Raw genomic sequence first — 55962 nt, 5'->3', positions numbered from 1 at the left:
CACTGTCCTTGTCGGCCTTCCGTTCGGCTGCGTTGCGCGATCTGCGCAAACGTCTGGAACAGATGGCACAGAAATGTCGCCAGATCCTGCTGCGCACTGGTCCCGGCTCGCTGGCCGAGTTGTGTGCCCGTAGCTTGCATGCTTCCGGCACGCCCTGGCTGGATCTGGGCAATCTGCATCAGCCGCTGGATCTGGGCACGCTCGAAGATGCCAAGGGCGGTCTGCTCTTCGTCGAGGAGTTGCAACGACTGGGGCGCGCTCAACAGAAGAACCTGGCGTTTGCCCTGGAAAGGCTGGAGCGATACGACCTCCACCTGCTGATGGCCACCACCTCCACCCCCGAGCAACTACTGACCGAAGGCTGGGAGCCTGGCCTGATCGCACGGCTGTTCGACATTAGTCTGGTTTCCCCGTCCCTGCTGGAGCTCAAGGACGAAGTGCCGGAAATTGTCAGTCGACTGCTGATTCATTTCAGCGAAAGTGGCGAAACACCCTCGCGACGATTAGGGTCGGCTGCGCTCCATGCGCTGCGCAACACGCCCTGGGGAGGTGGTTTTGGCGAGCTCAAGGCGGCCATTCGTTCACTCGCATTGGGCGCGCTCAACGAGGAAATCAGTGCAGATGAAGTCGTGCGTTTCGTCTCCCGCAACGCGAATGCCGCGTTGGCATTGCCCCTCGATCTCCCCTTACGGGAGGCACGTGAGAGCTTCGAACGCATGTATTTCGAGCATCACCTGCAGCTCGAAGACGGCAACATCACGCGCCTGGCTGAAAAGACCGGCCTTGAGCGTACCCATCTGTACCGCAAGCTCAAACAACTGGGCATTCAGGTCGGACGCCGCCAAGGCGACGCCTAGCCGCTATCGCCCGCCGCCCGGCGGCCCTTCCGCCCGCAAGACTGGCACAATTTCTGCAATAGCGCATAAGCTCGGCTCCAAAGAAGAGCCGTCGATATAATTAGAGATTGTGACAATTGCGGGGGCCGGGTAGTGGAGACCAGTAGTAACAAAATAAATACAGATGTAGCGCTTTCGAGCACGGTGCAGCGCCTCAGGAAGCGACTGCTGCGGGGAGTGGGCCAGGCGATCGCCGACTTCAACATGATCGAAGAAGGCGATGTGGTGATGGTCTGCTGCTCCGGCGGCAAGGATTCCTTTGCGCTGCTCAGTCTGCTGACGAGCCTGCGCGAACGCGCGCCGGTGGACTTCCGCGTCATTGCCATGAATCTCGATCAGCGTCAGCCAGGTTTTCCGGCCGACGTCCTGCCGACCTACTTCGAATCCATCGGAGTCGAATACAGGATCGTCACCGAAGATACCTATTCGATCGTCAAGGAGAAGATCCCTGAAGGTAAGACCACCTGCTCCCTGTGCTCCCGCCTGCGCCGCGGCATCATTTACCGCACGGCCAGCGAACTGGGCGCAACCAAGATCGCGCTGGGCCACCACCGCGAGGATCTGATCGAAACCCTGTTTCTCAACATGTTCTTCGGTGGCAAGCTCAAAGCCATGCCGCCCAAGCTGCGTTCCGATGACGGTCGGCATACCGTTATCCGTCCGTTAGCTTACTGCGCCGAAGCTGATGTAGCCAGGTTCGCGCGTGCCATGGAATACCCCATCATCCCCTGCAATCTGTGCGGCTCCCAGGAACAGGCACAGCGCAAGCAGACGAAGGCATTGCTGGCGGATTGGGAGCGTCAGTTCCCGGGGCGTATCGAATCCATTGCCACTGCCCTTCAGAACGTAGTGCCCAGTCACCTGGCCGATGGCAGCCTGTTCGACTTCAAGACGCTCTCACAGCACACTGGCGACTTGCCTCCTGAAACCCTGTTCGATGATCCTGTGCCGGAAGCCCGTATCCCGGCAGTGGCTCCCATCGCCTGGACGATGCCCGTCAATGACCTCCGCAACGCCAGTGACCACGCCCCCCAGCTTCATGAGGAGCTCGCCCGTGACTGACACCTACATCCTCGTCGCCGAGGTTTCCGGTGACCAGCCATTGCATGGCAAGCTCGGCTCGGTGGAAACACAACGCGCCGTGGAACGTTGCCGCAACCGCGCCGAGCGTGCGATCGAGGCCTACCTGGGCAAACACATCAAGGCAGAAGGACGCCAGTTGATCGCCCATTTCCCGCGCGGAGAAAATGCAGCGCTTGCCGCATTCGACATGCGCGACCGGGTCCGCCAGCTTCCCCCGGTTTCCGGCGTAGCTCTGGCGATCAATATCGCGGTGCATGCACGTACCACCGAGGATCCAGCAGACGATGTCGCACAAAGTCTGGCCAGGGTCTGCCCCAGCGGTCAGATTCTTGTCAGCGAGGAAGCCGCCGAGGGGTTTCCGCCCAATATCCGCGAACAACTTGGCACGGCAGACCTGGACGCGCCCCCTGACCTCTATCCGCAACCTCTGTATGTATTCCGTACCGGCGCTACGCTGGCGGGCACCATGGCAAAGGCTGGGGAGCCTGCAACGGCGCCAGCGGCGTCAACCTCACCTGCGCCTGCAGCCCGATCGGATGCGGAGACTGTCGCACGCCCTGTAGGCATGCGCGGTTCATTGATGCTGCGTCACAACAAGAACAACCTCAGCGTTTCCGATCGCCAACCCGTCGTCCTCGCTGGGCGTGAGGAAGGCAACGATCTGGTCATCGCCGATCGCCGTGCTTCCCGGCATCACGCCCGTATCGAGTGGCGTCAGAACCACTTTATCCTGATCGATACCAGCACCAACGGAACTTACATGGTCGACGATGAAGGGCACGAAGTGGTTCTGCGACGTGGAGAAACAGATCTGCCCAAGCGTGGCCGCATTGGTTTCGGCTACTCGCCGACAGAGGTCGGCGCAGAAGTCGTGTTCTTCGATCTAGGCCATCGCTAACCTGGCTGGAAAGCAAAAGAACCGCCCACAATCATCCGGGCGGTTCTTTTTTATTTGTGCATAGAACAAGGTGAAGCGCCATCTGGGCTTTCTTACGCTGCTACGCGCACGAAAACGCTGCCTGATCAGCTAATCCGGCTGGCTGACAAAGGCGATCTTGGTCAGACCGGCACGCGCAGCCGCCGCCATCACCTTGGCCACGCCCTCGTAAGGCGTCGTCTTGTCGGCACGCAGATGAATCTCGGGGGCGTTGGCAGCATCCGCTACGCGCTCCCCAGCGGCCTTGAACCGCGTCTCCAGTGCGGCTTCATCCACCCGCTCACCGTCCCAGAAGAATTCAGAGGTCGGCGTCAGTGCAATCTCGATGCGCTCCGGTGGCGCCAGCAACTCCTGGCTGGATGTCCTTGGCAACTCCACTTTCACTGCATGCGTCAGCAAGGGGGCGGTCAGGATGAAGATCACCAACAGCACCAGCATCACGTCGATCAACGGCACCATGTTGATCTCCGCCATGGGCGCGCCGCCGCCTTCCTTGTTGAATCCGCCGAAAGCCATCACGCAACCCCTTGATTAAGGGACACGACACGCCCGTTCTGGTTCATGGCGCCAGTGGTCAGATAAGCGAAGAGATCATGGGCAAAGGCATCCAGCCCCGACAGCGTGAGCCGGTTGTGCCGTGTGAAGACGTTGTAGGCGACCACGGCGGGCAACGCCACGGCAAGCCCCAGGCCAGTCATGATCAGGGCCTCACCGACAGGCCCGGCCACCTTGTCCAGCGTACCGGCACCACTCATGCCAATGGAAACCAGCGCGCCATATACGCCCCAAACCGTTCCGAGCAGACCGACGAAAGGTGCTGTGGAGCCAACAGTGGCCAGGAGAGTCAGTCCATTCTCCAGCCGTGCAGTCTCCTCATCGATCACCTTGCGCATGCCACGGGTCAGAAACTCTCCCAGAGAGCCGGCTTCGCCCAGCTTGCCGCCTCCGATACGCTGATGATGATCACGCGCGAAGATTGCATGACTGGTCAGGTGCGAAAAGGGCTCGTCTGCCCCGTGTGTACTGATCTCGTTGCGTACTTCCTCGATGGAACTGGCATTCCAGAACATCTCGACGAAACGCGCCGAATTGCGCCGCCGCCGAAGATTGCTCACGGCCTTGGTCGCAATGAAATACCAGGAAGCCAGCGACATCGCCAACAACACCACGAACAGCGTCTTGCCCAAGCCATCGGCCTGAGAGATGAAGTGGGCGAAGCCCAGGGTTTGAGTTTCCATGATCGATCTGATTTCTGTAGCAGGGGGATAAATCTGTGGTGGCGCTCAACGATCAAGCGCAAAGGCAATCGGAATGCGGACCCAGGTAGTGACCGCCTGGGGACCGCGACGCGCCGGTTCAAAACACCAGTTTGCAACGGCTTCGCGTGCCGCGCGGTCCAGGCGGGAAAAGCCGGAACTGGTGTCGACTAGCACTTGCAATGCGCGCCCGGCCTCGCTGACTTGTACCCGCAACCACACCGTGCCTTCTTCACCCAGCGACCGGGATGCGCGCGGATACTGCGGCTTAGGGTTATGCAGATAGTCGGCGTCGTGACGCGCCCCCTGCTCGGCCTCTCCTGCGCCTCCGTCACCACCGCCCCCCTTGCCTCCCGCAGCAACCGGTGCGACCTTGCCACTGCCTCCTTCAGGAACTACGGCGGGAGCAGGGTCGATCGGCGGGGGCGGTGCGGTATAGGCCGCCGGAGCTACGGCAGCCGGTTCAGGGGGCGCCTGGATGACAGGTGGCGTCACCGGCACAGGTGGAACAGGTTTGATCTCGCGAACAGGCTTCACTGGCTCCTGGCGCTTCATCGGCAGAGGCTTCGGAGCCTCCACCACGGGCTCTGGCGGTCCGGCAGGCGCAGGGGCAGCTGCCACCAAATCGATACGCAAAGGCTTTGCCAGATGCTGCACCACCGGCTGTACCAGCGCCATCAGCCCCAGCGCAGCCAGCAGGTGAAGGCCGCCCACGGCCAGAAGACTGAATGTGCGCTGCGAAAAACTCAGGGGCGTCGATGCTGTGAAGTACATGTCACCTCCCGATCCTGCGGGCAAGGCTGACAGGCCGGCCTTCACACAGGCACGGGCAGGAAACGCCCAAAATCGCCTCAGAAGGCGGCAGCAACACGCATCGTTTCATGAAGACCACGCAGGAAACCACTCAATACAAACAAATCTTAACGCGATCTATTCTCATTAGAAAGCACTAATCGCGACAGAGGACATGGCAGTCCTGAAACCTTGCGTCAGATCAGAGAAAAGGGAAGCAGCGACACCCGGGCAGAGGCGCGATGAAGGCCCTGATGTCAGGACTCGTAGGGATCGTCCTGATCCAGCAGCGCCCGCTGTCGCACCACGAACTCCTGCGTGGAATCGATTCCCCGAAGTTGCAGGATGGTGTTGCGCACGGCAGCCTCCAGCAACACGGACAGATTTCGCCCGGCAGCCACCGGTAACACCACGCGACGCACTGGAACACCCAGCACGTCCTGCGCGTCCTCGCCATCATAGGGCAGACGCAAGGGCTCATCCTGGGCGAAAGAACGTCGTTGCAGATGGGCGATCAGCTTCAGGCGCATCTTCCTGCGGCAGGCCGTCTCGCCAAAGATGGTGCGAATATTGAGGATGCCCAGCCCCCGAACCTCCAAAAAGTCCTTGAGCATCTCCGGACAACGCCCTTCCAGAACATTGGCGGCCACGCGCGAAATCTCGACCACGTCATCCGCCACCAGGCCATGCCCCCGGGAGATCAATTCCAGCGCCAGCTCGGACTTCCCCGCACCAGAATCGCCGGTGATCAGCACGCCGACACCGAGTACATCCATGAACACGCCGTGCAGGGAGACCCGCTCAGCCATCTTGCGCGACAGATAACCGCGCAGGACTTCGATCACCCTTGCGGACTCCAGTGGCGAAGCCATCACCGGCACGCCCGCTTCATCGCAGGCACGACGCACGATCTCAGGCACTTCGCAGTCATCGGCCACGATGATGCCCGGCGGTGGAGAGGTGATCATCCCCAGCATGTACATGTCCAGCCGCTCGCGCGTCTGCTGGCGCGCCCAGGCAAACTCTGCCTCGCCCATGATCTGCAGGCGGGAAGGGTGGATCATGTTCAGGTGGCCGACCATGTCGGCTGGCCAGACCTTGCTGTCTGCCGCGCTCAGGAACGTGTCGAGACGCCCGGCCACATGGCGCAGCTGCAGCGCCCCGCGGTTGGCCTCAAACAGCTGCGCTACGCTCGCCCGCCGCATGTAGGCTCCAGTCGTCGAACAACGCGAACACGGCAGCCGCATCCGGCGCCACATATAGCGCCTCGCGCAGCACCTTGTCACTGAACATCTGTGCCAGCTCCGCCAACAGGCACAAATGACCTTCGGTGGCTTGCTCAGGTGCCAGCATGATGAAAAAAAGGCGCACGGGCTGACCATCCAGCGCAGCGAACTCAATCGGTGCAGCGGTGCGGACAAAAGCGCCTAAAGGCGTCTTGAGCCCCTTGATGCGCTGATGAGGAATCGCGATCCCCATGCCCAGTCCGGTGGAACCGAGGCGCTCGCGTGTAAGCAAGGCTTCCGCGATCTTTCCCGCGCCTAGAGAATGCTGGCGGGCAAACAAATCGCCGATGGCTGCGAACAGGTCCTCACGACTGCTGACTTCCAAGTCAACAAGGATGCGTTCGGGCGCGAGGATCTGGGCGACAGGATTCATGCTCTCTCTCAAGTCACTTTGCCTCGGCCTGGCCCGGATCGCAGGATCGGGCAGCCTGCCGGGAATCGGCCAGGGGGTCGCAGACAAGCTCACGGCGGGTCTCCGAAGGGAGCCCGCCGTTACGGGTTGATCAATGCCTGAACTCAGGCAGGCGCATTATATGCCCGGCCAGACAGAGGTAAACCCACTCTTCAGATTGACCTCACGCGGCCTTTCATTCCGCGCCGACAGCACGCTTCACGGAGTCATAGCCGTGATCTGCCGCCTTTTCCTTGTGCTTGACGACCTGGCGGTCGAGTTTGTCGGCCAGCGCATCGATTGCGGCATACAGATCATCCGCTTCGCTCTCGACATGGATGTCCTTACCGCGCACATGCACGGTCACGTCGGCCTTCTGTTTCAGCTTCTGCACCGAGAGGGTGACATGGGTCGCCGTCACATGATCGAAATGGCGGATGACCCGATCGAGCTTGGACGTCACGTATTCACGCAACGCGGGAGTTACGTCCAGGTGATGTCCGGTGATGGTGATATTCATAAGGCACTCCTCTCTCTTCAGTTGACTACTGCTAGATCGACTTGCGCTGACTGACCGGCGGGATATTGAGGGACTCGCGGTACTTCGCGATCGTCCGCCTTGCCACCACGATACCCTGCTGGCCCAGAAGTTCGGCAATTCTGGCATCGGACAGCGGCTTCTTGCTGTCCTCGGCCGCGACCAGCTGGCGAATCAGCGCCCGAATCGCCGTGGCCGAACATGCGCCACCGGTATCGGTAGACACATGACTGCCGAAGAAGTACTTGAGTTCAAACACCCCCCTTGCCGTTGCCATGTATTTCTGTGTGGTGACCCGCGACACTGTGGATTCATGCAGCTCCAGCTCCTCGGCGATCTCGCGCAGGGTAAGCGGACGCATGGCCACCTCGCCATGATCGAAGAACTGGCGCTGACGATCGACGATAGCCTGCGATACGCGCAGGATGGTGTCGAAGCGCTGCTGCACGTTCTTGATCAGCCAGCGGGCCTCCTGAAGCTGCGACGAGAGCGAGCTGCTCACGCCACGGTTGTTCTGCAATATATCGGCGTATACGCGATGGATCCTGAGGCGCGGCATCGCCTCCGGGTTGAGGCTGGCGCTCCAGGCACCGCGCACCTTGCGCACCACCACATCCGGGATCACATAACGCGTGTCGGTATCCGCGAACTGCGCCGCCGGACGCGGATTGAGGCTACAGACCAGCTCCTGCGCAGCACGCAGCGCATCGTCATTGCAACCAAGGCGCCGTTTCAGCCTCGCGAAATCCCGTGCGGCCAGCAACTCCAGATTGCCATCGACAATCCCCATCGCCAATTGACGAACTTCGCCCTCAGGCAGACCACGCAGCTGCAGCAGCAGGCATTCCTGCAGGTTACGTGCACCGATCCCCACGGGATCAAGGTTCTGCACGTGATGCAGCGCGATTTCCAGCTCTTCCAGCTCCACATCCCATTCAGCAGGAATCAGCGGCAATAGTTCGTCGAGCGCCTGGTTGAGCCAGCCATCGTCATCCAGCGCTTCGACAACCAGTTGCACCAGAGCCCGATCCCGGTCGGTGAGCGGCATCAGTGCGATCTGGCTCAGCAGGTGCTCACGCAGCGAAGTCGTGGCGGCTTGGAACTCCTGGAAGTCCGCATCTTCATCATCGTTGTTGCGCGAACCGCTGCTGCCTTCGTTGCGCCATTCGGCAGCTTCGCCGATGTCATCGTCCGACACCGACTCGTAGGCATCGCTGATGTTGTCCGGCATCTCGGTGACGCCCGGCGCCTCGTGCTCCTCGTCACCACGCGGCAAAGATTCGCCACTGAATTCTTCCGCCAATGCCACAGGCGCCTCAGCCACAGGCGCAACAGCGCCGTCGTCATCCTCACCCCCTTCGCGCTCGAGCATCGGATTCTCGAGCAGGATGCGTTCGATCTCCTGGTTCAGTTCAAGCGTGGACAGCTGCAGCAGCCGGATGGATTGCTGCAGCTGCGGCGTCAGCGCCAGGTGCTGGGAGATGCGGAGTTGTAAGGATGGTTTCATTCGCCGGACCGGTCTGCAGCTCTTCTGTTCTTGCTTACATGCGGAAGTGTTCGCCGAGATACACCTGTCTCACCTGGTCATTCTGCACGATTTCGTCAGGTTTGCCGCCAGCCAGCACCTCTCCCGAGTTGATGATGCAGGCGTGATCACAGATGCCCAGGGTTTCCCGCACGTTGTGGTCGGTGATCAACACACCGATATCACGGGCCTTCAGGTAGGAAATGATCTTCTGAATATCGATGACCGCAATCGGATCGACCCCAGCAAAAGGCTCATCCAGAAGGATCAGGCGCGGGCGGGTCGCCAGTGCGCGGGCGATTTCCACGCGGCGGCGCTCCCCACCAGAAAGGGATTGCGCCGTCGCATCCCGCAGGTGCGAGATGTTCAGTTCGTCCAGCAATTCGTCCAGCCGTTTTGCCTGTTCCGTCTTGCCGAGCTTCTGCAGCTCCAGTACAGCCAGGATGTTCTCCGACACCGTGAGCTTGCGGAACACGGAATTTTCCTGCGGCAGATAGGACAGACCCTGATGGGCTCGACGATGGATGGGCCAATGGGTGAGGTCGGTGCCGTCCAGATGGATGCTGCCGCCATCCGCGCGCACCAGGCCGACGATCATGTAGAAACAGGTGGTCTTGCCTGCACCATTCGGGCCCAGCAAACCGACGACCTCGCCGCTACCGACCTCGAAGGAGACATCGTGCACCACGGTGCGCGACTTGTAGCGCTTCTGCAGATTACTGACCCTGAGCAGACTCATCGAACGGTTCTTTCAAAAGTTTCCTGATCACTTCCGTCGCGAACCCACGCGACTGCAGAAAGCGTGCCTGGCGCGCCCAATCCTGTCGATCCCGCGGCGGCTCGCCGAACTTCCGGCCCCACACTGCCCTGGCGCGGGCCAACTCATCCTCTTTCAGCGCATCCCCGAGCGCCTCGGCAGCCTCTTCGCCTGCTACGCCGCGCTCTCCCAATTCGCGCCGTATCCGTGCAACCCCCATGCGCGATGCACGGTTGCGCACGAAACTCTCGGCAAACCGGGCGTCAGACTGCAGGCCGGTTTCCTGAAGGCGTGCCAATACTGCATCCACATCTTCCGCATCGGCATCCTTGTCCAGCAACTTGCGCCGCAGTTCCTGCAGGGAATGCTCACGCGTGGCGAGCAGGCGCAGCGCACGCGCCCGCAGTGGCGCCAGCCGGTCGTCGCTCAAGCCTCACCCGTAGCGACGACAGCAACCGGCACCACACCGACCGCCTCACGCACGCGATTCTCGATTTCCACCGCCAATGCCGGATTGGCACGCAGGAATTCACGTGCATTGTCCTTGCCCTGACCGATCTTTTCACCGTTGTAGGCATACCAGGCGCCGCTCTTGTCGACGATCTTGTGATCGACGCCCATGTCGATCACTTCACCTTCGCGCGAAATGCCTTCCCCGTAGAGAATGTCGAAGTGGGCTTCCTTGAACGGAGGAGAGACCTTGTTTTTAACAATCTTGACCTTGGTTTCGGAGCCCACCACCTCGTCCCCCTTCTTGATCGTGCCGGTGCGACGGATGTCGAGGCGTACGGAGGCATAGAACTTCAACGCATTACCGCCGGTCGTGGTTTCGGGATTGCCGAACATCACGCCGATCTTCATGCGGATCTGGTTGATGAAGATGACCAGCGTATTGGTGCGCTTGATGTTGGCCGTGAGCTTGCGCAAGGCCTGACTCATCAGACGGGCCTGTAGGCCGGGCAATTGGTCGCCCATCTCGCCCTCGATTTCGGCCTTGGGGGTCAACGCGGCGACCGAGTCGATGACCAGGATGTCCACGCCACCGGAGCGCACCAGCATGTCGGCGATCTCCAGTGCCTGCTCACCGGTGTCGGGCTGCGAAATCAGCAGATCCTCGACCTTGACGCCCAGCTTGGCTGCGTACTGCACGTCCAGCGCATGTTCGGCATCGATGAAGGCAGCCGTGCCGCCGATTTTCTGCATTTCGGCGATCACCTGGAGCGTCAGCGTGGTCTTGCCGGAGGATTCCGGCCCGTAGATCTCGACCACACGGCCACGCGGCAGCCCACCGATGCCCAGCGCGATGTCCAGCCCCAGCGAACCGGTGGAGACGGACTGGATGTTCTCTTCCAGCTTGCCATCGCCCATGCGCATGATGGAGCCCTTGCCGAACTGCTTCTCGATTTGCGACAGCGCGGCGGCAAGCGCCTTGGCCTTGTTCTCGTCCATGAACTGGTTCTCCGAAAGATTGAATTGATTATGGCACAGAGCTTGCCTATCCGGTCCGCCGCAAGCCCCCGAATAAAGCGTTGCGGGATTTCAGACAGACACGAAAGCTGTATAAATATACACCACAACACAATCCCGGCAACGGACACCTGAAACGCAGTGTCAAGGAGCGTTAAGACGCTTGGCTGCTGCCCCTCTCTTCAGCGAACATCGCGCCACCCATGCACCGTTAATCAGGCGCCACGGCGGCAACGCCGGGACGAACGTATTTCATGCCGCGCTCATCCTTCATCGCGTTTGCCTTGTCCTGCGTCCTGCTGGCGGCCTGCCAGAAAGGCGAAGCGCCGGCAGGAAACAATGCGCAGGGAGCATCACCCAACGCACAGCAAGGCAGCAGCGGCCCGCGCGCCCAGCTGGTTGCCACGACGGTCAGCCGTACGGAGGATGTCCCGCTGCGCATCGAGGCCCAGGGAAACACTCTGGCCCTCGATGAAGTGGATATCCGTCCCCAGAAGAACGGCATGATCACGGCCATACACTTTCGCGAGGGGAATGAGCTGAAGGCCGGGCAGCTGATGTTCACGCTCGATGCCCGCGATGACGATGCCAACGTGGGCAAGGCGGAAGCTGCCGTCGCCAGCGCGGAAGCCGGCGTGACGATCGCGGAGCGCGACCTGGCCCGCTCGCAGGAGCTTTACGAGAAGCAGTACATCGCCCCGTCCGCACTGGATACTTCGCGCAACCGCCTCGACACCGCACACGCCAACCTGCGCCAGGCCAAGGCGGCGCTGGAGCAGGCCAAGGTCAGCCGCTCCTACACACGTATCACGGCCCCCTTCGATGGCCGCGCTGGCGTCATCAACGTCCGCCCTGGCAGCCTGGTGACCTCCACCTCCACCGCAACCGCACTGGTCCGCCTGACCCGCATGGATCCGATCGGAGTCAGCTTCTCCATCAGTGAAAGCGACATGCCACCGCTGCTCGATGCACTGCGCAAGGGAACGGTCCCGCTCACCGCACAGACCATCGCACAGGCCACCTTGAAGGGGTCGGTGAATTTCGTCGACAGCAACGTCGATCGCACCTCCGGTACGCTGCTCGTCAAGGGCAGCCTGGACAATCATGACCGCCTGGTCTGGCCGGGCCAGTTCGTCAATGTCCTCGTCGAGGCCGGGGAACTCAAGGATGTCGTGGTCCTGCCCACGCAAGCCGTCGTCAATGGCCCGGACTATCGCTTCGTCTATGCCGTGAAGGATGACCAGACCGTCGAACAGCGCCGAGTGGAAGTGCTGCGCATCGTCGACCAGAAAGCGGTGATCCGGGGACTGCCGGCAGGCGTCAAGGTCGTGCTTGAAGGCACGCAGAATCTTCGTCCGGGCGCCCACATCCGCGAAAACAGGAGCGATGCAGCGCAAGGCAGCAGCGCTGCACCCTCAGGGCCCGTAGAGATTCCGGACGGGTTCAAACCACGCGATCCAGCACGCTGGGAAGCCGCCAATGATGAAGAGAAACGCCAGATGATCGCCCGCTGGCGCGAGCGCCAGGCCTCCAAGGCGGCGGGGGCACAATGAGACTTTCCGAGCAGAGCATCCACCGGCCAGTCGCGACAACGCTTCTCTGGCTGGCGATCATGATTGGCGGCATTGCCGCCTGGTTCAATCTGCCGATTGCGGCACTGCCTTCCTTCAACCAGCCGATCATCCAGGTCAGTGCCAGTCTGCCCGGCGCCAGCCCTGAGACTATGGCGTCTTCGGTGGCGACGATCCTGGAGCGTCAGTTCTCGACGATCTCCGGCCTGAAGATGATGACCTCGACGAGCCAGCTGGGCAGCACGTCGATCACGCTGGAATTCATCCCTTCGCGCGACATCGATGCCGCTGCCGTCGACGTACAGGCAGCGATCATGCGTACCCAGCGCCAGTTGCCCAAAGACATGACCAACCCGCCGAGTTACCGCAAGGTCAACCCGGCCGATGACCCGGTCCTGTTCATCACCATCGACTCCCCCTCGATCTCGCTGGATCAGCTCAACGATTACGCCGACAACCTGATCTCGCCCACGCTGTCCACGCTCGACGGTGTGGCCCAGGTCACCATCAACGGGCAGAAGCGCTACGCGGTCCGCATCACGGTAGACCCGGTCAAGCTCGCTTCGCGCGATCTTTCCATCGGCGAGCTCTCCAACGCACTGGCGGCCTCCAACTCCAACACCCCTCTGGGCGCCTACGACGGCGAGCGGCAAACGCTCGTGATCTCGGCCAACGACCAGTTGATGAATGCGGCTGATTTCGTCCGCATGATCGTGGCCACCCGGAATGGTCAGCCAGTACGCCTGTCCGATGTCGCCACCGTCGCGGACAGCGTCGAGAACATGAAGAGTGCGAGCTGGGTCAATGGCAAGCGCGCGATCAACCTGCAGGTGCTGCGCCAGCCCAGTGCGAACACGGTCGCCGTGGTTGATGCCGTGCGGGCGGCCATTCCCCGGCTGAAGGCCCAGCTGCCGGCATCGGTCGACATCCAGATCCTCAACGACCGCTCCTTGTCGATCCGCGAATCGATCCACGACGTGAGCCTCACCATGCTCCTCACCATCGGGCTGGTGATGCTGGTGATCCTGCTATTCCTGCGCCGCCTGTCGGCCACGCTGATCCCGTCGGTTTCGTTGCCCGCTTCGCTGCTGGGCACCTTCGGCCTGATGCTGTGGTTCGGCTACAGTCTGGACAACATCTCGCTGATGGGGCTGACGATTGCCATCGGCCTGGTCGTGGACGATGCCATCGTCGTTCTGGAAAACATCGTGCGCCACATCGAGAACGGCGAGAAGCCCTTCCCGGCGGCGATCAAAGGCGTCCGGGAAGTCGGCTTCACGGTGATCTCGATCACGGTTTCGCTGATCGCCGTATTCATCCCGATCTTCTTCATGCCCGGTACGATCGGCCTGCTCTTCCACGAATTCGCCATCGTGGTGACCCTGGCGATCTCGGTTTCTGCCCTGGCGGCGCTGACCATCATCCCGATGCTCGCAGCGCGCTTCGTGCGCCATCACCATGAAGAACGCAAGGCACCGCTCTGGAGCCGTGCGTTCGAAAGCCTGTTCGACCGGGTGCTGCGTGCCTACAGCCGCAGTCTGGCCTGGACCATCGAACGGCGCTGGCTGATGCTGCTGGTGGCGCTGGCGACCTGCGCAGGCACGGTGTGGCTGTATGTCATCATGCCTAAGGGATTCTTCCCGGATGAGGACATCTCGCAGGTGCGCGCGCCCGTCACGCCGGCGCAGGACATGTCCTGGCAGGCCACGCGCGATCTGGTCACGAAATACGACCAGAAGATCCGCACCCATCCGGCGGTTCAGGATGTGGTCTCCAACATGAACAGCAGCGGCAGCAGCGGGTTCATCTTCATCACGCTCAAACCCAAGGCCGAGCGGGCGCCGATGAAGGAAGTGCTGGAAGAGCTGCGCAGGGAGACCAGCAGTATCGTCGGCGGTCGCATCTCGTTCTCGGCGATCCAGAACCTGCGTCTGGGCGGCCGCAGCTCCAACGCGCGCTACCAGTACACCCTGCAATCGGTGGACTACGACCTCGTCGCCACCCAGGCCGACCGCATGCAGCGCCGCCTGCGTGAATCCGACCTGCTCAAGGACATCAATACCGATGCCGAACGGGGCGCAGTACAGGCCAAACTGATCATCGACCGTGATCAGGCCCTGGCCCTGGGGGTAGACATGCAGAGCCTGCGTACCGTGCTGAATGCTTCGTTCAGCGAGCGGCAGGTCACCTCCATCTACGCACCACAGGACAACTTCCCGGTTCTGATGCAGTGGGACGAAAAGTACCGGGGCGATGAAAGCGCGCTGGATTTCGTGCGCGTCCGAGCCAAGGGCGGCCAGCTCATCCCGGTCACCGCCTTCGCCCGCATCGAGCGCCGCGCGGTCAACAGCACGGTCAATCACCAGGGCCAGATCGCGTCCGTGACGCTATCGTTCAACCTCGCGCCGGGTGTCACGCTGTCACAAGCCATCGGCGAGGTGCTGAAGATCAAGGAAGACCTGGCCATGCCATCCAACGTGTTCGGCAGCTTCGGGGGCGACGCAGCGGTCTATCAGGACTCGCAGACCAGCCAGCTGTGGCTGATCCTCATCGCCATCGCCGTGATCTACGTGGTGCTGGGTGTGCTCTATGAAAGCTGGATCCACCCGGTCACCATTCTCGCCGGGATCCCCTCGGCAGCCGTAGGTGCCCTGCTCTCGCTGCGCCTCGCCGGGCTGGAGCTCACCTTCATCGCCATGGTCGGCATCCTGCTGCTGATCGGCATCGTGAAGAAGAACGCGATCATGATGATCGACTTCGCGCTGGAGACCCAGCGCAGCGAACACGCTTCGCCGAAGGACGCCATCCTGACCTCCAGCCGCCTGCGCTTCCGCCCGATCATGATGACCACGCTGGCGGCCATCATGGGTGCGCTGCCCATCGCGCTGGGCATCGGAGCCGGCGCCGAGCTGCGCCAGCCCATGGGGGTGGCGATCGTCGGCGAGCTGATCTTCTCGCAACTGATCACGCTCTACATCACGCCCTCGCTGTTCCTGTCCTTCGACTGGCTGCAACACAAACTGGGCCTTTCGAGCAGGAAAACCCCGCCTACCCGCCACTGACGTGGTGGCACGGTTCCCGAGCCAGCCTCTCGGGAACCGCCCGGTACAAAGCGCAGCCCTGTCGTACGGCGGATCACTCGCGAGAGATCCGCTGGTCGCGCGTAAGATGATGCGCTCCGACCACCATCTCTGGAGCACGCCATGGCCGCCAGCGCAGACCGCTTCGTCGCCCTCTTCATCGACGCCGACAATGCCCCGGCCTCGCACATCGACGTGATCCTCAACGAACTGGCAGGTTTCGGCACCGTCAGCATCCGCCGTGCCTACGGCAACTGGAAGGGCGAACGCCTCACCTCATGGGAGCGCATCCTGCATGAATATGCGATCCAGCCGATCCAGCAGTTCGATCTCACCAAGGGCAAGAACGCCACCGACATGGCACTCGCCATTGATGCCATGGACGCCTTGTATTCCCGGCGCGTGGACGTATTCGCACTGGTCTCCTCGGACTCCGACTTCACTCCGCTGGCCACCCGTCTCCAGGCCGATGGCAAGCTGGTGGTAGGGTTTGGCGAACGCAAGACGCCCGCCCCCTTCGTCAACGCCTGCTCGAAGTTCCTCTACCTTGACTGTGAGGAAGCCGCACCACAGGGTGAGAACGGCCATCTGCCCAGCGCCAGCGTGAAGAAATGGAGTGCCAAGGAACTCAAGGGCGATACGAAGCTCGTAACCTTGCTGCGCAATGCCGTGCAGGCCGCCGAAGGGGACGATGGCTGGTCTCCACTGGGCCGTGTGGGCAGCCAGATCGCCAACCAGGCATCCTTCGATTCACGCAACTACGGTTACAAGAAGCTGGTCGACCTGTTCCGCGCTGCAGATCTCTTTGATCTGGAGTCGCGCGAAGACAAGGGCGTTTTCCTGCGCGACCGACGCAAGCCCAGGAACACCTGACTGTCTGCAGGCCCTGACACCTGCAGCCCCGCCAAGGCAAAACGAGGATTCCAGATGCAGACGCACGCCCCCCGAGCCGACTGCAACACAGCTTCCCGCCGGAGCAGCCTGCGCCTGCTTGTGCTGGCCAGCCTGCTCCCTCTGCTCGTGGCTTGCGGAGGTGGCGATCCGCTGGGGTTGTACACCTCGGTATGGATCAACACGCTGGATGCGCCTTCCGAACGCAATCGTGGCGAAACCATCACCGTCGAAGCCACCGCTGGCTACTTCGGCGAGATATCGGGTGGCGACCTGCGCTGGGATCTGAACCAGATCAGCGGCAACAGCATCAGCGACCTCACCAGTGAGGTGGACGACAACAATCGCCACGTCCGCTTCCGATTCACCGCACCCGATGGGCAAGGCGGCCTGTTGCTGGAGATCCGCGTGCGCGCCCGGCATTTCGCCGACACCCGGCGCTTCACCATCCGCATCCGGGACTGAGCTGCAGATATCTGCGCTCAGGGCAAGGCAGCCTGGCCGGACCTTCGCAGCCTTGCGCCTTGTCCGGTGGGCGTAGCAAAGGTATCGTTGCGCCATGTCGCGCCGCAACATCGTCCAGCACATATCCCACGCCGCCTTTTCCTGGCTGCCGCAGCTTCAACTGCGGTAGCGTTCGCGCCACCGCGGGAAACCGTGGTGACCCGTCACAGCACTCCGGTTCCCACATGCCACCGGAGAAACCCGATGCAAGAATCCCCCGCCCAGTTCCGTCTCGGTATCACGCTCGCCATCCTTGCGGCGACCGGCTTCGCAGCCAAGGCCATCTTTGTCAAGCTCGCCTACCGCCACGGTGTAGACGCCATCAGCCTGCTCACCCTGCGCCTTGGCTATACCCTGCCCATACTCGGCATCGTCTGGCTGCTGCGCGGCGGAGAGCGTGGTGCGCCGCTGACCTGGCGCGACCGGGGATGGCTGATCCTGCTCGGTCTGCTGGGCTACTACCTCTCCAGCCTGTTCGACTTCCTCGGCTTGCAGACCGTCAGCGCCAGCCTGGAGCGCATGATCCTGTATCTCTACCCCACGCTCACAGTCCTGTTCTCGGCCCTGCTCACACGCACCGCGATCTCCCGGCGCATCTGGCAGGCGCTGCCGCTGACCTATGCCGGTATCGCCCTGGTGATGCTGCCAGAGTTCCAGGCCATGCAAGCCGACCTTGCCGGCGTACTGCTGATCGTGGCCAGCACAGTGTGCTATGCGCTCTACCTCACCTGGAGCCCGGCCGTGATCACGCGCGTCGGCGCGATGCGCTTCACCGAACTGGCACTGAGCGTATCCGCCCTCGCCATGCTGCTGCATTTCGCACTGACCCGACCAATTTCCGGCCTTGCAGCACAGCCGCTCGCCGTCCATGGGTGGAGCGTGCTGATGGCGCTGCTGTCGACCGTGCTGCCGATCTACGCGCTGGCAGCGGCCATGCGGCGCATCGGCGCCGGCCGCGCCGCAGTGGTCGGCAGTTTCGGCCCGCTGCTGACGATCATGATGAGCATGGGCGTGCTCGACGAACACTTCGCACCGCTGCAATGGAGCGGCGTGATGCTGGTGTTTCTGGGTGTATGGCTTGTCAGCCGCGCGCCCAGGCCGGGAGTTCAGCCGTTGGTAAGCCCGGCCAGCCAGGGTGGCAAAGCCAGCAAGGCGGGATAACTCGCGGCATCGAGCGCCTGCAAGGGCGGGCCATTCAAGGCAGCAATCCGCGCGGCCAGCAAATCAGTGGGCATGCCCCCCGGTGCCACGTGATCGGCGGCACAGGCCATTGCCCACAAACCGCCGTACAGCGGCACCGGCGTGAAAAAGGGCGTGACGAGGGTGAATACCTCGCGCAGGCTGGCCAGCAGCGCCCGTATCTGCGCCGGCTGCCCCAGCGGCAATCCCAGTTGCATGCAGAGCGCGCCATCGGCCCTCAGCAACGCTTTGCCGGCGGCGAACGCCTCACGGCGGAACAGCGATGCCGCCGAGGTATCAGGATCGGTCAGGTCATACACCAGCAGATCAAAGCGCTCATCTGCCACAGCCAGCTGCTCCAGCGTGACAGCCGCATCGCCAAGCTTCACGCTGACACGCGGATCGTCCAGCGCCCCCTGATGCAGCGACGGCAGATACTCGCGGGTCAAGTCGATCACGGCAGCATCCAGTTCGGCGATCACCACCTCCTCCATCCCCGGATACCGGAGCAGTTCGCGGGCCGAAGCACCATCCCCACCGCCCAGCACCAGCGCCCGCCGCGGCCCCGCATGCGCCAGCCCCGGCATATGGACCAACGGTTCGTGGCACAGAAAGGCATCCGCCTCACTGGCCATCGCACGTCCATCCAGTGCATACAAACGACCAAGACGGTCGCTCTCCCAGACCTCCCAAGCCTGATACGCGCTGCAGCCCCGTGCGAGGCAGCGCCCGTTCAGGCGCAGTTGCCAGCCGGGCAGATGCTGGCCGAGAAAGCAGGTTTCCATCGACAGAGAAGACTGATTCATGAACCTCATCCAGTCAGAAAACTTCGTCCTTTGGGGTAAAAATGACAAGCGGTGCGCAAGTTCCGGCGGCTGCGGCCGATATGCAAAAGTCTGTCAAGAAGTTGCAGCGTTCTCCGCACAAGGAATCCGCATGCCTGCGCCCACGCCTCCATTCGTGGAGGAGCTCACCATCCATCATGTCGGCCGCGTGGCTCCCGCACTGCTCGATGCTGTACGCCGTGGCGAAGCCCTGTAACTGGATCTCTCCGGCATCACACGCATCGACACCGCCGGCGTGCAGTTGCTGCTGCAACTCTCCCTTACGGCACAACGTACGGATGCGCGCCTTGATCTTCACGCGCCGAGTCTGGTTGTCCGGGAACTGGTGTCGTTCTATCGGCTGGAAGGCCCGATATTCCAGCCCGACCATGAAGACGGCAATACGCCATGAACCCTGGCGAATCCGCCCAGCTTGAATGGTTGCCCCTCTTCGTGGCGGAAAGCAAGCTGCTGCTGGACAGTCTGGAAGCCAGACTGCTCGAACTGGAACATCAGCCGCAGACACGCGAAACACTGGACGCGATCTTCCGCGCAGCCCACAGCCTCAAGGGCAATGCCACAGTGGCAAGACAGATCGAAATCGAATGGCTTGTCCACGTGATGGAAAGCGTCCTCACCCGCCTGCGCAATGGCGAATTGCGAGTGGACGGCGGGCTGGTATCCGCACTGCTGGCCTGTTGCGACCATCTGCGCTTTCTCGTCAACCAGGCGCACCAGCCGGACACAGGCAGCCCGATCTTTGCCAATGCCGACCGGACTCAACTGATCGGTCTGCTGGTCCCCTATCTCGACGTGCCGCCCGATCCGGCGCCACTCCCCGCCACAGGCGCCGGGCAATGCTGGCAGATACGCGTGAGCTTTGGCAGCGATGCGTTACGCCGAGGGCTTGATCCGCTCAATTTCCTGCACCACCTGGAGACGCTTGGCCGCATATGCACGTTGCGGACCTGCACCGAACGGCTGCCTGAAGAAGATTTCGACCCGGAATCCTGTTATCTGGGCTTCGAGATCCTTCTCGATAGCAAGGCGGACAAGCAGGCACTGGAAGACGCCTTTGCCTTCGCCAGTGAGGTCTGCGAACTGAGCATACTGCCACCAGCACAACTCACCGGACGCTACCGCGAGCGCCTCGAATCCTTGCCTGACGACGACCTGCAGACCGGCGAGATGCTGGTTCGCGTGGGCGCGATTACGCCAGCCGAACTGGCAGCCAGCCTGCGCCGGCAACGCGCAGGGGCGACGGTACCGCTGGGCGGACTGCTGGTGGCAGAAGGCTACATCAACGCGGATGTCGTCGAAGCCGCACTGGCCCGCCAGGCACAGGCCCGCCAGATACGTAGCCGCAATTTCGAACTGCTACACCTGCCTCGTTCCCGCATCGAATCCTTGCAACAGACCCTCACGGCGCTGCGCACCGGTCTGGCAGAGGCAGTTCCCGATCTCGCCCAACTGCGCGCAATGGCCGACGTGCTTCAGGAACAGGCCCGTGCCTTGCAGGAAACACGTTACAGCGAACACCTTCACAGGCTGCACCGCATCGTGCGGGACGCCAGTTATGCATTAGGCAAGCAAACCGAATTGCTGGTGACTGGCGCAGACATCTTTCTCGACAATGTACTGGCAGAAGCGCTGGACGAGATGCTGCTGCATCTCCTGCGCAATGCCGTCGATCACGGCATCGAGCCGCCAGCCGTGCGGCAGGCACTGGGCAAGCCAACGACGGGCACCATAAGCATCACCCTCCTGCGACGCCAAGACTCGTTTCAGGTGAGCGTGCGGGATGATGGTACCGGCATCGACCGACACCACCTGCTGGACCGCGCTCTAGCATTGGGCTATCCCACCGGACAGGCGGGAAGCGAAGAAGATCTGCTGCAGCTCGTCTTCAGCCCCGGCTTCTCCACCGCAGCAGGCCCCGGCGCCTATTCGGGCCGCGGCGTGGGCCTGGATTTGGTACGTGAACGGATACGAGCCCTGGGCGGTGATATCCAGCTCAGCAGCAGAACCGGCAAGGGATGTCTGTTCAAGCTCACGTTCCCGGTGGCGTGCCCATGAGCGCACCGATCAAGGTTCTGATCGTCGATGATTCGATCCTGGTGCGCGAAGCTGCACGCAGCCTGCTCGAGCGCCAGCCGGGCATCCGCGTCCTGGATACCGCCATCGATCCGCTTCACACGATGGAAAAGATGCGTCGTGAATGGCCCGACGTGATCGTGCTGGACATCCAGATGCCGCGCATGGACGGTTTGAGCTTCCTGCGCAAGATCATGGCCGAGCGCCCCACTCCGATAGTGATCTGCTCCTCGCTGGTGGGCAACGGCGCCCAGACGGGCGTGGAGGCACTGACAGCCGGTGCCGTGAGCCTGATTTCCAAACCCAGGGCAGGCGTCGCGGCATTCTTCGAGAACGAAAGCGACAGTATCGTCGCAGCCGTACGCGCAGCCGCCCAGGCCAACATGCGTCGACTGAGCGAGCTGGCGAACCGCACGCCCGTATAGATCCCCCCGCCAGCCCCGATGGGGCTCCGCCATCGAATACTCGGCAGCCGACGTCTGATTGCCCTGGGCGCTTCCACTGGCGGCACACAAGCGCTGGAGGTTGTGCTGAGTTCCTTGGGCACCGATCTGCCAGGAATCGTCATGGTGCAGCACATGCCGCCCGGCTTTTCGCGCAGATTCGCCGAGCGCCTCAATGAAGACCTGCGACTGGAGGTACGCGAGGCCGAAAATGGCCAGCGTGTGGAGCCCGGCCTGGCACTGCTGGCAGCAGCCGGCCGGCAGATGCGCCTGAAGCCGCAGGGGGATGGCTACGCGGTGGAGGTGATCGACGGGCCGATAATCAACCACCATAAGCCCTCGGTCGATTGCCTTTTCAGCTCCGTGGCAAAAGTGGCCGGCACCAATGCCATTGGCGTAATCATGACCGGCATGGGTGACGACGGAGCGCTGGGCATGAAGGAGATGTTCGACACAGGTGCCGTGACGATCGCCGAAGCGGAAGAAAGCTGTGTCGTCTTCGGTATGCCCAAGATGGCCATCCAGCGCGGCGGCGTACGCGAGATCCTGCCCTTGCACCAGATTGCAACGCGCATCTTGCGCTGGGTCGACAGCGGCCGATAGGCAGTCCGGGCACTCCAAGCCCTCGCACAAACGGCTGATGCAGCAGTGCTGCCCCGAGGGGGCTTGAGACGGCCCGGCGACACAAAGGCCCCCACGCTCTCCCCGCTACGCGGGGTCGCGGCCCCCCAAGGGGGCACTTTTTGTCTTGGGACGGCCCGGCGACAAAAAAGCCCGCGGCAAGCGCGGGCTCTGGATTACACGATTGCGGGCATCAGCGGCGACGCATCGCACGCAAACGCCGGATACGCTCCTCGGTCGCCGGGTGGGTGGCGAACAATCCAGCCACGCCACGACCGGACAAGGGATTCATGATCATCATCTGGCCGGTTTCCGGGTGCGCTTCGGCGGCCGCCATCGGGATGCCACGCGCGTAATGATCGATCTTCTGCAGCGCATCCGCGAGTGCATCGGGGTCACCGGAAATTTCCGCCCCGCCGCGGTCGGCCTCGAACTCGCGCGCACGCGAAATAGCCATCTGGATCAGCATCGCCGCCAGCGGCGCGAGGATCGCCACTGCGATCGTGGCAATCGGATTGGACCGCCCTTCGGAATCACGTCCGCCAAAGAACATCGCGAAGTTCGCCAATGCCGAGATCGCGCCGGCCATGGTCGCAGATATGGTGGAGATCAGGATGTCGCGATGCTTCACGTGCGCCAGCTCGTGTGCCATCACGCCGCGCAGCTCACGCTCGGAGAGCATGCGCAGGATGCCACTGGTGGCGGCCACAGCGGCATTCTCGGGATTACGGCCGGTGGCGAAGGCATTGGGTTGGGCTTCATCAATGATGTAGACACGCGGCATCGGCATCTGCGCCCGGGCGGCAAGCTCACGCACCATGTTGTACAGATAGGGCGAACTGGCCGCATCGACTTCGCGCGCGTTGTACATGCGCAGCACCATCTTGTCGGAGAACCAGTACGAGAACACGTTCATCGCACCGCCAAAAACCAGTGCGAGGATCATGCCCTGCTGGCCGCCGATCATTCCACCGACCGCGCCGAACAAGGCCACGATGCCCGCCATGAGTATCGAAGTCTTGAGCCAGTTGAACATTGGTAATTCCTGCCTTTCGTTATCGTCCCGTGCTCATGCACGCGATCTTTAGATGGGGGTCTTGCCCAAAGATTCAATCTCCTGGCAAATCAAAGCACAAGCCGGGGGAAAGCGGAAAACCGCGCAGGAATTCACCGACAGGCAAACGCTTGCTGCCAGGCTTCTGCAACACGGTCAGCCGCAAGGCCGCATCACCGCAGGCCACCAATACGCCCGAAGCATCCGCGGCCAGCACCGTGCCAGCGTCTCCTTCACCTTGCCCGACCTTTCCTGCCCACAGCTTCAATGTCGTACCGCCAATAGTGGCCGCGCCTCCGGGGAAAGGATCAAATGCACGAAGCTTTCGGGCCAGGACTGCAGCCGGCTGTCGGAAATCGAGTTGGCTCTCGGCCTTGTCGATCTTGTGGGCATAGGTAACGCCTTGCTCTGGCTGAATGGTTGCCGGAAGCGGGCCATTTTCCAGCGCATGCAGTGCTTCGACGATCATCTCGCCGCCCAGCACGGCAAGCTTGTCCTGGAGTGTGCCAGTCGTGTCGATCGGCAGAATGGGAAGTGCCCGCTTCAAGAGCATGGGCCCGGTATCCAGGCCCGCCTCCATCTGCATCAGCGTGATGCCCGTCTCTTCGTCGCCCGCCTCGATGGCGCGGTGGATCGGCGCGGCCCCACGCCAACGCGGCAATAACGATCCGTGAATATTGAGGCAGCCAAAGCGAGGCAGGTCCAGCACAGCCTGCGCCAGGATCAGGCCATAGGCAGCCACAACCAGCACATCCGGCGCACAGTCAGCCAGAACCGCCTGTTGTTCTGAGGTACGCAGACGATCCGGCTGGTCGACCGCAATGCCATTTGCCAAAGCCACCTGTTTCACGGCGGAGGGCTGCAACTGCATGCCACGCCCGGCAGGACGATCCGGCTGCGTCAGAACGAGCGGTACATCAAACCCTGCCGCCAGAATGGCGCGCAGAGCCACTGCAGCAAATTCGGGAGTTCCGGCGAAGGCTACTTTCATGGGGAGTCGGAAGTGGTGAGTGGCATGCCGAAGGCCGGGAGCGACCTCCCGCCTCCGACTTCCGGGTTAGGCCGTGATGCGCGCCTTCTTGGCGAGCTTGGTCTTGATGCGGTTCTGCTTCAGAGGCGAGAGGTATTCGACGAACACCTTGCCATCCAGATGGTCGATCTCGTGCTGCACGCAGACCGCCAGCAGACCAGTGGCATCGAATTGGAAGGATTTCCCGTCGCGATCGAGTGCGCGCACCTTCACATGTTCGGCACGCGTGACCTTGTCATAAACCCCAGGAACAGAGAGGCAGCCTTCCTCGCAAACCTGCTCGCCGTCGCGTGCGAGGATTTCGGGATTGATCAGGGCCAGCAGACCGCTCTTGTCCTCACTGACGTCAATGACGATGACGCGCTCATGGATATTGACCTGAGTGGCCGCCAGGCCGATGCCCGGGGCGGCATACATGGTCTCCGCCATGTCATCGATCAACTGGCGGATACGGTCGTCCACAACAGCCACCGATTTGGCCACGGTATGCAGTCTGGAGTCTGGATAATGAAGGATTGGCAGGAGTGCCATTTGTCAGGAAAACCCTTGCTGTATGAGTATGCTACGTGCAGAATCTAACGCAAAACTTGAATGTCTGCAGGGTCGGCGCCTGGCTTGCGCCGCGACAGGTCGACGGATGTGCAGTCCATCCCGGAAGTGGAGTCTACCGGGCTTTCAGACGGGCGCAACCGGGCCGCGATACAACCACGCATGGGGCTCACAATGCTCAAACGAACTCTTGTCGGGCTTTTCTGCGCCGCAGTGGCAGCTTCCTCCATTGCAGCCGATGAATCCACCCCGGCGCAACTGGCGGACAACGCGCCGGATACCTACGTCGTCAAACGCGGAGATACCCTCTGGGGCATCTCCGGCATGTTCCTCAAACAGCCTTGGCGCTGGCCGGAAGTCTGGCGCATGAATCAGGAACAGATCCGCAACCCGCACTTGATCTATCCCGGCCAGATCGTGGTGTTGGATCGCAATGGCCCGACCTTGTCGCTGGGGCGCAACCTCGGCCCGAACAATACGATCAAATTGTCGCCGCAAGTGTATTCCACGCCGGCCAATTCCCCGATCACCAGCGTGCCGCTGGACGCCATCCGCTCCTTCCTGGTCGAACCGCTGGTCACCGAAGACGAGGATCTGCCTGGTCAGCCGACCGTGATTGCCATCCAGGAAGAACGCGTGCTGGCTGGCACCGGCGATATTATCTACGGCCAGAATCTGTTGCCCGAATCCCCGGCCTGGGACATCTATCGCCGCGGCAAGCCCATCGTGGATCCGGTCGGCCAGCAGGTTCTGGGGTACGAGGCACAGTTCGTTGCCACGGCACAGGTCAGTCAGCCCGAGCGCGACGGCAAGGCTGCCGAACTGAAAGTGATTGCAGCCAAGCAGGAAATCATCTCGGGGGACCGCATGATGCCTGCCGCCAAGTCAGAACTGCTGGCAGCGCCGCCCCACTCGCCGGCCAAAGGGCTACAGACTGCGGTCGCTTCCATCTATGGGGGCGTTGGCGTGGGCGGGCGCAATTCGGTGATCGTGCTGGCCGGTGGACACAATATCGGCCTGGAGCCAGGCCACGTACTGGCACTCAGCCGTGCTGGCGGCACCACGATCTACCGCGGTGACGGGCGTGCCCAGGAAATCGCCCTGCCTGATACGCCGCTGGGTCTGGCCTATGTCTTCCGCACGTTCAACCGCGTCTCCTACGCGCTGGTGATGGAAGCCAACGGCCCGGTCCGTACGGGCGACAAGGCGGCGGCTCCCTGACAGCCTTGACGCCAGGGGACGACCTCCGCCACTGGCTGCGCTTGTGTCTGGTTCCGGGAATCGGCCCGGAACGACAGTGTGCCCTGCTGGCCAACTTCGGACTGCCCGAGCGGATCTTCGCCGCCGGGCAGTTTGCTTTGGCAAAAGTGATCGGTGACCGCCTCGCCCGAACGCTACTCGACCATGACAATCAGGCGGCCATCGAGCAGGCATTAGCCTGGGCCGCCGAACCCGGCAACACCATCCTCACACTGGCTGATGCCACCTACCCAAAAAATCTGCTGCAAACAGCTGACCCTCCCAGCCTGATCTATCTCAAGGGGCGTCTTGAGTTGCTGGAAGCGCCCGCACTGGCCATTGTCGGTGCACGCAACGCAACGCCACAGGGGCTCGCAAATGCGGAAGCCTTTGCCGAAACCTTCGCCAACGCAGGACTGACCGTCATTAGCGGTCTCGCGCTTGGCATTGATGGGGCCGCCCACCAGGGAGCGCTACGCGGCAAGGCCAGTAGCATCGCAGTCATCGGCACCGGAGCAAATCGCATCTATCCGCCCCGCAATGCAGAGCTGGCGCGCGAACTTGCCGGCAAAGGCCTGATCCTCAGCGAATTTCCGCTGGATACGCCCCCCACGACACACAATTTCCCGCGCCGCAATCGCCTCATCTCAGGGCTGGCACGTGGCGTACTCGTCGTCGAAGCAGCAGTCGACAGTGGCTCCCTGATCACGGCACGGCTGGCGGCTGAGCAGGGGCGCGAGGTCTTCGCCATCCCCGGCTCCATTCACTCTCCTCTGTCCCGGGGCTGTCATCGCCTCATCAAACAGGGAGCCAAACTGGTCGAAAGCGCTGCGGATGTACTGGAAGAGCTTCACTGGCAGTCTACCGTCGTACCGACGCCCCCCGCCCCGTCACCACCGGCTGGCTACAACGGCGTGCTGGATGCCATGGGCCACGACCCCGTCAACCTCGATGCATTGCAGGTCCGCACAGGCTTGACGCCCGATGCGCTCTTCGCCATGCTGACCGTGCTGGAACTCGACGGGCGCATTGCCAGTCTGCCGGGTGGCCGCTTTCAACGAATCAACTGAAGACCGCGCTCCGCAAGGAATACGGCAACGGAACAAGCATGATCGACATCCTGGTGTATCTGTTCGAAACCTACGGTTACGCGGATGCCTGCCCTGAAGAACCCGAACAGCTCACGCGCAAGCTGTCCGCAGCCGGATTTGCGTCGGAGGATATCGCCGAAGCCATCGACTGGCTGCGCGGTCTGCGTCTCGCAGCACGTGCAGAGGGCGTCGAACAACGCGCAGACAAGCAATCCATGCGCATCCTCAGTGAACATGAAGCCTCGCGCCTGGACCTCGCGAGCCGCGGATTCCTTTGCTTTCTGGAGCACACCGGCGTGCTGGACCAACGCCGCCGCGAACTGGTGATCGAACGTGCGATGGCAATGCCCGAAACTGAAGTGGATCTTTCCAGTCTCAAAGTGATCGTGCTGATGGTGCTGTGGCAGGAACGCGCCAGTGTGGATTCCCTGATCCTCGAAGAGTTGCTCAGCGACGAATGCGAGGAAGAAGACGCCTACGACAGGGAGAGCATCACCCTGCACTGAAGTCCTGCCCGGGCGAGCTTGCCGCCCTGGAAGCACGGCTTCTATCATCCAGCAGCGAAACCCTTCGCGGCCATGCCATGTTTGGCGCCGCGCTATTCTTGTTCTACTTTCCTGATGAGCAAACAACTGATCATTGCCGAAAAACCCTCCGTCGCGCAGGACATTGCCCGCGCGCTGGGCGGCTTTACCCGCCAGGGCGACTATTTCGAGAGCGACGACTACGTGCTCTCCTCGGCGGTTGGCCACCTGCTGGAGCTGGCGGTCCCGGACGAATTCGAGGTCAAGCGCGGCAAATGGAGCTTTGCCCACCTGCCCACGATCCCTCCCCACTTCAAGCTCAACCCGATCGAGAAGAGCGCGGAACGCCTGCGCCTGCTCACTCGGCTCATCAAGCGCAAGGACGTGACCGGCCTGATCAACGCCTGCGACGCGGGACGCGAAGGCGAATTGATCTTCACCTATGTGGCCCAGCACGCTGGCACCAGCAAGCCCATTCAGCGCTTGTGGCTGCAAAGCATGACACCGCAAGCCATCCGTGACGGTTTCCTCCGCTTGCGCAGCGCCAACGACATGAGCGGCCTGCGTGAGGCCGCGATGTGCCGCGCCGAGAGCGATTGGCTGATCGGCATCAACGGCACCCGTGCGATGACGGCCTTCAACTCCAAGAGCGGCGGTTTCCATCTCACCACCGTCGGTCGCGTGCAGACGCCGACGCTGGCCCTGGTGGTCGAGCGCGAAGAACGCATCCGCAAGTTCAAGAGCCGTGATTACTGGGAAGTTGAAGCCCGCTTCGGCGTATCTGCCGGGGAATACGCCGGCCGTTGGTTTGACGAGGCCTTCCGCAAGCCGGAAGACGACGAGCACGCCGCAGCGCCCCGCATCTGGGACAAAGCCCGTGCCGAAGCCATCCTCGCCAAATGTGCCGGCAAGCCCGGCAAGGTCGAGGAAGAGTCCAAACCTTCCACCCAGCTCTCGCCGCTGCTGTTCGACCTCACTTCGCTGCAGCGCGAAGCCAACGGCCGTTTCGGCTTTTCGGCACGCACCACCCTGCAACTGGCGCAGGCGCTGTATGAAAAGCACAAGGTGCTGACCTATCCGCGGACCGATTCGCGAGCCCTGCCGGAGGATTACCTGCTCACCGTATCCGGCATCCTCGGCGCCTTGCCCGATGAGTACGCCGGTTTCTCGGCCCAGATCCTCAAGCGCGGCTGGGTCAAACCCAACAAGCGCATCTTCAACAACGCGAAGATTTCCGACCACTTTGCCATCGTGCCCACTGGCACCGTACCGAAGAGCCTGTCGGAAGCGGAATACAAGATCTACGACCTGGTCACCCGGCGCTTCCTCGCGGTGTTCTTCCCCGTCGCGGAATACCAGGTCACCACGCGCATCACCCGCGTCGAGGGCGAAGCCTTCAAGACGGAAGGCAAGGTCCTGATCAACGCCGGCTGGCTGACCATCTACGGCAAGGAAGCCGCGCTGGAAGGGAGCGAAGGCGAGGCAGCGGGCTCGCTGGTACCGGTGCAGGCCGGTGAAGGCGCGCAGACTGAAGAGCTGATCCTCAAAGCACTGCAGACCAAGCCGCCGGCACGCTTCAACGAAGCCACGCTGCTCTCAGCCATGGAAGGCGCCGGCAAGCTGGTCGACGACGAAGAGCTGCGCGCGGCAATGGCCGGGCGCGGCCTCGGCACGCCGGCCACGCGCGCGCAGATCATCGAAAACCTGATCGCCGAAACCTATATGCTGCGTGAAGGCCGCGAGCTGATCCCTACAGCCAAAGCCTTCTCGCTGATCACGCTGCTCAAGGGACTGGGAATCAGCGAACTGTCGTCTGCCGAACTCACGGGCGAGTGGGAATACAAGCTCGCACAGATGGAAAAGGGCGAGCTCTCGCGTGCCGAGTTCATGAAGCATATCGAGGCGATGACGCGCGAAATCGTTGAACGCGCCAAGACCTACGACTCGGACACCATTCCGGGCGATTTCGGCATCCTCCAGGCGCCCTGCCCGAAATGCGGCGGCCTGATCCGCGAGACCTACAAGAAGTTCCAGTGCTCGGACTGTGACTATTCGCTGTGGAAGATCGTGGCCGGCCGACAATTCGAACCGCATGAGATCGAAACCCTGCTCACCACCGGACGCGTTGGCCCCCTGATCGGCTTCCGCAACAAGATGGGCCGGGCGTTCAACGCCGAAATCCGGCTCAATGACGACAAGCTGCCGGAATTCGACTTCGGCCAGCCACGCGAAGGCGAAGCCGCCGAAGCTCCGGACTTCTCCGGTCAGCAAAGCCTGGGGGCCTGTCCGAAATGCGGCAACGGCGTCTTCGATCATGGCAGCACCTATGTCTGCGAAAAGGCGGTCGGCCCGGAGAAATCCTGCGATTTCCGCTCAGGCAAGGTGATCCTGCAGCAGGCCATCGAATCGGAGCAGATGCAGAAGCTTCTGGCCAGCGGCAAGACCGATCTGCTGCGCGGCTTCGTGGCTTCCCGCACGCACCGCAAGTTCTCGGCGATGCTGGTCTGGGATGCCAAGGCAGGCAAGGTCGGTTTCGAATTCGAGCCTCGTGCCCCCAAGGCTCCGAAAGCGGCTGCCGCTAAAACTGCTGACGGCGATGCCCAAGAAGCTGCGCCCGCGAAACGCAGCCGCGCCCGCAAGGTGGAAGCCTGAGTAGCGCCTCATGAATCAGCCGGCGTCCGCCACCGCTACCTTGCCCTGGCGCCAGGCGTGGCTGGCGCAGGCCCGCCAGCACCCCTGGAGTGCGGCAGGGCTGATCGCGGCATTGTTGGTCATCCTCTGGCTGCTGGCTCACAGCCTGCTTGCCATCGCAGACGGTACGGCCGCGCGTGGCCTGCGCGAAGGCCTGCTTGCCGGCCTGGCTGGCTTTGCCGCCACGGCACTGGGCGCTCTGGGCGGCCTGTTCCTGCAGAAGCTGAGTGCCCGCGCCGAAGACAGCATGCTCGGTTTTGCCGCCGGCATGATGCTGGCGGCCAGCTCTTTCTCGCTGATCCTGCCTGGCATCGAAGCAGCAGAAGGCATCACCGGGTCAGGCGTTCTGGGGGCACTGGTGGTGCTCGGTGGGCTCGCACTGGGCGTGGCGCTGATGCTGGGCATGGATCAATTCACGCCGCACGAGCACGAGAATGTCGGCCCCTGCGGCCCGGGCAGCGAACGCATCAATCGCGTCTGGCTGTTCGTGATGGCCATCACCCTGCACAACCTTCCCGAGGGTATGGCAATGGGGGTGAGCTTCTCGCAGGGAGATTTGAGTGTGGGCTTGCCGCTGTCTTCCGCCATCGCGATCCAGGACATCCCGGAAGGACTGGCCGTGGTGATGGCCTTGCGTGCAGCCGGCATGAATACACGCAACGCAATCCTGATGGCAATGGGCTCGGGTCTGATGGAGCCGCTCGGCGCCCTACTCGGCGTAGGCCTGGCTTCAGGCTTTGCGCTGGCCTATCCGATCGGGCTGGGACTGGCGGCCGGTGCGATGATCTTCGTGGTTTCACACGAAGTGATCCCCGAAACCCACCGCAATGGTCATCAGACCTATGCCACGCTGGGCCTCATGGCAGGTTTCGGTCTGATGATGGTGCTGGATACCGCGCTTGGTTAGTCCAACGCATGGCGCAACACCCCCGCCAGGGCAATCTGCGCAGCCGCACGCCTCACCTCGGCACGCGAACCCGGCAACAGCAGGGTTTCGCATACGGCTTCCACGCCACGCCGCTGCCAGCCGAAACACACCGTGCCCACGGGTTTCTCCGCCGTGCCACCGCCCGGCCCGGCAATGCCAGAGACCGCCACGGCCACCTGTGCGGATGAACGGGCAAGAACGCCAGACAACATCTCGCGTACCGTCTGTTCGCTGACGGCGCCGTGCGCATGCAGCGTCAGTGGCGAAACGCCAAGCAGCTCCACCTTGGCTTCATTGGAATAGCTCACGATTCCCCGGTCGAACCAGGCGCTGGAACCGGCAACCTCCGTCACCAGGGCACTGACCAGACCGCCGGTACAGGACTCCGCCGTTCCCAACTGCCAGTGGCGGCTCATCAATGCCTCACCGACACGGGTAGCCAGGGAAATAAGGTCAGGTGTCATGTTGCAGCTCCTGGAAACATTGTTCGACGCTGGATCGCAGTATCGACCAGATCGTGGGGAAAACTTCCGCCACGAGTTCAAGGCGCCCAAGCACCTGCGACAGCTGCACGCCATTCTCGCGCCAGGAGCGGCCCCGATGGCTCAGATTGTGCAGAACCGGCAACAGGCGATCGAGCGCATTCGCATAGCGCGCTTCCGGGGTCTGGCTGGCGGTGAATTCTTCCCACAGCGCCCGCAGGCGCTGCGCATCGGCATTCGCCAACGGTGCCAACAGCCCCTCCAGGGCGACACGCTCGCGGACTTCAGCGTCGGCTCGTTCGCTGGCGTAGACGAAGGTGTCACCACAGGCGATCTCCGGCACATCGTGCATCAGCATGAGCAGTGCGGCATGACGTGCATCCACGACGAACGCACACTCACCCTCAAGCAGCAACGCCGCCAACGCGCAGTGCCAACTGTGTTCGGCACTGTTCTCCGGCCGCGACATCCCGGAGGGATAGCTGCGCCGCTCCACGGCCTTCAGGCCATCCAGCGTCAGCAGGAAATCCAGCAATCCTTGCGGGCTCATGCCAACCAGTTCCGCAAGGGCAGCAGGATGAGCAAGGTATAACCGGCGGCCAGCACGTCGTCGAACATCACGCCGAGACCATTCTTGAAACGAGCGTCCGCCTGCCGGATGGGCCAGGGTTTGGCGATATCGAAGACGCGGAACACCAGCACGCCAGCCAGTTGCCAGACGAAGGTGGCAGGCAGGCAGGCCAGCACCAGCCAGACGGCGACAAACTCATCCCATACGATACCGCCATGATCCACCTCGCCCAAGGCGGCTCCAGTCCGTGCGATGCACACAGACCCCAGCAGGAATGCCAGCACGAGGAAAGCCGTCAGCGCCCATTCTGAGGGCCAAGGCAGCCAGGCGAAGACCAGGGCCCAGATGCCCCAGGCCACGAAACTGCCCACGGTGCCCGGCGCCTTGGGTGCCAGCCCTGAGCCAAAGCCAAGCGAGATGAAATGGGCCGGATGGGAGAAGAGCAGAGAGACAGTCGGACGCATCAGTTGCGGAAATGTTCGTAGCCACGGCCAGGCAGCGCTTCGCAGACACCGTCGCCGCGCTGCAACCAGAGGCCAGGTTTGTCGAGGATGCGGCCGATGCGATGCAAGGGCAGCTCGCAGTGGCGCCCGATGGCCTCCACCTGACCACGCCGTTCCCGTGGCGCGGTAAACAGCAGTTCGTAGTCATCGCCACCGCTGAGGAGTGCGGCCGTGGCGCGCTCCGTACGGCGGCAGGCGGCCAGCAGACATTCGAGCGGTAGCGCCGGTTCGTCGAGCACGGCACCGACAGCCGAACGCTCCAGGATGTGTGCCAGATCGCCCAGTAGCCCATCGGAGACATCCAGCATCGCGCTTGCCGTGCCACGTAGAGCACATCCCAATGCCACACGCGGCATGGGCCGGTGCAGGCGCTCCAGACAGCTCTCGCCCCAAGCGCCCACCAGTTGCAGCTCGCCCAGCACCTGCGCGAGGCCCAGAGCGGCCATGCCGGGCCAGCCGGATATCCAGACATCGTCGCCATGGCGTGCACCATCGCGGCGGATGGCACGGCCTGCAGGCACTTCGCCGAAAACGGTAGGCGCGAGATTCAATGGCCCACGCGTGGTGTCGCCACCGATCCAGTCAACACCATAAGCCTCGCAGCAATCGCGAAAACCGCGTGCGAACGCCGCGACCCAGGACTCATCGACAGCCGGCAACGAGATCGCCAGCGTGATCCAGCGCGGCTCAGCACCCATCGCCGCCATGTCCGATACGTTCACGGCGGCAGCCTTCCAGCCCAGCAGGCCCGGATCGGCTTCGGGCAGGAAATGCGTGCCGGCCACCAGCATGTCGGTCGACACCACAAGCTGCATCCCTGGACGCGGCACGCACAGCGCGCCATCGTCCCCCACGCCCAGCTCGGTGTGGCTGGTGGGGTAGTTGAAATAACGCCGGATCAGATCGAATTCGCCGGCCATCGCGGGATCAGTCGCGCGTCTTGCGTTGCTTTGCAGCGTGCTCCACCTCGGCGGCACGCACCTGCGGTGCAAACTTGTCGAGCACGCCATTGATGTAGCGATGCCCATCGGTACCGCCAAAATCCTTGGCCAGTTCGATGGCCTCGTTGATCACGACTCGGTAGGGCGTTTCGATACGATGCGTGAGTTCATAGGCGCCCAGCAGCAGGATCGCGCGCTCGACCGGGGAGAGTTCCTCGGCCGGCCGGTCCAGACAACCGGACAGCGCAGCCTCCAGCGTATCGGCATTGCCACTGGCGCCACGCAGCAGCACCAGTGCCAATGGTCGATCCGCACGCCCCCAGGCCTCGCATTCCTGCGCCAGGTGGTCCTCGATCATGGGCAGCGAGTTGCCGCTCATGCGCCATTCGTACAAGCCTTGCAACGCGACTTCGCGTGCCAGGCGGCGGGCACTCTTCTTGGCTTCGCTCATGCGCGGAGGGTCCTCAGCAGGTTGGCCATTTCGATGGCGCACTCGGCGCATTCGCGCCCTTTCACGCCCATGCGCACTTCGGCCTGTTCATCGGTATTGGTGGTCAAAACGCCATTGGCGATAGGCACACCGGTATCCAGTTGCACACGCGTGATGCCGGACGCCATTTCGTTGGAGACCACCTCGAAATGATAAGTGTCACCACGGATCACGGCCCCCAGTGCGATCAAGGCATCGTAGCGGCCACTTTCGGCCAGCGTGCGCAGCGTCAACGGCATTTCCAACGCCCCCGGCACCTTGGCGACGAGGATGTTCTCGGGAGCGACTTCACGCTTGAGCAGCTCGGCGATGCTTGCGCCAAGCAGACCTTCGCCAACGACGGCATTGAAGCGGCCGACGACGATGGCGATGCGCAGATCCTTGCCGCGCAGATCCTGATGGATCTCGATGATGTTTTCGAATCGGGACATGAGGTTCCTGTCAGAAATATGGAAAGATTCTTGGGTTCATACGGTTTTGCCTTCAAGCGTAGAACAAGGCGGGACGCTGCAGACAGTGCTGTCGCACGGCAAAGCGATCCAGCGCTGTCATAGGTTTGAGGGCGAAGCCGTATCAGGCGGTGCCAGGTTTTTCATGCCCAGTTACCTCCAGGCCGAAACCAGTCATGCTGGGGATGCGCCGGGCCGGTGCCATGACGCGCATCTTGCCGACGCCCAGATCGCGCAGGATCTGCGCGCCGATGCCGAACAGGCGCGGATCCCATTTTGCTGCAGGCGGCAACGGGTCCTTGCGCACCCCCAGCGCGGACAGCATCTCGTTACTGCTTTCCGGGCGACGCAGCAGGATCAGCACACCATGACCATTCTTCGCGATCCGCGAGAGCGACTGATCGATGCTGAAGCTGTGGCGGCTGCTGTCCGGGTCGAGAAAGTCCAGCACAGACACCGGCTCATGCACCCGCACGAGCGTTTCGACCTCGGGCTTGATCTCGCCAAGATACATCGCCAGGTGGAGCTCGCCGGAGGTCCGGTCGGTAAAGGCCGCCAGCTGGAATTCGCCGTGTGCGGTCTGCACCGCTTTGTCTGCCACGCGCTCGATCAGCGTCTCGACTGCGGCGCGGTAGTGGATCAGATCACGGATCGCGCCGATCTTCAGCCCATGCTGCTGCGCGAAGGGGATGAGGTCCGGCAGGCGGGACATGCTGCCATCCTCGTTCATGACCTCGCAGATCACGGCGGCCGGCTCCAGCCCCGCCAGCCCGGCGAGATCACAACCGGCCTCGGTATGGCCGGCCCGTACCAGCACTCCGCCCGAACGGGCCTGGATGGGAAAGATGTGCCCGGGCTGCACGATGTCGGCCGGGGTGGCGTTGCGTGCCACGGCGGCCTGCACGGTGCGTGCGCGATCGGCGGCGGAAATGCCGGTGGTGACACCTTCGGCAGCCTCGATGGAGACCGTGAAGGCGGTGGTGAACTGGCTGCGGTTGTCGCGCGCCATGGGATTCAGGCCCAGCTGACGGCAACGATCCTCGGTCAGGGTGAGACAGATCAGCCCACGTGCGTGCCTGGCCATGAAATTGATGGCTTCAGGCGTGATGTGCTGCGCGGCGATGACGACGTCACCTTCGTTCTCGCGGTCCTCATCGTCGATGAGGATGACCATACGGCCGGCACGGATATCCTCAATGATGTCGCGGATGGGTGACAGACAGCTGTCTTCGGGTGTTTTCATGGTTCGGCCCTTGCGGGCGTGAGGGGATGGCGCAACGAGCGCAAGCCCGCATTGTCCCAGATCGCGTCGACCTGCGGCAAGGCGCTACTTGAGCCTGCTGGCGTAACCGGCGACCCCCAGCAGCAGGCGCAGGATGCCGTAGGCCAGCCAGGCCGTGGCACGGTGCCACCAGCGCTGGCGCTGCCAATCGGCCAACGACACTTCCACGCCACCATCCGTACAGGCGGCCTGCAGCGCCGCGGCCAGGCCGGTCGCAAACGTCTCGTCCAGGATAACCACGTTGGCTTCCCGTGCCAGCAGCAGACTGAACGGGTCGATATTGCTGGAGCCTACCGTGGCCCAGCCCGTATCCACCACGGCAACTTTGGCATGCAGGAAACTTTTACGGTACTCGACGATGCGTACGCCTGCAGTCAGCAACGGCGGATACAGCGCACGGCAAGCATGGTGCAACAGCCAGTATTCCACGCGCCCCTGCAACAACAGCGTCACTTGCACGCCACGACCGGCAGCCGCCATCAGAGCCTGACGGAAGACACGCCCCGGAAAGAAATAGGCATTGGCCAGCAGGATCCGGGTCTGCGCGTGTTCGATCGCATCGAGGTAGGCTTCCTCGATGTCGCGCCGATGGCGCAGGTTGTCGCGCAGTACCAGCCGGGCCCGCATGCTGCCGCTACGCACGCCCTCTGGTAACGCCCAGCGCAGGGGGACAAAGCGCCGCTTGAGACTGGCCCACAGCACCAGACGCCACAGTCTCGCCATGGCCCGGTGAACATCCGTCACGACTGGCCCTTCGATACGCACGGCAAAGTCGAAGCGCGGATGGCGGGGCCCGACGGGTTCGAAATCATCGATGATATTGATGCCACCCACGAAGGCGATGCGCGCATCCACCACGGCCAGCTTGCGATGCAGGCGGCGCAGTCGGTAACGACGGGCCAGCAAGGGCTTGAGTTCACGCCGGAAGATCATCACCTCGACTCCGTCCGCGGCCAGATCGTCCATCAGTTCCTGCACGAAATCACGCCCGCCGAAGCCATCCACTATCAGGCGCACTCGTACTCCGCGCAGCACGGCGGCACTAAGCGCAGCCGCCACCTCCCGGCCAACCGCATCCGGCTTGAAGATGTAGGTTTCAAGCAGGATTTCCTCCCGCGCGCCCGCAATGGCCGCCAGCAAGGCCGGGAAATACTCGCCGCCGCTGTGAAGCAGCTGGATCTGGTTGCCCGGACGCGGCCCGCTCATGTCAGCCGTAATTCCGTAAGTAGCGGCGCATGATCGGAAATGCTGGCCCAGGGGCGCCCCCACAGCACGCGCGCGGAAATCGGACGCATGCCACGAACATAAATGCGGTCGAGGCGCAGCACTGGTAGCGAACTCGGGAAACTGCGCGCACTTTGCCCATGCAGCGCGGAGAACGCTTCGACGAGACCGAGCTGACGGGCCAGCCAGTCATTGGCACGTGTACGCCAGTCATTGAAATCGCCGGCAATCACCAATGGCGCGCGGGCCGGCACATGGGTCTGGACGTAGTCGGCCAGCATCACCAATTGGCGGCGGCGCTGAGCCTCCGTCAGGGAGAGATGCACGCACAGGCAATGCACCTCTCGTCCGCCCGCCATGGCCAGTTCGCAATGCAGAATGCCCCGCTGCTCCAGCCGGGACTGGCTGACATCCTGATTGCGCGCGCGCTGGATCGGATAACGCGACAACACGGCGTTGCCATGGTGCCCATGGTCGTAGGCGGCATTGACGCCATAGGCCGCATGCAGCCGCTCGCCGGCGAGAAACTCATGCTGCGGAGAGTCCGGCCAGTCGCTATGGCGCTGCGCGTGATGCAGATGCAGACCCTGCACCTCCTGCAGCAGCGTGATGTCGGGGTCGAGCTGGCGCAGGCATTCGCGCAGCTCGTGGATCATCATGCGACGATTGAGCTGCGAGAAACCCTTGTGAATGTTGTAACTGCAGATACGCAGGCTGTTTGCCATGATCCCCGCATGCGGCGTCAGGATACTGCCAGCATGCGCTCCAGTGACAGACGGGCCATCCCGGCTTCATGGGCTGGCACCGTGATGCGGTTGACGACATTCCCTGCGACGAGATTCTCCAGCGTCCAGGCCAGATGTTGCGGGTCGATGCGCTGCATGGTCGAACACATGCATACCATCGGCGACATGAACTGCACCAGCTTGCCCTCGTGCTTCACTTTCTCTGCGAGGCGGCTGACGAGGTTCAGCTCGGTGCCGACCAACCACTGGGTGCCCGGAGCGGCTTCCTTGACGACTTTGAGGATGTATTCGGTGGAGCCCACATAATCGGAGTTCAGGCAGACCTCGAAGGCCGACTCGGGGTGCGAGATCACGATGCCTTCCGGATGCTCCTGACGCCACTGGCTGATGTGCGCGGGCTGGAACATCTGGTGCACAGAGCAATGCCCCTTCCACAGCAGCATCCTGGCCTTGCGGATCAGTTCCGGCGTGAGTCCGCCGTAGGGCTGGTCGGGGTCCCACACCACCATGTCTTCCAGCGGAATGCCCATCTTGTACCCACTCCAGCGCCCCAGATGCTGATCGGGAAAGAACAGGATCTTCTCGCGCTGGGCGAAACTCCACTCCAGGATCTTCGGCGCATTGCTGGAGGTGCACACGATGCCGCCATGCTCACCGCAGAAAGCCTTCAGGTCTGCTGCAGAGTTAATGTAGGTAACCGGCGTCACAAGCTCATCCGGTGTGCCCAGCACTTCGCGCAGTTCGCGCCAGCAGCGCTCGACCTTGGCCAGGTTGGCCATATCGGCCATCGAACAGCCCGCAGCCAGATCGGGCAGGATGGATATCTGCTCCGGCTTGGAGAGGATGTCTGCCACCTCGGCCATGAAATGCACACCGCAGAACACGATGAATTCGGCATCGGTCTCGCCAGCCAGGCGCGAAAGCTTCAACGAGTCGCCGGTGAGATCGCGATGCTGGTAGACATCGGCACGCTGATAGTGGTGCACCAGCAGCACGACACGCTTGCCCAGCTTTTCCTTGGCGGCGCGGATGCGCTCATGCGCCTCGGCATCCTTGAGGGCGTTGAAAGGGTCGAAGGCGATCGGGGAAGTCTGCATGCTGGTCCAGCTCGTGAAAGGAATGCGCCGGCTCGACATGGCCGGAAGGGCGGATTCTACCCGGTCGTACGCTCGGCAGACTCAGGACTGGGACCAGGGCAATCCGGCATGTCGCCAGCCCCCCACCTTGCCGCGCTGACCACTGGCATCCTTGTCGCCTTCGAAGCCCTCCAGCACGTTATAGCTGTTGCCCAGCCCGGCAGCGGCGGCGGCCATCGCGGCATTGTGCGAACGCGCCCCTGAGCGACAGATGAACAGCAACAAGGCTTCCGGATCGATTTCCCGCTTCAGCTGGGTCAGGAAATGAGGATTGGGAATGCTGCCCGGATAGCTGTTCCATTCGATCTCGACAGACCCTGGAATACGCCCGACCCAATCCAGTTCGGCGCGCGTACGGATATCCACCAGGCGCGCCGAGGGCGCAAGCTTCAGCACGGCGGCAGCCTCCTTTGGAGTCAGGGCGCCAGCGTAGGTCAGATCCATCTTTTCCGCCCGTGCGGCAGCAAGGCCAAGCAGATCGCTCAGGGATACGGATTCCATGATTTTGTGACTCTTCTTTCGGGATATCGACCCCTGAAGTTTAGGGCCTGTTCCGTGCGGCCGCAGCAGTCACCCCGGTAAACCGCAGGCAATGCAACGGCAATACGACGTAAGCTGGCAGCCTAAAAGAGAACTTTTTTTTCATGGCGCGGCCTCGCCATGCCGCGCCCACGAGGAACTGAGAACGGAAAAGACCACAACCAGAGTGTGGTCGAATGCCTCTGTTCGCACCACAAAAGAGTCAAAAGCACCAATGCGGGGCACAAAAATGGTGCAGCCTACGCTGCCACATGCAGACAATGTGCTTGTGGCACAATCTTGCGGCCTCCCGCCGCGCCTCCCGGCGCGCCAATCCATCTCGGGCAGGGGGAGACTGCGCGCAAAAACATGGCACGGATTCTGCTACAAATCCGGCGTTCGTGATTGGCCACGCTCAGGCCCGTCAACCGTTCCACCATCTCGGATAAACCTACCAGGAGTGAGAGTGTCATGACCCCTCAAGACGTAATCAAGCTGATCAAGGAAAGCGACGCGAAGTTCGTGGACCTGCGCTTCACCGATACCCGTGGCAAGGAACAGCACGTGACCGTGCCCTCGCACGTGGTCGACGAAGAGTGGTTCGAGCGTGGTCACGCCTTTGACGGCTCCTCCATCGCAGGCTGGAAGGGTATCCAGGCCTCCGACATGCTGCTCGCTCCGGACGCCAGCACCGCCAAGGTTGATCCTTTCTTCGACGAAACCACCGTCTTCATCACCTGTGACGTCATCGAGCCGTCCGACGGCAAGGGTTACGACCGCGACCCGCGCTCCATCGCCAAGCGCGCCGAAGCCTATCTGAAGTCCTCCGGCCTGGGCGACACCGCCTTCTTTGGCCCGGAACCCGAATTCTTCATCTTCGACGGCGTGAGCTGGTCCGCCGACATCTCCGGCTGCTTCGTCAAGATCAAGTCCGACGAAGGCGCATGGGCTACTGCCGAAGATCAGGACGGCAACAACATCGGTCACCGCCCGACCGTCAAGGGCGGTTACTTCCCGGTTCCCCCGGTTGACAGCCACCAAGACATCCGCGCCTCCATGGTGCTGATCCTCGAAGAGCTGGGCATCCCCGTCGAAGTGTTCCACCACGAAGTGGCCACCGCCGGTCAGAACGAAATCGGCACCAAGTTCAGCACCCTGGTGCAACGCGCCGACTGGACCCAGACCCTGAAGTATGTGGTGCACAACGTTGCACACCAGTACGGCAAGACCGCCACCTTCATGCCCAAGCCCATCGTTGGTGACAACGGCTCCGGCATGCATGTGCACCAATCCGTCTGGAAGGATGGCAAGAACCTGTTCGCCGGCAACGGCTACGCAGGCCTGTCCGAGTTCGCGCTGTACTACATCGGCGGCATCATCAAGCACGCAAAGGCGCTGAACGCCATCACCAACCCGGGCACCAACTCCTACAAGCGTCTGGTTCCGCACTTCGAAGCTCCGGTGAAGCTGGCCTACTCGGCTCGCAACCGCTCCGCCTCGATCCGCATCCCGCACGTTTCCAGCGACAAGGCCCGCCGCATCGAAACCCGCTTCCCGGATCCCCTGGCCAACCCCTATCTGGCCTTCTCCGCACTGCTGATGGCCGGCCTGGACGGCGTGCAGAACAAGATCCACCCGGGCGAAGCTGCCGACAAGAACCTGTACGACTTGCCGCCGGAAGAAGACGCAAAGATCCCGACCGTGTGTGCCTCGCTTGAAGAAGCCCTGGCTCACCTGGACAAGGATCGCGAATTCCTGACCCGTGGCGGCGTGTTCAGCAACGACTTCATCGACGCTTACATCGATCTGAAGATGAGCGAAGTGAACCGTACCCGCATGACCACGCACCCGGTCGAATTCGACATGTACTACTCGCTGTAATCCGCTCCGCGGACTTCGGCGATCAGGATGGGCCCGCAAGGGCCCATCCTTTTTTTGGGCCCACACCACGCCGATCGGCGAACGTTTTGTGTTTTGATGCTTCGAGCCTAAACTGCCCCACGCTTGAAGCCTTCAGGATCCACACCATGCCCCGCTTCCTTCACGCATCGCTGCTGTTGGCGTGCGCCGGCCTCCTTGCCCCGGGCATTGCTCACGCAGACATCTACAAATGCGTCGATGACCAAGGCCACACCACCTATACCAATGATCGTCCCGCGCAGGAGCGACGCAAGCAGTGCACCCTGATGACCCGCGAACAGCCGGTCTCCACGGTATCTCCCATACGCTCCAGCAGCACGCCAACGCCAGCCAACTTCCCGCGGGTCGACCAGAGCACCCAGAAACGACGCGATGACGATCGCCTCCGTATCCTGGAAACGGAACTCGACAGCGAAAGCAAACAGCTTGAGACCGCACGCAAGGAGCTGACCGAACAGGAAAGCGTGCGCCTTGGGGACGAGCGCAACTATCAGCGCTACCTGGATCGCATCAAGACCTACAAGGACAAGGTTGAGCTGCACGAACGCAACATCGAAGCCATCAACCGGGAAATCAGCAAGCTCAGATAACGGCCTGCTTCTTGCTTGTGGTCTTCCTCCATGAGCCCAGCCCTTCAGTCTCCGCAAGCCACGCCCCTGTCCAGCTCCACAGCCGGACTAGAGTTGCTTTCATCCGCCGTGGTGATGGTCAGCGCGGACCGCTCGGTCTGCTACGTCAACCCTTCAGCCGAGCACCTGTTCGCCGCCAGTGCGCGACAATGCCTGGGCCAGCATCTCTCGGCACTACTGGGCGATCTGCCAGGCCTCTGGGCCGCACTGGACAATGCCCTGGCCAACAACTGGAGCTATTCCGGCCAGAATCTCGCGGTCAAACGCCCTGGCATCCAGGCGCTGCATCTGGACTGCACGGCCACGCCGGTCGATCTCCCTCCGGCCCGTCTGCTGCTGGAATTCCGCCCGCTGGATGCCCAGCTCAAGGTGGCACGTGAAGAACGGCTGGCCGAGCAGCAGCAGGCGAACCGCGAACTGGTCCGCAGTCTGGCTCACGAGATCAAGAATCCGCTCGGCGGCATCCGCGGCTCGGCTCAATTGCTTGAGCGCGAACTGGACGATCCGCAGTGGCGCGAATACACCCAAGTGATCATCGCCGAGGCGGATCGCCTGCAAGATCTGATGAACCGGCTGCTCAACTCGCACCGGATGATGCACCCGAGCATAGTCAACGTGCATGACGTGCTCGAACGCGTGCTGCGTCTGATCCAGGCCGAATTCCCCAAGATCGGCATCCGCAGAGACTATGACATCAGTCTTCCCCAGTTGACCGCCGATCGCGAGCAGCTCATCCAGGCCGTACTCAATATCGCGCGCAACGCTGCGCAGGCGCTGGATGGCGCGGGAGACATCGTACTGCGCACCCGTGCTGCCCGACAGGTCACCCTGGCCAAGCGCCGCCACAAACTGGCACTGGAATTGCAAGTCCTCGACAACGGCCCCGGTATCCCCGAGGACATCCGCGACAAGATCTTCTACCCTCTGATATCCGGGCGTGAAGGCGGAAGCGGTCTCGGCCTGTCGATTGCCCAGAGCTTCGTCGAACAACACCAGGGCACCATCGAACTGGAAAGCGAGCCGGGCCGCACCTGCTTCACGATCCTCCTGCCCATCACCCAGGCATGAGCGTGTCGCCCCGACATGACGAACACAACACGGAAACAACGCTATGAATGCTGTCTGGATCGTCGACGATGATCGCTCCATCCGCTGGGTCCTGGAAAAGGCGCTCGCCCGTGAAAACATCGCCCACCGCAGCTTTTCATCGGCCACAGAAGCCGTTGCCGTGCTTGACGCCAATGGCGCCCCTCCCCAAGTCCTGATCTCGGATATCCACATGCCCGGCGAATCCGGGCTGGTGCTGCTACAGCGCGTCAAGGCCAAGCACCCCAGCCTGCCCGTCATCATCATGACGGCCTATTCCGATCTGGACAGTGCGGTCTCAGCATTCCAGGGGGGCGCTTTCGAGTATCTGCCCAAGCCTTTCGACGTCGACCAGGCGCTGAACCTGCTCAAGCGGGCACTCAAGGAAAGCGCGCCCCATGATGGTGCAGACGAAGAGTCCACTTCCGTGCCTGAAATTCTCGGCCACGCGGCTGCAATGCAGGAAGTATTCCGCGCCATCGGTCGCCTGTCGCAATCCATTGCCACGGTGATGATCAATGGAGAATCCGGCACAGGCAAGGAACTGGTGGCCCGTGCGCTGCATCGCCACAGCCCGCGTCGCGAAGGCCCCTTTATCGCCATCAATACCGCCGCCATCCCGCGTGACCTGCTCGAATCGGAACTCTTCGGTCATGAGCGCGGCGCCTTCACCGGTGCGGCAGCACAACGCCGGGGGCGCTTCGAGCAGGCTGAAGGCGGCACCCTGTTCCTCGACGAAATCGGCGACATGCCGGCCGAACTGCAGACCCGTCTGCTGCGCGTACTCTCGGACGGGCATTTCTATCGCGTCGGCGGCCATACGCCAGTGAAGGCCAACGTCCGCGTCATCGCCGCCACCCACCAAAATCTTGAGCAACGCGTCCGTGACGGCCTTTTTCGCGAGGACCTCTTCCACCGCCTCAACGTGATCCGTCTGCGCCTGCCGCCGCTACGCGAACGCCGCGAAGACGTTCCGCTGCTTGCCAAGCACTTCCTGTCACACAGCAGCCAAGAGCTTGGCGTTGAAACCAAGCGCCTCACCGAAGCTGCGCTCAAGCATCTGCAATCCTTTGATTTCCCCGGCAATGTCCGCCAGCTGGAAAACCTTTGCCACTGGCTGACCGTGATGGCCCCAGGCCAGACCGTGGACGTTGCGGATCTGCCAGCCGAACTGCGCGATGCACCCAACCAAGGCCAAAATACCGGCGCAGGCAACAGCGACTGGCTCAGTGCCCTGGATGCGGAAGCAGACCGGTTGATCGCCCAAGCCCCCGGCGAGGTGTTCGACCGCCTCTCACGCGAATTCGAAAAGCACCTGATCCTGCGCGCGCTGGCAAGTACGGGCGGACGCCGTGTGGAGGCTGCACAGATCCTCGGCATCGGGCGCAACACCATCACCCGGAAGATCCAGGAGCTGGGGATAGATGCTGGGCGCGGTGAAGACTGAGCCCTGACGGAGCCCGCTCCGCAGAAGGCAGGCAAACTGGGCGCATCCGGGCTAGACTCTCGGCTTTTCGCAAGCCAGCGTCTCATGCCCGCCCCAGCAGTTCCCCCTTTCGACTATCTGCTCCTGCGCGAAACCTTGGGGAGTTTCGCTCCGCGCTTCGATGTCGAACATCGCCAGCAATGTGACTCCACCAATGCGCAGTTGCTGGCGTCCCCTCGAGCTGCGGGCAGTGTATTAGTCTGTGACGAGCAACTGGCCGGACGGGGGCGTCGGGGACGTCGCTGGGTTTCCGCGCCTGGCAGCAGCCTTACATTTTCGCTCCTCTGGCGTCTACCGCGCGGGCGCTCCGCCACCGGACTCAGCCTCGCCGTCGGCGTTGGCATCGTAAGCGCACTGGAAACGCTGGGCATTGAAGGGACTGGCCTGAAATGGCCCAACGACATCTGGCTCAAGGGACGTAAGCTGGGCGGCGTACTCATCGAAGCGCTCCCGGAGCGCAGCAATCCTGGGCTGGTCATCGGTATCGGCCTGAACCTTCGATCCTCGCCAGGCTGGCAGACAGAAATTGGCCGCACTCCCGCCAGCCTGGACGAAACCGGGCCGGTACCGCCGCGCGAGACAGTGCTAGCGCATCTGCTAAAGACCTTGCACGTCACACTTGAAACATTCGGTCTGCAAGGCTTCGATGCAACGCAAGATATCTGGAATAGTCACAATGCCTTGCGCGGGCAGCAGGTTCTGATATCCCAGGAAAATACCGAATGGCAAGCAGAATGCGGCAATGTCGACTCCGAAGGCGCCTTGACGCTGCACTTGCCGGACGGCTCGTCACGGCACATCACGGCAGGCGACATCAGCCTGATTCCGCTGGAGCCTTGAATCATGTATCTGCTCATCGATGCTGGCAACAGCCGGATCAAATACGCCTGGCACGACAGCCAGCACTGGCTTGGCCACGACAGTTGCAGCACGGACCGGCCACAGCTGATGCTGCCACCCAACCTGTCGGTCACCCGGATCGTAGCCTCCAATGTCGCAGGCTCAGCCGTGGCAGAAGCACTGCAAACTGAGCTCACGCCTCTGGCGGCCCCCATTGAATGGCTGAAGGCCTCTGCCGAACGCTGCGGTGTACGCTGCGCGTATCCGGACCCCGCTCGCCTGGGGGCAGATCGCTGGGCAGCCGTAATTGCGGCCTGGCACCGAACGCGCAGCGATTGTCTGGTGGTCTGTGCTGGCACGGCAACCACCGTGGATCTCGTACGCGCGGATGGGCAACACCTTGGAGGTTGCATTCTCCCCGGGCTGGGGTTGATGCGCGAATCTCTTGCGCAGAGCACCGCCTCACTGCCCGAAACAGGCGGAGAGTTCCGACTGCCCGCAATCAACACCGCGGATGCCATCGCCACCGGCTGCCTGCTTGCGCAGCTGGGCGCCATCAATGCACAGCATCAACAACTTTCTGGGGCTGCACCAATCCTGCTGACAGGAGGGCATGCGCCAGCGCTGCTGCCGCTTTGTGGAACACAGGCCTCCCATCAACCTACCCTGATTCTCGACGGGCTGCTGCAGGTCGCAACCAGTGAACTGCCCTGCTGACCACCTGGCTTAGAAGCCTGCTCGCTGCGCTGGATAATCGTGCCCATGAAGGCCTTGCGCGTTCCCTTCCTCCTGTTGCTGATATTCAACGTGATCGCGGCACTGTTCGTCGCCCTGAATCTGTTGGGGCGACGCATGCCCTGGGATGAACCGGGCGAAAGCGCACGCCTCGGGCGACAGCTGGCCCCCGAACAGATCCGTCTGGTCACGACACCTGCTGTACCCGCGTCATCCCCCAGGGCCGCTGCAAGCGCCCCTGTAGCCGGCCTACTGTGCAGTATCGTCAGCGGTCTGACCCAGGATGAAGCGCAGCAACTCGAGGGACAGGCCCAAGAGTATGCACAACGTCTGGAAATGAGCATCAGTGCTCGCGTCAGCGGCATCTCCGCGCCCTCTTACTGGGTGCACATTCCTCCTTCCGGCGGCAAGGAAGGTGCGACCCGGCGTGCAGAGATCCTGACGCGCGCAGGCCTCACTGATCTCATCATCATCCGCGACCCCGGCCCCAACCAGTTCGCCATTTCACTTGGCCTGTTCCGTAGCGAGGAAGCTGCTCGTCGCCTGTTTGACCAGTTGCGCAAGCGCAATGTCATCAACGTCCGCCTGACCGTACGCGATAACACGGGCAACAACGCACGCGTCGAACTCAAAGGTCCTGACCAGATCCTGGATGCCATGGTCAGCGACTTCATCTCCACGCATTCCCATGCCCGCCGTAGCGACAGCTGCCATGCAGCCTGAACGCCTGCCCGTGGTCGGTCTGACCGGCGGGATCGGCAGTGGCAAGAGCTCCGCCTCGCAGCATTTCAAAGCATTGGGAATCACGGTGGTCGATACCGATGCCGTCTCCCGTCAGCTCACCGGAGTTGGTGGAGAGGCCATGTCTGCCATCCGCCAGACCTTCGGTATGCACATGCAAGAGGCGGACGGCGCACTCGATCGCGCTGCAATGCGCCATCTGGTCTTCTCCGACCCGGAAGCCAGGAAACAACTGGAGGCCATTCTGCATCCGATGATCCGGGCCCGTGCAGAACTGGAGTTGCGGCAAGCCTGCTCTCCATACGCGATACTGGAGGTTCCGCTGCTGGTCGAGTCCCGCCATTTCATGCAACGCTGCAACCGCATCCTGGTCATCGATTGCCCGCCGGATTTACAGCTCGAACGCGTCGTGGCACGCAGCAATCTGAGTCCGGCAGAGGTTGAACGCATCATCTCTGCACAGGCCAGCCGCCCGCAGCGGCTGGCTGCTGCAAGCGAAGTCATTGAAAACACAGGCAGCCTGGAAGATCTCAAGCATTCGGTGCAGCGCATGCACGAGTTCTATGTCCTTGAATTCACTCAACAGAAACGCGGATGTTATGATGCCGTGACTAAAGCCGGACACTCCGGCGGACAAGACCGATAGTGGCCCGCGTGATCACCTACGAATATCCTCTCAGCGAACGCATCCGTACCCTGCTGCGGCTGGAAGACCTGTTCGACAAGGTCGTGCATTTCACGCTCGCCGATGGAGCCTACGAGCACAACGCAGCCATTCATGCGATTTTCGAAATCCTTGAAGTCGCTGGTCGTGCAGACCTGAAGGTAGACCTTGTTCAGGAACTCGAACGCCAGCGTCAAATCCTGCTCGGTTTTCGCGACAATCCGCATATCTCCGAAGAAGCACTGGCTGGTGCGCTGTATGAGATCGAGCAGGCCAGCAGCGCGCTGCTGGCCATGGCTGGACGCGTAGGACAATATCTGCGCGATTCGGAGTGGCTGATGGCAATACGCTCCCGTGCAGGTATTCCGGGAGGCTCCTGCGAATTCGATCTGCCCTCCTACCACTACTGGCTGAATCACGACTCGGCCCAACGCCGACACGATCTCCAGACCTGGACATCACCGATGTTCCCGCTGCGAGACGGACTTGCAATCATTCTTCGCCTGTTGCGCGAGAGCGGGCGCCCCGAGTATCAACTCGCACGCCAGGGCAGTTACCAGATGATGATGAGTGGGCGCAACGCGCAGCTGGTCCGCGTGCGTGTTCAACGGGATGACAAGGTGATCCCGGAGATCAGCGCCAATCGCTATGCTTTCAACATCCGTTTCGTCTTCCCGGACACCATCTCTCGTCCGCGCCCTGCGGAAACGGATGTCCGCTTCGAGCTGACCTGCTGCACGCTCTGAAGAAGAGCGCTGCCACGCACTCCCACAGGGAGCATTGCGGCCTCAACCCGCCCCGAAGACAAAAAGGGCTCGCCTGCGCGAGCCCCGTTGCATACGGGCATCACCGGCCTACATCAACCCGCCTTTCATCATGAAGGTCACTTCGGCCTGGAAAGTCCTTGCATCCAGCCCTAGCAAATCGTCCTCCAGGCGAGAGGCATATTCGCGCTGAGGCACCAGTTCAGCCTCCATGCCTTCGCGTTCCAGTTCCATATCCGCGTGGAACACATGGTGCTCCAGCCCAGGTCTCTCCAGATCCAAAATTCTCATGACTCACCTCCTTTGCGGACAATGCCGGATCGGCCTTGCTAGAACCTGCCTTCGATCATCTCGCCATCGACACTGGTCGAGTGCTCGGAATCAGGCCCTGAGTTCAGGCTAAGCAAGAAAAGAGGATTGCGTTATCAGGGTTTTCGAAAAGAGGGAAAACCCAATCGGGAGAGATTTGATAAAAAAACGGGAAACCACGCTGTGGTTTCCCGTCCAGAAATGAGGAAATCCGCAATCGGACTTCCCTCCCCCTTCTTGCGCCTTACTGGCGCACCCCGGTAAGCATCAGGGCCTTAAATCCTGCTCAGCGTTTTCGGCAAACCGGACCCTTGCATCAAGGGCCCGGTTGCCCCGGGAGCTGCTGCCAATGGCGCGCTCCACTATTGTTGGCGTATCGCTGAGTTACGCCTGTCTTTTCCAGATCCCCATGGTGTGCCTTGGCGCTTTGCGGTCGCGGAGGCCAACTCCGTGGTGAGAAGAATTCTTACACATCACAGGGTCTTATGTCCCGATCAATTTTATTTTTTTGCTTAAAAATTTTTTATGCGCCGCCGGAATTTACTTTCCCAATCAAACACATAAGGGTTTTCCCTTACATTCATCGTCATATCGCCAGACGAGAAAAAAGCGCGGAGTCATAGACTCCGCGCTTTGCTTGAGGATTCCCCGCCAGTGTCGTCAGGCCGTCATCCTGAACCGGAGTTCAGGGGGTCGTCGCCCGGCCGCATCAGGTGCGCCCGAAAAAGGGCGCTCACAACAGCGGGGGGGTGGGCCAACAACCATGTCGCGTAGACATTGGTTCAAGGAGTATTTGGCCCTAACGAACACCGCAGGGGAAAACAGTCGGACCGCTTTGTTGCTGCAGCCTTTGTCTGGTTTATGGGTCAGGCCTCCAGGAAAAGCTGTGAGGATTTGTCCTGACTACCAAGAATTCCTAAAAAAGCTTCTCCTGTCTGGCTGAAGCTTCGTCGATCTGTTCGACCATGCGGGCGATTCTACGACGATAGGCCGGCATGTCCAAGCCCGCCGTGCGTTCCATCAGCACGGCTTCATGCGCGATCATCAGAGCACACATCACGGCAGTGGATTCACTGCCGGATGAGGTCTTGCCCGTCAGCGACTGCAGCTTCGCATTCACCATCTCCACAGCAGCCAGCAGGGTTTCCTTCTCTTCCGGCTTGATGGAGACCTGATATTCACGCCCCATGATCTGCAGCTGCAGCGTCTCACTCACTGGCTATCCTCCGGCGGCAGGCGCTTGAGCAGGTTTTCGACCCTCACACTGACCGCGTCGAGCTTTTCCTCAAGGCGGCTGTTGTCGGCCTGCAGAGTTGCGACCCGCGTGGTCAGTTCACGGTTTTCCATATGCAGGCCACGATATTCGGCAAGCAGGCTGGTGAGGCGTTCTTCGAGGCTGGTGATCTCGGCGTCCATGGCGCAGGATGGTAGTGCCCGCTACGGAAACAGGTCAAGGCGGGACGAAGCAATCGACGCCACCGTCCGTCCTACGCTACCATCCGCGCCTGCTTCTGGTGTCCGGGTGCCCACGTGCCCGGATTAAACGGGAAGCCGGTGCGCAGCCTCACTGCAATGCCAGCACTGCCCCCGCAACGGTAAGCACGTCAATGGGCGATACGAGCCACTGTGCAGTCGCATGGGAAGGCATCGCTCAGGAGGGGAACCCTCGCGTGCGAGTCCGGAGACCGGCCCGAAGCATCTCGAGGTGCATTGCGGAGGGCGATGTACGGGTCGCCGACGCGCTTCCCCCATTTCCTGCCCGGCATCCCGCCCCTGTCATCAACCGTGCGGGCGGCACGGAAGGAGCTTGTCTTGAATCCAATCCCTCTAAAGACCCTGCCGGCAGCTCTGCTGCTGGTTTTTGCCCATGCAGCGGCTTCTGCCGCCGAAACCGAGCTGGAAACCATCGTCGTCACGGCCAACCGTGTCGCGCGTACCGCCGATGAAACCCTTGCTGCGGTTACCGTGATCACGCGCAAGGACATCGAACGCCAGCAGGCCACATCGGTTCCCGACCTCCTGCGCGGACTGCCCGGCGTACAGTTTTCCAACAATGGCGGCCCCGGCAAGAGCACTTCCCTGTTCCTGCGCGGCACCAACAGCAACCATACGCTGGTACTCATCGACGGCGTTCGTGTCGGCTCGGCCACAACAGGCACCTACGGCCTGCAGGACCTGCCGATCGCACAGATCGAACGCATCGAAATCGTGCGTGGCCCCCGCTCCAGCCTGTACGGCTCCGATGCCATCGGTGGAGTGATCCAGATCTTCACACGCAAAGGACCGCAACCGGCATCCCTGAGCCTGGGCGCAGGCAGCCGCCAGAGCTTCGAAGCTGCGGTCGATGGCGGGGTCGGAACGGCGGACCTGTGGTTCAACGCCGGGGTGTCGAGCAGTTCCACACGCGGCATCAATGTCAGCGACACCGCCAACGAGCCGGACCGCGATGGCTACACACGCAGCGACGTGAACGTACGCGGCGGCGGGCGCCTCGGTACATCGCTCTCCTATGACGTTCAGGCCCGTCACCTTGAAGCACGCAACAAATACGATGGCACACCGAACGTCAGCGATATCACGCAGGAACTCTTCACCGGCAATCTGCGTTATGACGTGAACGAGCGCTTCGCCAGTTCGCTGCGCCTTGCCCAGAACCTCGATGCCACGACAAGCCTGAAGGAAGAGCGTTTCTATTCGCGCATCGACACGCGTCGCAACCAGGCCAGCTGGCAGAACGACTTCACGCTCGCAGCAGGCCACCAGTTCGTCACAGGCCTCGACTGGCAATACGACGAGGTGCTGAGCAACAACGCCTACGCGCGTGCGAAACGCACCAATCGCGCGGTCTTCCTCGAATATCTGGGCGAAGCCGGTCGCGCTGACATCCAGCTGTCCGGCCGCCACGACAGGAACGAAGCCTTCGGCAACCACAATACCGGCAGCGCGGCCGTGGGCTTCACCCTCTCGCCCGCATTGCGCCTGCACACCAGCTATGGCACGGCCTTCAAGGCGCCGACCTTCAACGATCTCTATTACCCACCCTCGTGCTATACGGATAATGTCGGCACTACGTACTGCTACGTCGGCAACCCGGACATCAAACCCGAAACCTCGCGGACGACGGAGGCCGGTGCAGGCGGCAAACTCGGCGATTTTTCCTGGGATGCCAGTCTGTTCAGGACCCAGGTCAGCAACCTGATCGAATGGCAGACCGATCCAGCCAATACAAACAACACCATTCCCACCAACGTCGCACAGGCGCGCATTACCGGCCTTGAACTCTCGGCGTCTCAAAAACTGGGCGACACGACAATCGCCGCGAACGCCACATTCCTGGACCCCAAGAACCGCTCCGAAGGCGCCAACGACGGCAAGCTGCTGGCACGCCGCGCCCGTCAGAGCGGGCGTATCGACGTGGATCACCAGTTCGGCAGATGGGGGCTGGGCACCACGCTGAACGCAGTCGGCAAGCGCTATGACAACGCGGCCAACTCCATCAAGCTGGGGGGCTATGCCACGGCGGATCTGCGCGCCGAGTATGCGATCAACCCGGAATGGCGCTTGCAGACACGCATCGCCAACCTGTTCGACAAACGCTACCAGACCCCCAACAGCTACCATCAGGAGGGTTTCGGGGCCTTCATGACCCTGCGTTATCAGGCCAAACCGTAAGATAAATGGCGCATGGCTTCAGGCCGCGACCGGCCTGGAGCCTGACCCACAAAGGGCATTGCCCGACCACGGCGATGCTCCTCCATGGAGGCAATGACCATGCAAGACGCTGATCGCGAAGCCCGCCACCAGGCGCGCATGGCGCGCAAGAAAGCCATCATCGACGCCCACATCGCCGCCGCCGATGAAGAACGCGGCCTGCTGCTGATCAACACCGGCAATGGCAAGGGCAAGAGCAGCGCGGCCTTCGGTGTGCTCGCGCGCGCGCTGGGCCATGGCATGAACTGCGCGGTGATCCAGTTCATCAAAAGCCGTTCGGATACCGGCGAGGAAGCCTTCTTCCGCGATCATCCGCGCGTGAAATGGCACGTCATGGGCGACGGCTTCACCTGGGACACGCAGAACGACGCCCAGGACCGTGCCACCGCCCGCACCGCCTGGGAACAAGCCGTCGGCTATCTGCGCGATCCCGCCATCGACCTGCTCATCCTCGACGAATTCACCTACACCCTCAAATACGGCTGGCTGCCGCTGGAGAAAGTCAGCCGCGAACTCATGAGCCGCCCCGAAATGCAGCACGTGATCATCACGGGCCGCGCCGCACCCGAGGGGCTGATCGAGATCGCCGATACGGTAACCACCATGGACCTCACCCGGCACGCCTATCACGCAGGCGTCAAAGCCATGCCGGGCATCGAATGGTAGGCAAGGCATGAGCTGTCGCGCCTTCCTCGTCACCGCGCCGGCCTCGGGTCAAGGCAAGACCACCGTCACCGCAGCGCTGGCCCGTCAGGCGCGCGCGCGGGGCGAGCGGGTCCGGGTATTCAAGACCGGCCCTGATTTCTTCGATCCGATGATTCACGAGGTCGCCAGCGGGGAGTCCTGTCATCAGCTCGACCTTTTCATGGGCGGACTGGCGCATTGCCAGGCGCTACTCGCCGAGGCCGCCCGGGAGGCGAATCTGATCCTCGTCGAAGGCGTGATGGGCCTGTTCGATGGCAAGCCCTCAAGCGCCGACCTCACCCGCGCCTTCAGGCTGCCCATCGTCGCCGTCATCGACGGCAGCGCCATGGCCCAGACCTTCGGCGCCTTGGCCCATGGCCTCGCCAGTTTCCAGCCCGACCTCGAATTCGCCGGCGTGATCGCCAACCGGGTAGCCAGCGAGCGCCACGCCGCAATGCTCTTCGAATCCCTGCCGCCGCAGATCCCCGGGTTGGGCTGGCTGCCGCGCGAAGCCGCGATCACGCTGCCCGAACGCCACCTGGGTCTGCTCCCCGCCGCCGAACTGGCCGATCTGGAAAGCAGGCTGGACAAAGCCGCCACTGCGCTGCACTTCGACGCCTCGCAGCTCCTGGACTGGGAAGGCCCCGGCGATGTGGCGCAGGCCGTAGGTCGGGCTTCAGCCCGATATGAACGCCCGGATGTCGGGCTGAAGCCAGACCCACGGCTCTCCGCCTTGCAGGGCCAACGCATCGCCATCGCCCGCGACGAGGCCTTCTGCTTCATCTACCCGGCCAATCTCGACACTCTGCGCGCGCTCGGTGCCGAACTCGCCTTCTTCTCGCCGCTGCACGACGCCACCCTGCCCGCCTGCGACGCGGTGTGGCTGCCCGGCGGCTATCCGGAACTGCATGCCGCCAGAATCGCCGCCAACGAAGGCATGCAGCTCGCCCTGCTCGCCCATGCCAGCGCCGGCAAACCACTGCTCGCGGAATGCGACGGCATGATGAGCCTGTTCGAAACGCTGGTCACGGCCGATGGCGCCATGCACGCCGGTTTCGGCCTGCTCGAAGGCGGCGCGCTGATGCAGGGCAAGCTCGCCGCGCTCGGCCTGCAAGAGGCCGCCCTGCCCGAGGGCAGCTTGAGGGGCCACAGCTTCCACTATTCGCGTGCCGATACGCCACTCGTGCCCATTGCCCATGGCACCAATCCCAATGGCGGCGCCACCACAGAGGCGGTCTACCGTGTTGGCCGCAGCACGGCCAGCTACATCCATTTCTACTTCCCATCCAACCCTGCCGCCGTGGCGGCCCTGTTCCGCGCATGACGATCACCCTGGCCCTGTTCCTCGGCGTGCTGCTCGACCGCCTGTTCGGCGAACTGCCGCGCTGGCATCCACTGGTGGGTTTCGGGCGCTGCGCAGACTGGCTGGAACGACGCCTCAATCGTAGCCGCGCACGCATTTCGCGCGGCCTGCTGGGCTGGACGCTGCTCGTCCTGCCGCCAAGCCTGCTCGCACTCTGGGCCGCCCGCTTGCCGCAGGGCTGGATCATCGATGCCATCGCGCTCTATTTCGCGCTGGGCGCCCGCGCGCTCGGCGAGCATGGCGCACAGGTCACTCGGGCACTTTAGGCCGGTGATTTGATCGAGGCTCGCCAGCGCACCAGCTATCTCGTCAGCCGCGAGACGGCCGCCATGAACGAGGAACAGGTGGCACGCGCCACCGTCGAATCCCTGTTGGAGAACGGCAACGACGCCATCTTCGGCGCGCTGTTCTGGTGTGCCGTGGCCGGCGCGCCGGGCGTGATCCTGTTCCGGCTCGCCAACACGCTGGACGCCATGTGGGGCTACCGCAACGCGCGCTTCGAATCCTTCGGCAAGATCGCAGCGCGCCTCGACGATCTGCTCAATTTCATCCCCGCGCGCCTCACCGCCCTGAGCTACGCCCTGCTTGGCCGCACCCGCGCGGCACTGGCCTGCTGGCGGCGACAGGCACCCGCGTGGTCCAGCCCCAACGCCGGGCCAGTGATGGCCGCCGGCGCCGGCAGTCTGGGTCTGCAACTGGGCGGTGCCGCGATTTACGAAAGCGTGACCGAAGCACGCCCGCCACTGGGCGAAGGCGCGCCGCCTCACGGCGCCGACATCCCGCGCGCACTGGCGCTGATCTCGCGCAGCCTGTGGCTATGGCTGTTGCTCATCGCACTGGGAGAGGCCTGTGTCCACGCCTTTTGATCCTCACTGCACGGGCCTGCCCCTGCAGCAAGGCGGCCGGCTGCGCACCACCGCACATGAATTCGGCATCCCGCTACGCCACTGGCTGGACCTCTCCACCGGCATCAACCCGCTGGGCTGGCCGGTGCCGCCGCTGCCGGCCGAAGTCTGGCGTCGCCTGCCGGAAGACGACGACGGCCTGACAATGGCAGCCCTGGCCCATGCCGGTGGGCGCCGGCTGTTGCCGCTGGCCGGCAGCCAGGCTGCGATCCAGATGCTGCCGTGGCTGTTCGGTCGCTCGACCGAGGGACGTGCACTTCTTGTTCACGGAGAAAGCCCTCTCCCCCTGCCCCTCTCCCCCGAGGGGAGAGGGGAGCTTCGTGTGCCGCGTTGCGGCGGTCTCAAGGTAGGCATCCTGTCACCCTGCTACGCGGAACACCGGAAAGCCTGGCTGGCCGCCGGGCACCAGGTCGAAGTCATCGACTACGCCGACGCCGAGGCAGCGGTGGCGCGTTGTGACGTGCTGCTGCTCACCAACCCGAACAACCCCACCGGCCGCCTGATTCAACCCGCCACGCTGCGCGACTGGCATGCGCGGCTT

Annotated in this window: 58 protein-coding genes, 1 other RNA gene, 1 pseudogene and 1 riboswitch (1 of these 61 only partly in view); of the genes and pseudogenes, 31 read left to right on the top strand and 29 right to left on the bottom strand. The window is 62.5% G+C overall.

Annotated features, from left to right (window positions below):
• From BGI27_RS00295 to BGI27_RS00285, 3 genes are all read left to right on the top strand, one after another.
• Nucleotides 1–857, top strand: partial view of a sigma-54-dependent transcriptional regulator gene (locus BGI27_RS00295; protein WP_095522937.1) — the 3' portion only. The gene continues 385 nt to the left of window position 1, outside the view; the window shows 857 of its 1242 coding nt (coding positions 386–1242); its start codon lies beyond the left edge, outside the window; it ends in the stop codon at nt 855–857.
• 132 nt (nt 858–989) lie between these two features.
• Nucleotides 990–1958: a tRNA 2-thiocytidine(32) synthetase TtcA gene (gene ttcA / locus BGI27_RS00290; protein ID WP_095522936.1), complete on the top strand. Its 969-nt coding sequence runs from the start codon at nt 990–992 to the stop codon at nt 1956–1958.
• Complete coding sequence (locus BGI27_RS00285) at nt 1951–2877, top strand: FHA domain-containing protein (RefSeq protein ID WP_170942863.1); 927 nt, start codon at nt 1951–1953, stop codon at nt 2875–2877. The genes ttcA and BGI27_RS00285 overlap by 8 nt, the downstream gene beginning before the upstream one ends.
• A 129-nt stretch (nt 2878–3006) precedes the next feature.
• Here BGI27_RS00285 and BGI27_RS00280 read toward each other — a convergent pair whose 3' ends face one another.
• The 10 genes from BGI27_RS00280 to recA form a co-directional block, all read right to left on the bottom strand.
• On the bottom strand, nt 3007–3432 hold the full coding sequence (locus BGI27_RS00280) for an ExbD/TolR family protein (protein WP_095522934.1): 426 nt from the start codon (nt 3430–3432) through the stop codon (nt 3007–3009).
• Nucleotides 3432–4154, bottom strand: coding sequence for a MotA/TolQ/ExbB proton channel family protein (locus BGI27_RS00275; protein WP_095522933.1), 723 nt, complete (start codon nt 4152–4154; stop codon nt 3432–3434). The genes BGI27_RS00280 and BGI27_RS00275 overlap by 1 nt, the downstream gene beginning before the upstream one ends.
• Before the next feature lie 45 nt (nt 4155–4199).
• The gene (locus BGI27_RS00270) at nt 4200–4946 is read right to left on the bottom strand and encodes an energy transducer TonB (protein ID WP_095522932.1); all 747 of its coding nucleotides are present in this window, start codon (nt 4944–4946) and stop codon (nt 4200–4202) included.
• Nucleotides 4947–5221: 275 nt separating this feature from the next.
• Entirely contained in the window at nt 5222–6169 is a 948-nt protein-coding gene (hprK, locus tag BGI27_RS00265) for an HPr(Ser) kinase/phosphatase (RefSeq protein WP_095522931.1), read from the bottom strand.
• Complete coding sequence (locus tag BGI27_RS00260) at nt 6138–6623, bottom strand: PTS sugar transporter subunit IIA (protein WP_095522930.1); 486 nt, start codon at nt 6621–6623, stop codon at nt 6138–6140. Before BGI27_RS00260 ends, hprK begins: the two co-directional genes overlap by 32 nt.
• 214 nt (nt 6624–6837) lie before the next feature.
• Nucleotides 6838–7161 carry a ribosome hibernation-promoting factor, HPF/YfiA family gene (gene hpf / locus BGI27_RS00255; protein ID WP_095522929.1) on the bottom strand — a complete coding sequence of 108 codons (324 nt, stop codon included), beginning with the start codon at nt 7159–7161 and terminating at the stop codon, nt 6838–6840.
• A 31-nt stretch (nt 7162–7192) separates the two neighbouring features.
• Nucleotides 7193–8686 (bottom strand): RNA polymerase factor sigma-54, encoded by a 1494-nt coding sequence (locus BGI27_RS00250; RefSeq protein ID WP_095522928.1) that lies wholly within the window; start codon nt 8684–8686, stop codon nt 7193–7195.
• Between the two features lie 34 nt (nt 8687–8720).
• The gene (gene lptB, locus BGI27_RS00245) at nt 8721–9443 is read right to left on the bottom strand and encodes an LPS export ABC transporter ATP-binding protein (RefSeq protein WP_095522927.1); all 723 of its coding nucleotides are present in this window, start codon (nt 9441–9443) and stop codon (nt 8721–8723) included.
• Complete coding sequence (gene recX / locus BGI27_RS00240) at nt 9421–9891, bottom strand: recombination regulator RecX (RefSeq protein ID WP_223871497.1); 471 nt, start codon at nt 9889–9891, stop codon at nt 9421–9423. The genes lptB and recX overlap by 23 nt, the downstream gene beginning before the upstream one ends.
• Nucleotides 9888–10910: a recombinase RecA gene (recA, locus tag BGI27_RS00235; RefSeq protein ID WP_095522926.1), complete on the bottom strand. Its 1023-nt coding sequence runs from the start codon at nt 10908–10910 to the stop codon at nt 9888–9890. The genes recX and recA overlap by 4 nt, the downstream gene beginning before the upstream one ends.
• Nucleotides 10911–11182: 272 nt before the next feature.
• Between recA and BGI27_RS00230 the strand changes: the two genes are divergently transcribed.
• The 5 genes from BGI27_RS00230 to BGI27_RS00210 all read left to right on the top strand — a co-directional run bounded on the left by BGI27_RS00230 (nt 11183) and on the right by BGI27_RS00210 (nt 18135).
• Entirely contained in the window at nt 11183–12481 is a 1299-nt protein-coding gene (locus BGI27_RS00230; protein WP_095522925.1) for an efflux RND transporter periplasmic adaptor subunit, read from the top strand.
• Entirely contained in the window at nt 12478–15561 is a 3084-nt protein-coding gene (locus BGI27_RS00225) for an efflux RND transporter permease subunit (RefSeq protein WP_095522924.1), read from the top strand. The genes BGI27_RS00230 and BGI27_RS00225 overlap by 4 nt, the downstream gene beginning before the upstream one ends.
• A gap of 141 nt (nt 15562–15702) precedes the next feature.
• Nucleotides 15703–16452, top strand: a complete 750-nt coding sequence (locus BGI27_RS00220; RefSeq protein WP_095522923.1) for an NYN domain-containing protein — start codon at nt 15703–15705, stop codon at nt 16450–16452.
• Nucleotides 16453–16506: 54 nt separating this feature from the next.
• Entirely contained in the window at nt 16507–16935 is a 429-nt protein-coding gene (locus BGI27_RS00215; protein WP_095522922.1) for a hypothetical protein, read from the top strand.
• Between the two features lie 243 nt (nt 16936–17178).
• The gene (locus BGI27_RS00210; RefSeq protein WP_095522921.1) at nt 17179–18135 is read left to right on the top strand and encodes a DMT family transporter; all 957 of its coding nucleotides are present in this window, start codon (nt 17179–17181) and stop codon (nt 18133–18135) included.
• Here the strand turns inward: BGI27_RS00210 and BGI27_RS00205 are convergent.
• Nucleotides 18081–18959, bottom strand: coding sequence for a spermine/spermidine synthase domain-containing protein (locus BGI27_RS00205; protein ID WP_170942862.1), 879 nt, complete (start codon nt 18957–18959; stop codon nt 18081–18083). The two genes, BGI27_RS00210 and BGI27_RS00205, sit on opposite strands and share 55 nt — an antisense overlap.
• A 235-nt stretch (nt 18960–19194) precedes the next feature.
• On the opposite strand from BGI27_RS00205, the gene BGI27_RS00200 reads away from it, so the two are divergent.
• Genes BGI27_RS00200 through BGI27_RS18595 form a run of 4 tightly spaced genes read left to right on the top strand, consistent with a single transcriptional unit; the run spans nt 19195 to nt 22117 of the window.
• Nucleotides 19195–19389, top strand: a complete 195-nt coding sequence (locus tag BGI27_RS00200) for an STAS domain-containing protein (RefSeq protein ID WP_095522919.1) — start codon at nt 19195–19197, stop codon at nt 19387–19389.
• Entirely contained in the window at nt 19386–21053 is a 1668-nt protein-coding gene (locus tag BGI27_RS00195; protein WP_095522918.1) for a chemotaxis protein CheA, read from the top strand. Before BGI27_RS00200 ends, BGI27_RS00195 begins: the two co-directional genes overlap by 4 nt.
• Entirely contained in the window at nt 21050–21496 is a 447-nt protein-coding gene (locus BGI27_RS18600) for a response regulator (protein WP_317984266.1), read from the top strand. The genes BGI27_RS00195 and BGI27_RS18600 overlap by 4 nt, the downstream gene beginning before the upstream one ends.
• A gap of 18 nt (nt 21497–21514) precedes the next feature.
• The gene (locus BGI27_RS18595) at nt 21515–22117 is read left to right on the top strand and encodes a CheB methylesterase domain-containing protein (RefSeq protein ID WP_317984265.1); all 603 of its coding nucleotides are present in this window, start codon (nt 21515–21517) and stop codon (nt 22115–22117) included.
• A 211-nt stretch (nt 22118–22328) separates the two neighbouring features.
• On the opposite strand, the gene htpX is transcribed toward BGI27_RS18595, so the two are convergent.
• The 3 genes from htpX to def all read right to left on the bottom strand — a co-directional run bounded on the left by htpX (nt 22329) and on the right by def (nt 24750).
• The gene (gene htpX / locus BGI27_RS00185) at nt 22329–23171 is read right to left on the bottom strand and encodes a zinc metalloprotease HtpX (protein ID WP_095522917.1); all 843 of its coding nucleotides are present in this window, start codon (nt 23169–23171) and stop codon (nt 22329–22331) included.
• A gap of 73 nt (nt 23172–23244) precedes the next feature.
• Nucleotides 23245–24180, bottom strand: coding sequence for a methionyl-tRNA formyltransferase (gene fmt / locus BGI27_RS00180; RefSeq protein ID WP_095522916.1), 936 nt, complete (start codon nt 24178–24180; stop codon nt 23245–23247).
• Nucleotides 24181–24246: 66 nt separating this feature from the next.
• Nucleotides 24247–24750 carry a peptide deformylase gene (def, locus tag BGI27_RS00175; RefSeq protein ID WP_095522915.1) on the bottom strand — a complete coding sequence of 168 codons (504 nt, stop codon included), beginning with the start codon at nt 24748–24750 and terminating at the stop codon, nt 24247–24249.
• A 192-nt stretch (nt 24751–24942) separates the two neighbouring features.
• Here def and BGI27_RS00170 point away from each other — a divergent pair, with 192 nt between their 5' ends.
• The 5 genes from BGI27_RS00170 to BGI27_RS00150 all read left to right on the top strand — a co-directional run bounded on the left by BGI27_RS00170 (nt 24943) and on the right by BGI27_RS00150 (nt 31220).
• Nucleotides 24943–25989, top strand: coding sequence for a LysM peptidoglycan-binding domain-containing protein (locus BGI27_RS00170; RefSeq protein ID WP_170942860.1), 1047 nt, complete (start codon nt 24943–24945; stop codon nt 25987–25989).
• 5 nt (nt 25990–25994) lie between these two features.
• Nucleotides 25995–27077, top strand: a complete 1083-nt coding sequence (gene dprA / locus BGI27_RS00165) for a DNA-processing protein DprA (protein WP_223871496.1) — start codon at nt 25995–25997, stop codon at nt 27075–27077.
• Between the two features lie 38 nt (nt 27078–27115).
• Complete coding sequence (locus BGI27_RS00160) at nt 27116–27604, top strand: Smg family protein (RefSeq protein WP_095522912.1); 489 nt, start codon at nt 27116–27118, stop codon at nt 27602–27604.
• Nucleotides 27605–27718: 114 nt separating this feature from the next.
• Nucleotides 27719–30274: a DNA topoisomerase III gene (locus BGI27_RS00155; RefSeq protein ID WP_095523009.1), complete on the top strand. Its 2556-nt coding sequence runs from the start codon at nt 27719–27721 to the stop codon at nt 30272–30274.
• 10 nt (nt 30275–30284) lie between these two features.
• Nucleotides 30285–31220, top strand: a complete 936-nt coding sequence (locus BGI27_RS00150) for a ZIP family metal transporter (protein WP_095522911.1) — start codon at nt 30285–30287, stop codon at nt 31218–31220.
• Here the strand turns inward: BGI27_RS00150 and BGI27_RS00145 are convergent.
• The 11 genes from BGI27_RS00145 to BGI27_RS00095 form a co-directional block, all read right to left on the bottom strand.
• Complete coding sequence (locus tag BGI27_RS00145; RefSeq protein ID WP_095522910.1) at nt 31217–31705, bottom strand: CinA family protein; 489 nt, start codon at nt 31703–31705, stop codon at nt 31217–31219. The two genes, BGI27_RS00150 and BGI27_RS00145, sit on opposite strands and share 4 nt — an antisense overlap.
• Nucleotides 31695–32273, bottom strand: a complete 579-nt coding sequence (locus BGI27_RS00140; RefSeq protein ID WP_095522909.1) for an HD domain-containing protein — start codon at nt 32271–32273, stop codon at nt 31695–31697. Before BGI27_RS00140 ends, BGI27_RS00145 begins: the two co-directional genes overlap by 11 nt.
• Entirely contained in the window at nt 32270–32758 is a 489-nt protein-coding gene (locus BGI27_RS00135; RefSeq protein WP_095522908.1) for a phosphatidylglycerophosphatase A family protein, read from the bottom strand. Before BGI27_RS00135 ends, BGI27_RS00140 begins: the two co-directional genes overlap by 4 nt.
• Nucleotides 32758–33717 (bottom strand): thiamine-phosphate kinase, encoded by a 960-nt coding sequence (gene thiL / locus BGI27_RS00130; protein ID WP_095522907.1) that lies wholly within the window; start codon nt 33715–33717, stop codon nt 32758–32760. The genes BGI27_RS00135 and thiL overlap by 1 nt, the downstream gene beginning before the upstream one ends.
• 7 nt (nt 33718–33724) lie before the next feature.
• On the bottom strand, nt 33725–34189 hold the full coding sequence (gene nusB / locus BGI27_RS00125; RefSeq protein ID WP_095522906.1) for a transcription antitermination factor NusB: 465 nt from the start codon (nt 34187–34189) through the stop codon (nt 33725–33727).
• A complete protein-coding gene (ribH, locus tag BGI27_RS00120) occupies nt 34186–34659 on the bottom strand; it encodes a 6,7-dimethyl-8-ribityllumazine synthase (RefSeq protein ID WP_095522905.1) in 474 nt (157 codons plus the stop codon). Before ribH ends, nusB begins: the two co-directional genes overlap by 4 nt.
• Nucleotides 34660–34801: 142 nt before the next feature.
• A complete protein-coding gene (gene ribBA, locus BGI27_RS00115) occupies nt 34802–35920 on the bottom strand; it encodes a bifunctional 3,4-dihydroxy-2-butanone-4-phosphate synthase/GTP cyclohydrolase II (protein ID WP_095522904.1) in 1119 nt (372 codons plus the stop codon).
• A gap of 84 nt (nt 35921–36004) precedes the next feature.
• Nucleotides 36005–37165 carry a cardiolipin synthase ClsB gene (clsB, locus tag BGI27_RS00110; RefSeq protein ID WP_095522903.1) on the bottom strand — a complete coding sequence of 387 codons (1161 nt, stop codon included), beginning with the start codon at nt 37163–37165 and terminating at the stop codon, nt 36005–36007.
• Nucleotides 37162–37908, bottom strand: coding sequence for an endonuclease/exonuclease/phosphatase family protein (locus tag BGI27_RS00105; protein ID WP_095522902.1), 747 nt, complete (start codon nt 37906–37908; stop codon nt 37162–37164). The genes clsB and BGI27_RS00105 overlap by 4 nt, the downstream gene beginning before the upstream one ends.
• A 17-nt stretch (nt 37909–37925) precedes the next feature.
• Nucleotides 37926–39026: a quinolinate synthase NadA gene (gene nadA / locus BGI27_RS00100; RefSeq protein WP_095522901.1), complete on the bottom strand. Its 1101-nt coding sequence runs from the start codon at nt 39024–39026 to the stop codon at nt 37926–37928.
• A gap of 81 nt (nt 39027–39107) precedes the next feature.
• The gene (locus BGI27_RS00095) at nt 39108–39566 is read right to left on the bottom strand and encodes a rhodanese-like domain-containing protein (RefSeq protein ID WP_095522900.1); all 459 of its coding nucleotides are present in this window, start codon (nt 39564–39566) and stop codon (nt 39108–39110) included.
• 489 nt (nt 39567–40055) lie between these two features.
• Here BGI27_RS00095 and glnA point away from each other — a divergent pair, with 489 nt between their 5' ends.
• The 9 genes from glnA (at nt 40056) to zapD (ending at nt 48431) form a co-directional block, all read left to right on the top strand.
• Nucleotides 40056–41465 (top strand): type I glutamate--ammonia ligase, encoded by a 1410-nt coding sequence (gene glnA, locus BGI27_RS00090; RefSeq protein WP_095522899.1) that lies wholly within the window; start codon nt 40056–40058, stop codon nt 41463–41465.
• 146 nt (nt 41466–41611) lie between these two features.
• Nucleotides 41612–42094: a DUF4124 domain-containing protein gene (locus tag BGI27_RS00085; protein WP_095522898.1), complete on the top strand. Its 483-nt coding sequence runs from the start codon at nt 41612–41614 to the stop codon at nt 42092–42094.
• 30 nt (nt 42095–42124) lie between these two features.
• Entirely contained in the window at nt 42125–43201 is a 1077-nt protein-coding gene (glnL, locus tag BGI27_RS00080; RefSeq protein WP_095522897.1) for a nitrogen regulation protein NR(II), read from the top strand.
• A gap of 43 nt (nt 43202–43244) precedes the next feature.
• Nucleotides 43245–44666 (top strand): nitrogen regulation protein NR(I), encoded by a 1422-nt coding sequence (ntrC, locus tag BGI27_RS00075; RefSeq protein WP_095522896.1) that lies wholly within the window; start codon nt 43245–43247, stop codon nt 44664–44666.
• A gap of 84 nt (nt 44667–44750) precedes the next feature.
• Nucleotides 44751–45545, top strand: coding sequence for a biotin--[acetyl-CoA-carboxylase] ligase (locus BGI27_RS00070; RefSeq protein ID WP_095522895.1), 795 nt, complete (start codon nt 44751–44753; stop codon nt 45543–45545).
• Nucleotides 45546–45548: 3 nt separating this feature from the next.
• Complete coding sequence (locus BGI27_RS00065; protein ID WP_095522894.1) at nt 45549–46262, top strand: type III pantothenate kinase; 714 nt, start codon at nt 45549–45551, stop codon at nt 46260–46262.
• 45 nt (nt 46263–46307) lie between these two features.
• Complete coding sequence (locus BGI27_RS00060; RefSeq protein ID WP_095522893.1) at nt 46308–47003, top strand: SPOR domain-containing protein; 696 nt, start codon at nt 46308–46310, stop codon at nt 47001–47003.
• Nucleotides 46993–47667, top strand: a complete 675-nt coding sequence (gene coaE / locus BGI27_RS00055; RefSeq protein ID WP_095523008.1) for a dephospho-CoA kinase — start codon at nt 46993–46995, stop codon at nt 47665–47667. Before BGI27_RS00060 ends, coaE begins: the two co-directional genes overlap by 11 nt.
• 8 nt (nt 47668–47675) lie before the next feature.
• Nucleotides 47676–48431, top strand: a complete 756-nt coding sequence (gene zapD, locus BGI27_RS00050; RefSeq protein WP_095523007.1) for a cell division protein ZapD — start codon at nt 47676–47678, stop codon at nt 48429–48431.
• A gap of 108 nt (nt 48432–48539) precedes the next feature.
• Here the strand turns inward: zapD and BGI27_RS00045 are convergent, their stop codons facing one another.
• The 4 genes from BGI27_RS00045 to BGI27_RS00030 form a co-directional block, all read right to left on the bottom strand.
• Nucleotides 48540–48740, bottom strand: coding sequence for a hypothetical protein (locus tag BGI27_RS00045; RefSeq protein WP_095522892.1), 201 nt, complete (start codon nt 48738–48740; stop codon nt 48540–48542).
• Between the two features lie 659 nt (nt 48741–49399).
• A non-coding RNA gene (ssrS, locus tag BGI27_RS00040) (6S RNA) lies at nt 49400–49579 on the bottom strand.
• 95 nt (nt 49580–49674) lie between these two features.
• A complete protein-coding gene (locus BGI27_RS00035; RefSeq protein ID WP_095522891.1) occupies nt 49675–49974 on the bottom strand; it encodes a cell division protein ZapA in 300 nt (99 codons plus the stop codon).
• Nucleotides 49971–50174: a cell division protein ZapB gene (locus BGI27_RS00030; protein ID WP_095522890.1), complete on the bottom strand. Its 204-nt coding sequence runs from the start codon at nt 50172–50174 to the stop codon at nt 49971–49973. Before BGI27_RS00030 ends, BGI27_RS00035 begins: the two co-directional genes overlap by 4 nt.
• A 79-nt stretch (nt 50175–50253) precedes the next feature.
• Nucleotides 50254–50466, top strand: a riboswitch (cobalamin riboswitch).
• A 104-nt stretch (nt 50467–50570) separates the two neighbouring features.
• Here BGI27_RS00030 and btuB point away from each other — a divergent pair.
• From btuB to BGI27_RS00005, 5 genes and pseudogenes are all read left to right on the top strand, one after another.
• Complete coding sequence (gene btuB, locus BGI27_RS00025) at nt 50571–52430, top strand: TonB-dependent vitamin B12 receptor (RefSeq protein WP_223871495.1); 1860 nt, start codon at nt 50571–50573, stop codon at nt 52428–52430.
• Nucleotides 52431–52529: 99 nt separating this feature from the next.
• A complete protein-coding gene (cobO, locus tag BGI27_RS00020; RefSeq protein ID WP_095523006.1) occupies nt 52530–53135 on the top strand; it encodes a cob(I)yrinic acid a,c-diamide adenosyltransferase in 606 nt (201 codons plus the stop codon).
• 7 nt (nt 53136–53142) lie between these two features.
• The gene (locus BGI27_RS00015) at nt 53143–54477 is read left to right on the top strand and encodes a cobyrinic acid a,c-diamide synthase CobB (RefSeq protein ID WP_095522888.1); all 1335 of its coding nucleotides are present in this window, start codon (nt 53143–53145) and stop codon (nt 54475–54477) included.
• A pseudogene (cbiB, locus tag BGI27_RS00010) lies at nt 54474–55382 on the top strand (adenosylcobinamide-phosphate synthase CbiB). The gene BGI27_RS00015 and the pseudogene cbiB overlap by 4 nt, the downstream one beginning before the upstream one ends.
• A partial coding sequence (locus BGI27_RS00005) for an aminotransferase class I/II-fold pyridoxal phosphate-dependent enzyme (protein ID WP_338140489.1) occupies nt 55366–55962 on the top strand: 597 nt, incomplete at its 3' end. The pseudogene cbiB and the gene BGI27_RS00005, both read left to right, overlap by 17 nt.

Source organism: Candidatus Dactylopiibacterium carminicum (assembly GCF_014736495.1).
Taxonomy (GTDB): domain Bacteria; phylum Pseudomonadota; class Gammaproteobacteria; order Burkholderiales; family Rhodocyclaceae; genus Uliginosibacterium; species Uliginosibacterium carminicum.
Note: the sequence above shows the minus strand (reverse complement) of the source record. Positions and strands in the feature narration are given on the sequence as shown.

Excerpts from the sequence above, each read along its gene's own strand:
- BGI27_RS18600 (WP_317984266.1), top strand. The coding sequence starts at position 21,050 with ATGAGCGCACCGATCAAGGTTCTGATCGTCGATGATTCGATCCTGGTG.
- BGI27_RS00015 (WP_095522888.1), top strand. The coding sequence starts at position 53,143 with ATGAGCTGTCGCGCCTTCCTCGTCACCGCGCCGGCCTCGGGTCAAGGC.
- BGI27_RS00225 (WP_095522924.1), top strand. The coding sequence starts at position 12,478 with ATGAGACTTTCCGAGCAGAGCATCCACCGGCCAGTCGCGACAACGCTT.
- glnA (WP_095522899.1), top strand. The coding sequence starts at position 40,056 with ATGACCCCTCAAGACGTAATCAAGCTGATCAAGGAAAGCGACGCGAAG.
- BGI27_RS00135 (WP_095522908.1), bottom strand. The coding sequence starts at position 32,758 with ATGCGTCCGACTGTCTCTCTGCTCTTCTCCCATCCGGCCCATTTCATC.
- BGI27_RS00060 (WP_095522893.1), top strand. The coding sequence starts at position 46,308 with ATGAAGGCCTTGCGCGTTCCCTTCCTCCTGTTGCTGATATTCAACGTG.
- BGI27_RS00085 (WP_095522898.1), top strand. The coding sequence starts at position 41,612 with ATGCCCCGCTTCCTTCACGCATCGCTGCTGTTGGCGTGCGCCGGCCTC.
- BGI27_RS00150 (WP_095522911.1), top strand. The coding sequence starts at position 30,285 with ATGAATCAGCCGGCGTCCGCCACCGCTACCTTGCCCTGGCGCCAGGCG.
- BGI27_RS00195 (WP_095522918.1), top strand. The coding sequence starts at position 19,386 with ATGAACCCTGGCGAATCCGCCCAGCTTGAATGGTTGCCCCTCTTCGTG.
- cobO (WP_095523006.1), top strand. The coding sequence starts at position 52,530 with ATGCAAGACGCTGATCGCGAAGCCCGCCACCAGGCGCGCATGGCGCGC.
- BGI27_RS00155 (WP_095523009.1), top strand. The coding sequence starts at position 27,719 with ATGAGCAAACAACTGATCATTGCCGAAAAACCCTCCGTCGCGCAGGAC.
- BGI27_RS00145 (WP_095522910.1), bottom strand. The coding sequence starts at position 31,705 with ATGACACCTGACCTTATTTCCCTGGCTACCCGTGTCGGTGAGGCATTG.
- BGI27_RS00030 (WP_095522890.1), bottom strand. The coding sequence starts at position 50,174 with ATGGACGCCGAGATCACCAGCCTCGAAGAACGCCTCACCAGCCTGCTT.
- hpf (WP_095522929.1), bottom strand. The coding sequence starts at position 7,161 with ATGAATATCACCATCACCGGACATCACCTGGACGTAACTCCCGCGTTG.
- BGI27_RS18595 (WP_317984265.1), top strand. The coding sequence starts at position 21,515 with ATGGGGCTCCGCCATCGAATACTCGGCAGCCGACGTCTGATTGCCCTG.
- BGI27_RS00280 (WP_095522934.1), bottom strand. The coding sequence starts at position 3,432 with ATGGCTTTCGGCGGATTCAACAAGGAAGGCGGCGGCGCGCCCATGGCG.
- BGI27_RS00260 (WP_095522930.1), bottom strand. The coding sequence starts at position 6,623 with ATGAATCCTGTCGCCCAGATCCTCGCGCCCGAACGCATCCTTGTTGAC.
- BGI27_RS00250 (WP_095522928.1), bottom strand. The coding sequence starts at position 8,686 with ATGAAACCATCCTTACAACTCCGCATCTCCCAGCACCTGGCGCTGACG.
- BGI27_RS00230 (WP_095522925.1), top strand. The coding sequence starts at position 11,183 with ATGCCGCGCTCATCCTTCATCGCGTTTGCCTTGTCCTGCGTCCTGCTG.
- BGI27_RS00045 (WP_095522892.1), bottom strand. The coding sequence starts at position 48,740 with ATGAGAATTTTGGATCTGGAGAGACCTGGGCTGGAGCACCATGTGTTC.
- BGI27_RS00270 (WP_095522932.1), bottom strand. The coding sequence starts at position 4,946 with ATGTACTTCACAGCATCGACGCCCCTGAGTTTTTCGCAGCGCACATTC.
- ribH (WP_095522905.1), bottom strand. The coding sequence starts at position 34,659 with ATGTCCCGATTCGAAAACATCATCGAGATCCATCAGGATCTGCGCGGC.
- clsB (WP_095522903.1), bottom strand. The coding sequence starts at position 37,165 with ATGAGCGGGCCGCGTCCGGGCAACCAGATCCAGCTGCTTCACAGCGGC.
- BGI27_RS00160 (WP_095522912.1), top strand. The coding sequence starts at position 27,116 with ATGATCGACATCCTGGTGTATCTGTTCGAAACCTACGGTTACGCGGAT.
- ribBA (WP_095522904.1), bottom strand. The coding sequence starts at position 35,920 with ATGAAAACACCCGAAGACAGCTGTCTGTCACCCATCCGCGACATCATT.
- BGI27_RS00170 (WP_170942860.1), top strand. The coding sequence starts at position 24,943 with ATGCTCAAACGAACTCTTGTCGGGCTTTTCTGCGCCGCAGTGGCAGCT.
- BGI27_RS00215 (WP_095522922.1), top strand. The coding sequence starts at position 16,507 with ATGCAGACGCACGCCCCCCGAGCCGACTGCAACACAGCTTCCCGCCGG.
- BGI27_RS00140 (WP_095522909.1), bottom strand. The coding sequence starts at position 32,273 with ATGAGCCCGCAAGGATTGCTGGATTTCCTGCTGACGCTGGATGGCCTG.
- BGI27_RS00095 (WP_095522900.1), bottom strand. The coding sequence starts at position 39,566 with ATGGAATCCGTATCCCTGAGCGATCTGCTTGGCCTTGCTGCCGCACGG.
- BGI27_RS00220 (WP_095522923.1), top strand. The coding sequence starts at position 15,703 with ATGGCCGCCAGCGCAGACCGCTTCGTCGCCCTCTTCATCGACGCCGAC.
- def (WP_095522915.1), bottom strand. The coding sequence starts at position 24,750 with ATGGCACTCCTGCCAATCCTTCATTATCCAGACTCCAGACTGCATACC.
- BGI27_RS00070 (WP_095522895.1), top strand. The coding sequence starts at position 44,751 with ATGCCCGCCCCAGCAGTTCCCCCTTTCGACTATCTGCTCCTGCGCGAA.
- ntrC (WP_095522896.1), top strand. The coding sequence starts at position 43,245 with ATGAATGCTGTCTGGATCGTCGACGATGATCGCTCCATCCGCTGGGTC.
- BGI27_RS00105 (WP_095522902.1), bottom strand. The coding sequence starts at position 37,908 with ATGGCAAACAGCCTGCGTATCTGCAGTTACAACATTCACAAGGGTTTC.
- coaE (WP_095523008.1), top strand. The coding sequence starts at position 46,993 with ATGCAGCCTGAACGCCTGCCCGTGGTCGGTCTGACCGGCGGGATCGGC.
- thiL (WP_095522907.1), bottom strand. The coding sequence starts at position 33,717 with ATGGCCGGCGAATTCGATCTGATCCGGCGTTATTTCAACTACCCCACC.
- nusB (WP_095522906.1), bottom strand. The coding sequence starts at position 34,189 with ATGAGCGAAGCCAAGAAGAGTGCCCGCCGCCTGGCACGCGAAGTCGCG.
- htpX (WP_095522917.1), bottom strand. The coding sequence starts at position 23,171 with ATGTTCAACTGGCTCAAGACTTCGATACTCATGGCGGGCATCGTGGCC.
- lptB (WP_095522927.1), bottom strand. The coding sequence starts at position 9,443 with ATGAGTCTGCTCAGGGTCAGTAATCTGCAGAAGCGCTACAAGTCGCGC.
- BGI27_RS00210 (WP_095522921.1), top strand. The coding sequence starts at position 17,179 with ATGCAAGAATCCCCCGCCCAGTTCCGTCTCGGTATCACGCTCGCCATC.
- nadA (WP_095522901.1), bottom strand. The coding sequence starts at position 39,026 with ATGCAGACTTCCCCGATCGCCTTCGACCCTTTCAACGCCCTCAAGGAT.
- hprK (WP_095522931.1), bottom strand. The coding sequence starts at position 6,169 with ATGCGGCGGGCGAGCGTAGCGCAGCTGTTTGAGGCCAACCGCGGGGCG.
- recA (WP_095522926.1), bottom strand. The coding sequence starts at position 10,910 with ATGGACGAGAACAAGGCCAAGGCGCTTGCCGCCGCGCTGTCGCAAATC.
- BGI27_RS00065 (WP_095522894.1), top strand. The coding sequence starts at position 45,549 with ATGTATCTGCTCATCGATGCTGGCAACAGCCGGATCAAATACGCCTGG.
- BGI27_RS00275 (WP_095522933.1), bottom strand. The coding sequence starts at position 4,154 with ATGGAAACTCAAACCCTGGGCTTCGCCCACTTCATCTCTCAGGCCGAT.
- glnL (WP_095522897.1), top strand. The coding sequence starts at position 42,125 with ATGAGCCCAGCCCTTCAGTCTCCGCAAGCCACGCCCCTGTCCAGCTCC.
- fmt (WP_095522916.1), bottom strand. The coding sequence starts at position 24,180 with ATGAAAGTAGCCTTCGCCGGAACTCCCGAATTTGCTGCAGTGGCTCTG.
- BGI27_RS00205 (WP_170942862.1), bottom strand. The coding sequence starts at position 18,959 with ATGAATCAGTCTTCTCTGTCGATGGAAACCTGCTTTCTCGGCCAGCAT.